Here is a 55372-nt window from a genome sequence, read left to right on the forward strand (position 1 = left end):
GACGCTTCCTTCGGATTCCCTTCCGGGTTTCCTCCGGGCGCTTCCCTTCGGTGTGTCCACTACTTTAGCGAGTTTTCCGCTCAGCTCCTAATCGAGCTTTTCGGGGATGCTTTCCGGGCGCGCCGGAAGACGTCCCCTTGCGGGAGAGTCCGTAGTAGTGGGTTGGCCGCCTGGCGCGGCACCCCACTCGATCAAGTCTGATGATCGTTGTAAAGGCTCTGCCTGCGTCCAGCGGCTCGGACTACGTTAGGCGTCTCGTGTTCCAGAGTCAAGTCGCCCCGGACGGCGTCGCGGCTGGTGCGCCCGGTAGGGACTGACGGTGGGGTCGCCGCTGATCCAGAAGCGGTAGGGGTGCCCCGCGCCGTCCCCGCCGACGCCGGTGCGCGGGCCGGTCCGGACCAGCCCGGGCGCGGGGGGATCGCCGGCCAGGAGCGACAGCGCGGGCCGCGGCTCGCCGTCACCACACACGTCCGCACCGTTGAGCCGACGGTCGATGTCCAGGGCCGTCGCCAGGCGCGCGGGCCCCCTGGCCAGCTCGGTGTCACGTCGTGCCGTGTGCCGCCGGGTACGGGCCAGCTCGGCACCGGTCAGAATCTCGCCGCCACGCAGGAGAACCCCGGCCGCCGTCCCCTTCGTCTCACAGACCAGGTTCAGGCAGTGCCACATGCCGTAAGTGAAGTAGACGTAGGCGTGACCGGGAGGTCCGAACATGACGGCGTTGCGTTCGGTCAGGCCGCGGAAGGCGTGGGAGCCCGGGTCGCGTTCGCCCTCGTACGCCTCCACCTCGGTCAGGCGGAGCTCGATCGGCCCGTCCGCGGTGTGGCGGACGAGGGTACGGCCGAGCAGGTCGCGGGCCACGTCGAGGACGGGACGGTCGAAGAAGGCTCGGGGAAGCGCTGTACGGTCACGGGCGGCGAACATGCCAGTCGAGCGTAGTCGAGTAGTTCGAGTAGTCGGGAGGGACGAGATGGGCTTCAAGAAGCTGTTCGCGAGTGTGGGGATCGGCGGCGCATCGGTGGACACCGTGCTGTCCGAGCCGAACGTGCTGCCGGGTGGGGCGGTGCACGGAGAGGTGCGGATCGAGGGCGGGTCCGTGGACCAGGAGATCCAGGGGGTCTCCGTCGGCCTGCAGGGCAGGGTGGAGGTGGAGAGCCAGGACCAGGAGGTCCTGCGGAACGTCGAGTTCCTCAAGCAGCAGGTGGGCGGGGCCTTCCAGCTCCAGGCGGGGGCCTCGCACGTGGTGCCCTTCACCATGGAGATCCCGTGGGAGACGCCGATCACGACGTTCCTCGGGCAGGAGCTGCGGGGGATGCACATCGGTGTGACGACGGAGCTGGCCATCGCGCGGGCCGTCGACTCCTCCGACCTCGACCCCGTGCACGTCCACCCGCTTCCGGCGCAGGCGGCGATCCTCGATGCGTTCGGCTCGCTCGGCTTCCGGTTCAAGAGCGCGGACCTGGAGCAGGGGGTCATCCGCGGCACCCGGCAGCGGCTCCCCTTCTACCAGGAGATCGAGTTCTACGCGCCGTCCCAGTACCGGGGGCTCAGCCAGGTCGAGCTCTCGTTCGTCGCGGACGACCGGACGATGGACGTCGTCCTGGAGATGGACAAGAAGCCGGGGCTGTTCACCGGGGGGAGTGACTCCTACCGGTGCTTCCAGGTCGATCTGGAGCACTTCCACCAGACCGACTGGACCGGCTACCTGAACCAGTGGCTGTCCGAGGTCGGCAGCCGCCGCAACTGGTTCTGAGCCCGGGCCGGGCGCTGAGCTGAGCTGAGCTGAGCTGAGCTCAGCTCAGCAACACCGTCATCGGGGTGGCCCGGCCTCCCCAGAAGCCGACGGCCGCGGCGAGGACGTCCGCGGCCGTCGCCGCGTCCCGGGGCGCCGCCTCCGTGAACCTGTCCCAGCCGCGGACGAGCAGCAGACGGCCTTGCTCGGGGGGATCCGTCCAGCTCAGGTCGGTGAGGCAGTCGGCGAGGGCGTCCCAGTTGTGCCCGAAGCTGTCGGGAAAGCCGAGGCTCTCGGCGCAGCGCTCGAGGAAGCCGGCCGTGCCGCTGACATCGGCCAGGTCCACCACTCGGCTGTCCCATCCGGCTTCTTCGGGCCCCTCCGCGGGCCCCGGGTCGCCCTCCGAGGGCCGCCAGCGGTAGAGACCGGGCGGCAGGGAGCCGTCGAGCACGCCGGAGAGGTCGGCTGTCGGAAGGGCACCGGACGTCTGGGGGCTGGTCATGGTGTCACCACCGCTGTGAAGGTCGAGTCATGGTCACTGGTGTCGTACCGCCGCCTCGCCGGTGACGAGGCGGCGGGCGCCGCGGTCGTCCGAGCCGGGCGTGGGCACGGTGTACTCGCGGTAGTACCCGCGAGACCGCTGAGGCAGTCGGCCCTCGAAGTTGCCGAAGGCGGTGCCGTCCCTCTCCTCGTACGGGTAGGGGCCTCCAGCCTCGATGAGACGCAGGGTCTCACGGGCCTCGGGCGGCAGGCGTCCGGGCGTGGTGACCGGCATCCCGGTGGCCCAGGAGGGGGTCGCGACGGGGGTCGCGTGCCGACCGCCGGAACCGTCGGAGGGGCCGCCGCCCCCGTCCGTGCTGCCCGAGGGCGTGACGCAGCCGGTGAGCAGCGCGGTCGGCGCCGTCAGGACGAGCAGGATCTTTCGCAGCACCCCGACATGCTGTCAGTTTCGGGGGCGCCCTCTCGTTAGGCTGGCCGATGCATCGATGCCAGCGATCAGGAGGTTCCCAGTGACCGAGCAGAAGCGGCGTCCTCTCCCCCATGAGTTCCACCCGCCGGTGGCGTCCTTCACGGTGGTCAGCGACGACGTGTCCGAGGGCGCGCGGCTGCGGCCGGACCAGGTGTACGCGGAGGGCAACGCCTCGCCCCACCTGCGCTGGGAGGGCTTTCCGGCGGAGACGAAGAGCTTCGCGGTGACCTGCTTCGACCCGGACGCGCCGACCGGCAGTGGCTTCTGGCACTGGGTCCTCTTCGACATCCCGGCGTCCGTGACAGAGCTGCCGGCCGGTGCCGGGAGCGGCGGCTTCCCCGGTCTGCCGCAGGGGGCCGTGCACGTGCGCAACGACTACGGCTCGAAGGAGTTCGGCGGTGCCGCGCCGCCGCCCGGCGACGGACCGCACCGCTACGTCTTCACCGTGTACGCGGTCGGTGAGGAGAAGCTGGGCCCGGACTCCGACGCGAGCCCGGCCGTCGTCGGTTTCAACCTGCGTTTCAAGGCCATCGGCCGGGCGCAGCTGATCGGCGAGTACGAGGTGTCCGCCTCCTGAGTCACCTCGGTTCCCGGCCGCCACCGTGCCGCGTGCGCGGCTCGGGGAGGTGGCCTCCGCCAACACGAACGCCCCGCCTGTCAGGCGGGGCGTTCGCCCGTTCCGGGCCCGGTGCGCCGGACGGTGGCGCATCTCCCTTCCCCTCCCCGACGGCCGACGGTCCGCCGATGGTCATCTCCCGTACACAGCGGGGAAATTGCGTTGTCCACCGGAACGGGCAGCGGCACAGTGGTGGCCACCCGCCAGGGGGCGGGCGGACGGGGAGGTGGACGGGATGCGCGAGACGCTCATTCTCAACGCGAGTTTCGAGCCGTTGTCGACGGTGTCGCTGCGTCGGGCCGTGGTGCTGGTGATGCAGGACAAGGCCGTCGTCGAGCAGGAGCATCCCGGGCTTCGGGTGCGGGCGGCGCAGCTGGAGCTGCCCGTGCCCCAGGTGATCAGGCTGCGCCGGTACGTCCGGGTGCCGTTCCGACAACGGGCGCCGTGGTCGCGGCGCGGTGTCCTGGTGCGGGACCGGCACCGGTGCGCCTACTGCGGGCGGCGGGCGACCACGGTGGACCACATCGTCCCCCGGTCGCGGGGCGGGGGCGACACGTGGCTCAACACGGTGGCGGCCTGCGCGGAGGACAACCACCGCAAGGCGGACCGGACTCCGGCGCAGGCGGGGATGCGGCTGCTGACCCAGCCCTTCGAGCCGACGCCCGCGGACACGTTGCTGCTCGCCCTGAACCTGCGTGACGGCGGCGCTCTCCCGGAGTGGCTGCCGATGCCGGCCCCGGCCTGAGGCGCGGACGCCGGCGGGGAGGCACCTCGCACGGCTTCGGCCCGGTGCGTGACGCACCGGGCCGAAGCCGTGTCAGGACAACGGTAGTCAGAACGACGGTTGGTTCAGTCAATCGGGGGACGCTCGGAGGGCCGCTTGCTCATGCCCGTCGACGGCGCGGGGATCGTCGGGCCGGAGGGCTCACCGCCCTGCCGCTTGAACCCGTCCAGCGCACCGCCGAGGCCCTTGAGCGCGTCGCCGATCTCGCTCGGCACGATCCAGAGCTTGTTGGCGTCGCCCTCGGCGATCTTCGGCAGCATCTGGAGGTACTGGTAGGAGAGGAGCTTCTGGTCCGGGTCGCCCGCGTGGATGGACTCGAAGACGGTGCGGATGGCCTGGGCCTCACCTTCGGCGCGCAGCGCGGCGGCCTTCGCGTCACCCTCGGCCCGCAGGATCTCCGACTGCTTGTGCCCCTCCGCCTGGAGGATCTCCGACTGCCGGACGCCCTCGGCCTGGAGGATGGCGGCGCGCTTGTCCCGGTCTGCGCGCATCTGCTTCTCCATCGAGTCCTGGATGGAGGTGGGCGGTTCGATCGCCTTCAGCTCGACGCGGTTGACGCGGATGCCCCACTTGCCGGTGGCCTCGTCGAGCACACCGCGGAGGGCTGCGTTGATCTCCTCACGGGAGGTCAGCGTGCGCTCCAGGTCCATGCCGCCGATGATGTTGCGCAGCGTGGTGACGGTGAGCTGCTCGATGGCCTGGATGTAGCTGGAGACCTCGTAGGTGGCCGCCCGCGCATCGGTGACCTGGTAGTAGATGACGGTGTCGATGTTCACGACCAGGTTGTCCTGGGTGATCACGGGCTGCGGCGGGAAGGGCACGACCTGCTCGCGCAGGTCGATGCGGTTGCGGATCGTGTCGATGAACGGGACGACGATGTTGAGGCCCGCGTTGAGTGTGCGGGTGTAGCGGCCGAAGCGCTCCACGATGGCGGCACTCGCCTGCGGAATGACCTGGATCGTCTTGATGAGTGCGATGAAGACCAGCACCACCAGGATGATCAGGACGATGATGACGGCGTCCATCGCGCCCCCCTGGACTCGTTTGCCGATGTGTGTGGTTGACGGACCGTGTCGTACCGGTGGTCGTGTGTCATCACATCACGACGGCGGTGGCTCCGTCGATCTCGACCACGTCGACCCGGTGCCCCGGCTCGTAGGACTCACCCGGCTCGAGGGCCCGTGCCGACCAGATCTCGCCGGCGACCTTGACGCGGCCCCCGTCCCCGTCGACGCGTTCGACGACGACGGCCTGCCGCCCCTTGAGGGCGTCCACCCCTGTGGCCAGCTCCGGACGTTCGGCCCGCATCCTGCGCGCCAGGGGCCGGACGGCGACGATCAGCGCCGTCGACACCGCGCAGAAGACGACCACCTGGATGACCAGACCGCCACCGAGCCCCGCGGCGAGGGCTCCCGCTCCCGCACCCACCGCGAGCATGCCCATCTCGGGCATCGCGGTCAGCACCAGCGGAATGCACAGCCCCACCGCGGCTACGAGCCACCACACCCATGCGTCCACGGGGTCATCATAGGTGGCTTGGCCACGCCGGGACAGAGCGCGGGCGATCCCGGCCCAGGGCGAACTCAGCCGAGCGGGAGGCCGTTTGCCGTCCAGCGGTCACCGACGCGCTCCACGACGAGCGGCAGTCCGAAGCAGTGGGAGAGGTTGGAGGAGGTCATCTCCGTCTCCAGCGGGCCGGCTGTGAGGACCTTGCCCTGACGGATCATCAGGACGTGGGTGAAGCCCGGGGGGATCTCCTCGACGTGGTGGGTGACCATGACCATGGAGGGAGCGTAGGGGTCGCGGGCGAGGCGCCCGAGGCGGCGGACGAGGTCCTCCCGGCCGCCGAGGTCGAGCCCGGCGGCGGGCTCGTCGAGGAGGAGCAGCTCCGGGTCGGCCATCATCGAGCGGGCGATCTGGGTGCGCTTGCGCTCACCCTCGGAGAGGGTGCCGAACCTCCGGTCGAGGTACTCGCTCATGCCGAGCCGGTCGAGGAAGGCGCGGGCGCGCTCCTCGTCGACGGCGTCGTAGTCCTCGTGCCAGCCCGCGGTCATGCCGTAGGCCGCGGTCAGCACCGTCTGGAGGACCGTCTGGGAGCGGGGCAGCTTCTCGGTGAGGGCGCTGCTGGAGACGCCGATGCGGGGGCGCAGTTCGAAGACGTCGACGGAGCCGAGCCGCTCACCGAGGATCGTGGCCTGGCCGGAGGTCGGGAAGAGGTAGCTGGAGGCGAGGTTCAACAGGGTCGTCTTGCCGGCGCCGTTGGGGCCCAGGATGATCCATCGCTCGCCCTCCTTGACCGACCAGGAGACGTCGTCCACCAGAGCCCGACCGTTGCGGACCACGGATACGTCCACCAGCTCCAGTACATCGCTCATGAGCGCGTTGTCTCCCATTGCAGTCGCTTCGCCCGTGCCGGTGGGCACAGTCCCCAGGGAAAACCTACGCCACCCGTCCCCGGCCGCGGCGGTCAGCCTTGGCGGGGCGGCGTCCGGGGGCCCACGGCCTAGGCTGGGGCGATGCTGGAAGAACCTCGTTCGGGGCGGCTCGCCGCCTGGGGAAACGCACTGCTGGCCGGGGAGGTCTCGCCAGACGAGGCCGTGGAGCGGATCGTCGGGGAGGACGCCGTGCACCGGGTGGCCGGGCTGCCCGGCGAGGAGGGGCCGCCCGTGGGGCTGACGCTGGCGCTGGGACGGCTGCGGGCGCTCGGGGCCGTGGCGCTGCGGGTGGCGTTGCCGGTGCCGGGGCACCCGCTGGGGCTGAGCGGGCCGCCGGAGTTCAACACGGCCGCGCTGGAGGCCGGGGAGGCGGTGCCGGTGTCCGGGACGGCGCTGGGGCTCGTGCCGGAGGTCACGGAGGCGGGGCCCACGGGGGACGTCCATGTGGAGGTGGTCTGGCGGTGCCGCCCGGTGCGGGAGGCGCCGCCGGCGGACGTGCCGTCGCTGGGAGAGGCCGAGCGGGAGCTCCAGCAGGCGTTGCGGGATGCCACGGAGGCGTTGACACGGCTGGACGTGGCGGGTTCCGGGCCGGTGGCGCAGGCGGCGCTGGCGGCCTACCAGGCGCGGGCGGAGGCGGGGCGGCGGCTGCTGGCCCCCGGGTACCCGGGGCGTGCGGTGCGGGTGCTGGAGCTGGCCCAGCGGGTGGCCGCGCTGGTGAACATCGCGGAGCTGGCCGAGCCGGGGGCGGCGGTGAGCGCCGGTCAGCTCACGGCGCGGGCGGAGCTGCTGCGTCCGGTGGAGCGGATGGCGCGCAGGGCCCAGGTGGCGGCGTTCAACGCGTACGCGGAGGAGGTGGAGCGGCGGCGCGGGTGACGCGCCGCCGCTCCCGCCCGGGCACGGTGCCGGGTGACGTCAGTCGTTGATGCACTCGTTCCCGAAGGTCGGGTTGAGGGCACCGATGATGTTGACCGAGTTGCCGCAGGCGTTGATCGGCACGTGGACCGGGACCTGCACGATGTTGCCGGAAACCACGCCCGGCGAGCCGACGGCGGCCGCACCGGCGCCCGCGTCGGCGGCCGCGGTGCCGGCGGCACCGCCCACGGCGGCGCCTGCGGCGGCGATGCTGAGGGCGACCTTCTTGGCTGCGTTCATGGGGATTCTCCTGTGGTAATCGGCAATGCCGGAGCGACCCGGCGTGAAGCGTGCGGCGAGGCCGCACGCTGAGCAACGTCGGGGGTCCGGAGCCGACACGGTCGCCCTCCGTCCGCCGCCCGTTCGGAGCAATCGGCGGCGTCGGAGCGATCGGAGCCGGGGGACCGGGGCCGGGGAACGGGGCCGGCCCCCGGACGGGGTGTCCGGGGGCCGGGGCGGGAGCGGTGTGGGCTCCGGTCAGTGGTTGACGCAGGTGGTGCCGAAGGTCGGGTTCAGCAGGCCCACGACGTTGACCGAGTTGCCGCAGACGTTCACCGGCACGTGCACCGGGACCTGCACGACGTTGCCGGAGGCGACGCCGGGCGACTGGACGGCCGCGCCCTGGGCGGTGGCGCCGCCCGAGGTGGCCGAGGCGGCGCCGGCGCCGGCGGCGATGAGCCCGCCGGCGAGCATCGTGACGGCCGTGACCTTGTTGAGCTTCTTCACTATCCGGAATCCTCCTTGGCGGTCCGCGGCGGTCGCCGCGGCACGCCATGGAGAACGGCGCGGCCCCGAAGGAGTTGCGGGCAGTCGGGCGCTCATCACACGACAGCATGAATCGCCAATCGGAAGAGAACCACGGAACCGGGTCCGCGCGTCCGTGTTCAGCCCGTCAGGCCGTGCCGGACGGCCCACAGGGCGGCCTGGGTGCGGTCGGCCAGATCCAGCTTCATCAGGATGTTCGACACATGCGTCTTGACGGTCTTCTCGGACAGCACGAGGGTCCGGGCGATCTCGCGGTTGGACCGGCCGTCGGCGATGAGGCCGAGTACCTCCCGTTCCCGTTCGGTCAGCCCGGAGGTGCGGCCGGGCCCGGGGGCGGCGTTGTCCTCGGTGAGCAGGGCGGCCGCCACCTCGGGCTGGAGGAGCACGTGCCCGGCGTGGACGGAGCGGATCGCCCCGGCGAGCGCGTCGGGGGCGACGTCCTTGTAGAGGTAGCCGGCGGCGCCCGCCCGCAGCGCGGGTACGGCGGTGCGCTGCTCGGTGAAGCTGGTGACGACGAGGACGCGGGCCGTGCTCTGGGCGTCGCGCAGCCGGCGCAGGGCCTCGATGCCGTCCGTGCCGGGCATCTTCACGTCCAGCAGGATGACGTCGGGAGCGAGCCGCTGGGCCTCCTCGACCCCGGCCTGGCCGTCGGCGGCCTCACCGACGACCTCGATGTCGTCCTGGACCTCCAGAAAGGTCCGCAGGCCCCGTCGTACCACCTGGTGGTCGTCCACGAGCAGCACGCGGATGCGGTCAGACACCGGGCACCTCCATCTCGATCTCGGTGCCCTTGCCGGGCTCGGACTGCACGCTGAGGGTTCCGCCGACCGAGGCCGCGCGGTCCCGCATGGACACCAGGCCCAGATGACGGCCGGCGCGGCGCACGGCTCCGGGGTCGAAGCCGTGGCCGTCGTCCGTCACGCGCAGCGTGGTGCCGCCGCCGTCGCGCCGGGCGAGGCTGACCGCGACGGTCGTCGCTCCGGCGTGCCGCAGCGCGTTGTGCAGGGCTTCCTGGGCGACGCGCAGGGCCGCCTCCTCCTGCGGGGCGGGCAGGGCGCGCACGCCGTCCGCCGTGAAGGTGACCGAGGCCGTGTGGGCGCGGTCCAGGACCCGCACCTGGGCGCGCAGGGTGGCCACGAGCCCGTCCTCCTCCAGCGCGGCGGGACGCAGCTCGACGACGGCGGCGCGCAGCTCGTCGGCGGCGTCGGCGGCGAGCCGGGCGATCTCGTGCAGCTCGTCCTTGGCGCGCCGGGGGTCACGGTCGACGAGGGCGGTGGCCGCCTGGGCCGTGAGCCGCAGCGAGAAGAGCTTCTGCGAGACGGCGTCGTGCAGTTCGTGGGCGATGCGGGACCGCTCCCCCGCGATGGTCAGCTCCCGGGCGCGCTCGTACAGGCGGGCGTTGTTGAGGGCGATGGCCGCGTGCTCGGCGAGGACGCGCAGCAGGTCCTCGTCCTCGGCGGTGAAGGCGCAGCCGCCGTCCGGACGGGTGCAGCGCTTGTTGGCGAGGAAGAGGGCGCCGAGGACCTCGTCGCCGTCGGCGATCGGCATGCCGAGGAAGTCGGACAGCTCCGGGTGGGCGGCGGGCCAGCCCTCGAAGCGCGGGTCGTGGCGGACGTCGGCGAGGCGCTGCGGTGCGGCGTCGTCGAGCATGGCGGCGAGGATGCCGTGGCGCCGGGGCAGCGGACCGATGGCCTTCCACTGCTCGTCGCTGACGCCGGCGACGACGAACTGGGCGAAACCGCCCCGGTCGTCGGGGACGCCCAGCGCCGCGTACTCGGCGTCGAGCAGGTCACGCGCGGAGTGCACGATCGTCTGGAGCACCTCGCGCACCTCGACCTGGCGGTTCATGGCGAGGAGGGCTGCGCTGACCGCGGCCAGCCCGGTTCTGATCACCATGCCCTCACCGTACTCGGCCCGCGGCCGCGCCGGATCCGCCGCAAGCCCGGGAACCGGTCGCGGTCGCGGCGGCCGCCGGTCCTAGGTCCTGTGGCCCGCCGCGGGCGGCGGACAGCCGTCCGCCCGCCGGCCTCCCTCCATGGGTGGCCGGCGGGCGGACGTCGGTCAAGCGCCTGCGGGCGGGCTACTTCCGCATGACCTCCGGCTCGTGGCGGCGCAGGAGGCGGGAGACGACGATGCCGCAGATCGCGGCCATGGCGAGCAGGACGCTCATGTTGAGCAGCCAGGCGCCGAGCTCGTGCTGCCACAGCGGGTCGCCGTCGCTCTGCGGGTCCCAGGGCAGCAGGACGTTGAGGTCCGCGGTGTTGCCCATACCGGCCACGGCCCAGCGGGAGGGCATGAGCCAGGCGAGCTGCTCGATGCCGGCCTTCTCGTGGATCTGGAAGAGGACGCCGGTGAACACGACCTGCACGATGGCGAACATGACCAGCAGGGGCATCGTCTTCTCTGCGGTCTTGACCAGCGAGGAGATGATCAGGCCGACCATCATCGAGGAGAGGCCGAGGGCGATGACGACGAGGGTCATCTCGATGCCCGGGGAGAGCAGCACGCCCTCGGTGGGCATCTCGCGCGGCAGGAAGCCGATGACACAGATGATCACGCCCTGCAGGGCGGTGATCATGCCGAGGACGATCACCTTGGACATCAGATAGGCGGACCGGGAGAGGCCGGTGGCCCGTTCCCGTTCGTAGATGACCCGTTCCTTGATCAGTTCTCGGACGGAGTTGGCCGCGGCCGAGAAGCACATGCCGACGACGAGGATCAGCATGATCGTGCTGGCGTCGCGGTTCGTCCGGCCCTTCTCCACCGGCCCGTAGCCCAGGCCGAAGTCGGACGGGATGACGACGCTGACCACGCCGAGGACGGCGGGCAGGATCAGCATCAGGGCCATGAAGCCGCGGTCGGAGGCGATGACGGAGGCATAGCGCCGCATCAGCGTCCACAGCTGTGAGCCCCAGCTCTGCGGCTTCTGCAGCCGGGCCTGCTGCTGGTGCCAGTCGACCTGGACGGGCTGCGGGGCGACGGCGTCGATGTCGGCGGCATAGAGCTGGTAGTGCTGGGAGCCGCGCCAGCGGCCCATCCAGTCGTAGTCGCGGTAGTTCTCGAAGGCGGAGAAGACGTCGGCCCACGAGTCGTAGCCGAAGAAGTTCAGGGCCTCCTCGGGCGGGCCGAAGTAGGCCACGCCGCCGCCCGGCGCCATGACGAGCAGCTTGTCGCACAGCTGGAGCTCGGCCACCGAGTGGGTGACGACGAGCACCGTGCGGCCGTCGTCGGCCAGGCCGCGCAGCAGCTGCATGACGTCGCGGTCCATGCCCGGGTCGAGACCGGAGGTCGGCTCGTCGAGGAAGATCAGCGAGGGCTTGGTCAGCAGCTCCAGGGCCACCGAGACGCGCTTGCGCTGGCCGCCGGAGAGCGAGGTGATCTTCTTCTCGGCGTGGATGTCCAGCTTCAGCTCGGAAAGGACCTCCTCGACGCGGGCGTTGCGCTCGGCCTCGGCGACGTCGCCGGGGAAGCGGAGCTTGGCCGCGTAGCGCAGTGCCGTACGCACCGGGAGCGCCGTGTGCAGGATGTCGTCCTGCGGCACGAGGCCGATGCGGTGCCGCAGTTCGGCGAAGTGCGTGTAGAGGTTCCGGTTGTCGTACAGCACCTCGCCCTGGTTGGCGGGCCGGTAGCCGGTCAGCGCCTTGAGGAGGGTGGACTTGCCGGAGCCGGAGGGGCCGATGACGGCGATGACGGACTTCTCGGGGACGCCGAAGGAGACGTCGTTGAGGATCGTCTTGCCACCGTCGACCTGGACCGTCAGGTGGCGGGCCGCGAAGGAGACCTCACCGGTGTCGACGAACTCCTCGAGGCGGTCGCCGACGAGCCGGAAGGTGGAGTGACCGACACCGATGATGTCGTTCGGGCCGATGCGCCGGCGGCCGTTCTTCGGGAGCTGCTGGCCGTTGACGTAGGTGCCGTTGTGGCTGCCGAGGTCGTGGATCTCGAACAGCCCGTCCGGCCCGGCCAGGAACTCGGCGTGCAGCCGGGAGACCTGGAGGTCGGAGACGACCAGCTCGTTCTCCAGGGCACGGCCGATGCGCATGACGCGGCCGAGCGCGAGCTGGTGGAAGGTGGTCGGGCTCCGGTCCCCCAGGCCGGCGTGCTGTGCCTGCTGCGGGGGCGCGCCGTGCTGGGCGGGCACCGAGGGCTGCGGGGCCCCGGCCGGCTGCTGTGGGGCGCCCTGCTGCTGCCACTGCGCGGCCTGCTGCGGGTGCTGTCCCTGCCGGGGCGCCTGCGGGTACGCCTGCTGCTGCGGGTGGCCCGCGCCGGCCTGCTGCGGCTGCTGGGCCCAGCCCTGCTGCTGGTGCTGCGGCTGTGCCTGCGCGCCGGGGTGCTGCGGCGCCGGTGCCTGCTGGGCGTGGGCCTGCGGCTGCTGGACGGGCGGGGCCGCCTGCTGGGCCATCGCCGGGGCCGCGAAGCTCAGCCTCGGCCCGTCGGTGGCGTTACCCAGATGCAGTACCGTGCCCGGGCCGATCTCTAGCTGCTGGACACGTTGCCCCTGGGCATACGTACCGTTGGTGCTGCCCGGATCATCGATCACCCAGGCGCGACCGCCCCAGCGCAGCGTGGCGTGCCGCCACGAGACGCGCGCGTCGTCCAGAACGACGTCCCCCTGCGGATCACGCCCCAGCGCGTATGACCGGGACGGATCAAGCGTCCACGTATTGCCGTTCAGTTCCAGTACGAGTTCCGGCACTCCATGCCCCACAGATTTCTGGTCCCCCGAGCTACCCCCCGGCCTGGAGGGTCTGGGATGGCGAACATCGGGGGAACTATTTCAGGCCGGGCCCGCGTACAGGAAGTCGGGCCGCGCGAACCGTCGGTGAGATCCGGCGAAACCACCACGGGAGGGCAGAGGTCCGGCGCGCGTCCGGGGTGCGGACAGGCGTACGGGAGGGCGGCGTCTGCCGATACGGTGGAAGCACCATGAGCGCGACGCAGAATCCCCCACTCCCGCCCGGCATGCCCGGCGAGGACGCTCCCACGCTGCTGATCAAGATCTTCGGCAAGGACCGCCCCGGCATCACCGCGGGCCTCTTCGAGACGCTGGCCGCCTACGGACTGGCGGTGGTGGACATCGAGCAGGTGGTCACCCGAGGCCGGATAACGCTGTGTGCCCTGGTCACCGCTCCGGAGGGAGACGGGTCCGGCGAGGGCGAGCTGCGGGCGACCGTGCACGGCTGGGCCGAGTCGCTCAAGCTCCAGGCCGAGATCATCTCCGGCCGCGGCGACAACCGGCCGCGCGGCACCGGGCGTTCGCACGTGACCGTGCTCGGGCACCCGCTGACCGCCGAGTCGACGGCGGCGATCGCGGCGTGCATCACCGGCACCGGGGGGAACATCGACCGGATCTTCCGGCTGGCCAAGTATCCGGTGACAGCGGTCGAGTTCGACGTCTCCGGGGCGCCGACGGAGCCACTGCGCACGGCGCTGGCCACCGAGTCCGCGGCGCTGGGCGTGGACGTCGCCGTCGTTGCGTCGGGGCTGCAGCGGCGGGCCCAGCGGCTCGTCGTGATGGACGTGGACTCCACGCTGATCCAGGACGAGGTCATCGAGCTGTTCGCCGGGCACGCGGGCTGCGAGGACAAGGTCGCCGAGGTGACGGCCGCCGCGATGCGCGGCGAGCTGGACTTCGAGGAGTCGCTGCACGCCCGGGTCGCGCTGTTGGCGGGGCTGGACGCCTCGGTGGTGGACACGGTGCGCGAGCAGGTGCGGCTGACGCCCGGCGCCCGGACGCTGGTGCGCACCCTGAAGCTCCTCGGCTACCAGGTGGGCGTCGTCTCCGGCGGGTTCACGCAGGTGACGGACGCGCTCAAGGACCACCTGGGGCTGGACTTCGCCTCGGCCAACACCCTGGAGATCGTGGACGGCAAGCTCACCGGCCGGGTGACCGGAGAGATCGTCGACCGCGCGGGCAAGGCGCGGCTGCTGCGGCGGTTCGCCGCGGAGGCGGGCGTGCCGCTGGCCCAGACCGTCGCCGTCGGCGACGGGGCGAACGACCTGGACATGCTGAACGCGGCGGGCCTCGGGGTGGCCTTCAACGCCAAGCCGATGGTGCGGGAGGCCGCGCACACGGCGGTCAACGTGCCGTTCCTCGACACGGTGCTCTACCTGCTGGGTATCACGCGCGAGGAGGTGGAGGCGGCCGACGCCGCCGTGTGAGGCGGTCGTGCCCGCCCGGCCGGGCGGGCACCCGCGGCGGCCGGGGTCCGCTCAGGGGTGCGGGACCCAGAAGGCGTCGAGGCGGGCCACCCCGGGCTCGACGGACTTCCAGGAGCCGTTCACCGTGAGGACGGCCATCGCGGCGGTCGGAAAGGCCCGGGCCATCCGTTCGCGCGCGTCCTCCTCCCCGGAGCCGGTCAGCACCTCCGCCAGCCCCTGCACCCCGGGGTTGTGGGCGACGAGGAGCAACTCGTGGACGTCATCGGGCACCTCGTTGATCACGGTGATGAGCTCGCCGGGCGAGGCGTCGTACACGCGGTCCTCGTAGACCGTCTTGGGACGCTTCGGGAGCTGCGGCGCGAGGAGCTTCCACGTCTCGCGGGTGCGGGTGGCGGTGGAGCACAGCGTCAGCTCGGGACTGATGCCCTGGGAGACCAGCCAGTCTCCGGCGAGGGGGGCGTCCTGGCGGCCCCGGTCGGCCAGGGGCCGCTCGCGGTCGGGTACGTCGGGCCAGTCGGCTTTGGCGTGTCGGAGTAGGACCATCCTGCGGGGCTGATCGACGCTCATGTTTCCCAGCTTCCCACGAAACCGGCCGTGGGGCTCGGGCTGTTGGGGATCGGGATTCCTCACGCGGAGCCCGCGGGGCCGAGGCTGCTCAGGTGGTGCCAGAGGGCGGCCGCGGCCCCGCCGAGGCCCTCCGCCGTCGCGCCGGGGGAGGCCGACCCGTCGCCGAGCAGGAGGAGCGCCGTCAGGGCGGCGAAGACGGCAACCGGGAGGGGCAGGGCCCACCAGCGCAGCCGCAGGCCCGTGTGGCCGTCACGGAGGCGGTGGGTGGGGACGTGGGCACCGGCGGCGGTCGACATCGGCTCGCCTTTCGTCGTGGCGTCGAGCGGTGCTTCGACGCTATGACGTGCGGCGTCCCGGGCCCACCCGGGAAGCCACCCACGCTTCCCTGAGCCGCGCCCCCTAGGGGTGGTGGGGTTATCCCCACCACCGGCGGGGTCAGGGGGCGAAGACGGAGGCGATGACGCCGATGACCACGCAGATGCCGATCATCGCGCCGAAGACGTACAGGAGCTTCTTCTGGCCGTCGCCGGGGTTCTCGTCGAGCACAGGCATGGGGTCAGTCTCGCACCCGGGCGTCGTCCTCGACGCACCGGTTCCGTCCGGCGAGGAGACCGACGCCGATCTGGACCGTCATGAGCACCGCCAGCAGGGCGAGCGGCAGCTCCCAGCCGCCGCTGGCACCGTGCAGTGCGCCGACGAGCAGGGGGCCGGGGATGGAGATGAGGTAACCGGTGCTCTGCACGAACGCGGAGAGCCGGGCCACTCCCCCGCTGGTCCGCGAGCGCATGCCGATCATCGTGAGCACGAGGGGGAAGGCGCAGTTCGAGACGCCCATGAGCAGGGCCCAGGCCCAGGCTCCCGAGGCGGGGGCGAGCCAGAGGCCGGTGTAGCCGGACAGGCCGCACAGGCCGAGGAGGACGACGAGGGGGCCCTGGTGACTGAGGCGTGCGGCGACCCGGGGCAGGACGAAGGAGAGCGGGATGCCGAGCCCCATGGTGACGGCGAGCAGCGCTCCGGCGGTGGCGGCGGACAGGCCCGCGTCGCGGTAGATCTGCGGGAGCCAGCCGAGGGTGACGTAGGCGGCGGTGGCCTGGAGGCCGAAGAAGCAGCCGAGCGCCCAGGCGATGGGCGAGCGCGTGACCCGGGGCACCGGGGCCTCGTGGGCCGGCTGCGCGGCGGGGGCCGGGGTGGCCGTGCTCCCGGTGCGGGCGTTCCGGCGGCCGGTGCCGCGGTCGCGCAGGGCCACGGCGGCCCAGGGCAGCAGGGCGAGGGCGGCGAGGGCCGCCCACATGCCGAGCCCGGTGCGCCAGGTGCCCCCGAGGGCCTCGGCCGCCGGGACGGTGAGGGCGGCGGCGGCCGCGGTGCCCAGGGAGAGGGCCATGGAGTAGAGCCCGGTCATGGCGCCGACCCGGTGGGGGAACCAGCGCTTGACGATCACCGGCATGAGGACGTTGCTGACGGCGATGCCGGCGAGCGCGAGGGCGGTGGTGGCCAGGAAGAGGGGGGTGCCGCCGGCGAGCGGGCGCAGGGCGAGCCCCGCGGTGACGGCGGCCATGCCCGCGAGGACGACGGCGGCCGGGCCGTGTCGGCGCGCGAGGCGCGGGGCGAGGCCGCCGAAGACGGCGAAGCACAGGGCGGGCACGGAGGTGAGGAGCCCGGTCACGGTGCCGCTCATGCCGAGCGCGGTGCGGACCTCCTCGAGCACGGGCCCCAGCCCGGCGACGGCGGGGCGGAGGTTGAGGGAGGCCAGGACCAGGCCGAGGACGACGAGCCGCGGGGTCCAGGGCGAGCGGGGCCGAGAGGGCGGGGGGCTCGCCTGGGCGGGGACGGTGGGCGAGGGGGCGGCGAGGGGCGGCTCGGGGGTGTCGAGCGTGGTGCGGTCGTCCTGGGGCATGAGCCCATCATAGAATCATCGGATGAATACTCGCGTCACAGCCTGAAGGGCCGGAGACCTCCTCATGCCGCTGAACTCTCCCCGCCGGTCGGCCCTCGCCGACCAGGTCATCGACGCTCTGCGGGAACCGATCACCTCGGGCGAGTGGCCCGTGGGCAGCCGCATCCCCACCGAACCGGAGCTGGTCGAGCGGCTCGGCGTGGCGCGGAACACCGTCCGCGAGGCGATCCGCGCCCTCGCCCACAACGGGCTGCTGGACATCCGCCAGGGCTCGGGTACCTACGTGGTGGCGACGAGCGAACTGGCGGGCGTCATGCACCGGCGCTTCGCACGGGCCGACCCCGTCCACATCGCGGAGGTGCGCGCGACGCTGGAGGCGGAGGCGGCACGGCTCGCGGCCCGGCGCCGGAACGAGCAGGAGCTTCGGCAGCTGTACGCGCTGCTGGAGCAGCGCGAGGCGGCCTGGGCCTCCGGCGACGTGGAGCGTTTCGTCCAGGCGGACGTGACCTTGCACCTGGCGGTGGTGAAGGCGTCCCACAACGAGGTGCTGACGGCCGTCTACGCGGACCTCGGCGCCGTCCTTCGCGACTACCTGCGGCTGGACGTGGGCGAGCGGCTGCGGCCGGAGGAGCACCTCGACCACGGCCGGATGATCGACGCCATCCGGGACGGCGACGCGGAGACCGCCGCCCGGGAGGCCGCCTCGTACACGGCCCACTGCCGGGGCGCGGACTGCGGCTGAGGACGGGCCCTCCGCCCGCCCGGAAGGGCCCCGGCCCACGCACGAACCCCGGGCCCGTACGTCTCGGCCGAGACGTACGGGCCCGGGGCGGGGGCTGTGGCGGCCCGCCGCGGGCCGCGACGGGCGGACGGCGCCGTTCGGCCCGTCCGTCGGCCGGCGCTTACGCGCCCATCATGTGCACCCCGCCGTCGACGTGCACGATCTCGCCCGTCGTCTTGGGGAACCAGTCCGAGAGCAGGGCGACGACGCCGCGCGCGGCCGGCTCCGGGTCGGTGAGGTCCCAGGCGAGCGGGGCCCGGCTGTCCCACACGTCCGCCAGCTCCTCGAAGCCGGGGATGGACTTGGCGGCCATCGACTTGATGGGGCCCGCGGAGACGAGGTTCGAGCGGATGCCCTCCGAGCCGAGGTCACGGGCGAGGTAGCGGGACGTCGACTCCAGGGCGGCCTTGGCCACGCCCATCCAGTCGTACTTGGGCCAGGCCACCTGGGCGTCGAAGTCCATGCCGACGACCGAGCCGCCGCGCCCGGGGCCGTCCGCCTGGGCGCCCATCAGCGGGAGCAGCGCCATCGTGAGGGACTTCAGCGAGTACGCCGAGACCTCGACGGCCGTCGCGACGGACTCCCAGCCGGTGTTGAGGAAGTTGCCGCCGAGCGCGTCCTGGGGTGCGAACCCGATGGAGTGCACGACGCCGTCCAGGCCGACGCCCTCGCCGAGGTGCTCGGTGACCCGGGCGGCCAGGGTGTCCAGGTGCTCCTGGTTCTGCACGTCCAGCTCGATGACCGGCGCCTCCTTGGGCAGCCGCTTGGCGATGCGCTGGACCAGGGTGAGCCGGCCGAAGCCGGTCAGGACGACCTCGGCGCCCTCCTCCTGGGCCAGCTTCGCGACGTGGAAGGCGATCGACGCGTCGGTCAGCACGCCGGTGACCAGGATGCGCTTGCCGGCGAGAAGTCCACTCATATCGTTCAGTGCCCCATGCCCAATCCGCCGTCAACGGGGATGACGGCTCCGGTGATGTACGCGGCCTCGTCGGAGGCCAGGAAACGCACGGTCGCGGCGATCTCCTCCGGCTCGGCGTAGCGGCCGAGCGGCACCTGGTCGGTGATCGCGGCACGCTGCTCCTCGCTGAGGGCGCGCGTCATGTCGGTGTCGACGAAGCCGGGTGCGACGACGTTGCAGGTGATGCCGCGAGAGCCCAGCTCCCGGGAGAGCGAGCGGGCGAAGCCGACCAGTCCGGCCTTGGAGGCCGCGTAGTTGGCCTGGCCGGCCGAGCCGAGCAGCCCGACGACGGAGGAGATGAGCACGATCCGGCCGCTGCGGGCCCGCAGCATGCCCCGCGAGGCGCGCTTGACCATGCGGAAGGTGCCGGTGAGGTTGGTGTCGAGGACGGAGGTGAAGTCCTCCTCGGTCATCCGCAGCAGGAGCTGGTCGCGGGTGACGCCGGCGTTGGCCACCAGCACCTCGACCCGGCCCTGCTTCTCCTCGATCTCCTTGTACGCCTGCTCCACCTGCTCCGGGTCGGTGATGTCGCACTTGACCGCGAGGAAGCCGGCCGGCGGCTCACCGGAGCGGTAGGTGATGGCGACCTGGTCGCCGGCGTCCGCGAGCGCGCGGGCGATGGCGAGGCCGATGCCGCGGTTGCCTCCGGTGACGAGAACCGAGCGGCTCAAGGGACCACTCTCCCAATCTGTCGAAGCCTGCAGGAGCCGCGCGTCGTCGGCTCGTGCCGTGTCCAGCCGTGCACCATGCAAACTATCGGTCCCCTTCGAGCGCCACGGACTCGGGCGTCCACAGGGCCCCCGGCACGCCCCTGTGGAGTTCCTACAGACGCCCCCGCGGCCGCTCGGTCCCGACGGGTGCGTGAGGCGGTGGCGGGGCATGATCGGTTGGCGAACCACGGGAGGATTGCCTTGCCACCTTCGATTGACGAGACCTTCACCGCGCTGCCGCTCCACCGGCTGGCGGACGCCGCGCTGGCCCGGGCCAGGGCGCTGGGCGCCGAGCACGCCGACTTCCGCTGCGAGCGGGTGCGCAGCGCCGACTGGCGGCTGCGGGACGCCCGGATGTCCGGCTCGTCGGACACGACGGACGCCGGCTACGCGGTCCGCGTCGTGCACGGCGGTGCCTGGGGCTTCGCCGCGGGCGTCGACATGACGATGGACGCCGCGGCGCGGGTGGCCGCGCGGGCGGTGGCGATGGCCAGGCTGTCCGCGCAGGTGATCCGGTCCGCCGGGTCGGGAGAGTGGGTGGAGCTGGCGGACGAGCCCGGGCACGGCGAGCGGACCTGGGTCTCCGCCTACGAGGTGAACCCGTTCGAGGTACCGGGCGAGGAGAAGACGGCGCTGCTGCGCGAGTGGAGCGAGCGGCTGCTCGCGGCCGAGGGCGTGGCGCACGTGGACGCCTCGCTGCTCGCGGTGCAGGAGAACAAGTTCTACGCCGACACGGCGGGCACCGTCACCACGCAGCAGCGGGTGCGGGTGCATCCGCAGCTCACCGCGGTGGCGGTGGCGGAGTCGGGCGAGTTCGACTCGATGCGCACGCTCGCGCCGCCGGTGGGGCGCGGCTGGGAGTACCTGACCGGCACCGGCTGGGACTGGGACACCGAGCTGGCCGGGATCCCGGGGCTGCTGGCGGAGAAGATGGCGGCCCCGAGCGTCGAGGCGGGCTCCTACGACCTCGTGGTGGACCCCTCGAACCTGTGGCTGACGATCCACGAGTCGGTCGGGCACGCCACCGAGCTGGACCGGGCGCTGGGCTACGAGGCGGCCTACGCGGGCACGTCCTTCGCGACCTTCGACCAGCTCGGCACCCTGGCGTACGGCTCGCCGGCCATGAACGTCACCGGGGACCGCACCGCCGAGCACGGCCTGGCGACGATCGGCTACGACGACGAGGGCGTGGCCGCCCAGTCCTGGGACCTGGTCAGGGACGGGGTCCTCGTCGGGTACCAGCTCGACCGGCGCATCGCGAAGCTCACGGGCCTGGGCCGCTCCAACGGCTGCGCCTTCGCCGACTCCCCCGCCCACGTCCCGGTGCAGCGCATGGCGAACGTCTCGCTGCGGCCGGCGCCGGACGGGCCGTCCACCGAGGAGTTGATCTCCGGGGTGGAGCGGGGGCTCTACGTCGTCGGCGACCGCTCGTGGTCCATCGACATGCAGCGTTACAACTTCCAGTTCACCGGACAGCGGTTCTTCCGCATCGAGAACGGCCGCGTCACCGGTCAGGTGCGCGACGTGGCGTACCAGGCCACGACGACGGACTTCTGGGGCTCGCTGGAGGCGGTCGGCGGCCCGCAGACGTATCTGCTGGCCGGCGCCTTCAACTGCGGCAAGGCCCAGCCCGGGCAGGTCGCCGCCGTCTCGCACGGCTGTCCGTCGGCGCTCTTCCGCGGCGTCAACATCCTCAACACCACCCAGGAGGCCGGCCGATGAGCAAGCCCACCGCCCCGCACGAGCTCGTCGAGCGGGCTCTGGAGCTGTCCCGGGCCGACGGCTGCGTGGTGATCACCGACGAGCAGTCCTCGGCCAACCTGCGCTGGGCCGGGAACGCCCTGACGACCAACGGCGTCACCCGGGGCCGTTCCGTGACCGTGATCGCCACGGTGGACGGCGGCCAGGGCACCGCGTCCGGCGTCGTGTCCCGCGCCGGGGTGACGCCCGAGGACCTGGAGCCGCTGGTCCGGGCCGCCGAGGAGGCGGCCCGGACGGCGGGCCCGGCCGAGGACGCCCAGCCGCTGGTGTCCGGGACGGCCACCTCGGCCGACTTCACCGCCCCGGCCGCCGAGACCTCCGCCGAGGTGTTCGCCCAGTTCGCCCCGGCCCTCGGGGAGTGCTTCGGCGCGGCCCGGTCCGGCGGGCGCAGGCTGTACGGCTTCGCGCAGCACGGCGTCGTCTCCACGTATCTGGGCAGCTCCACCGGGCTGCGGCTGCGCCACGACCAGCCCACCGGAACGCTGGAGCTGAACGCCAAGACCGACGAGCACAGCGCCTGGGCCGGCCGCGCCACGCGGGACTTCACGGACATCGACCCGGCCGCGCTGGACGCCGAGCTGACGCGCCGGCTCGGCTGGGCGCGACGCCGGGTCGAGCTGCCGGCCGGGCGGTACGAGACGCTGCTGCCGCCGAGCGCCGTGGCCGATCTGATGATCTACCAGCTGTGGTCGTCCGGTGCCCGGGACGCCGCCGAGGGCCGCAGCGTCTTCAGCACCCCCGGCGGCGGCACCCGGGTCGGGGAGCGGCTCGCCGGGCTGCCGCTCACGCTGCGCAGCGACCCGCACCACGAAGGGCTGGAGGCCGCTCCGTTCGCGGTGTGCCGGGCCTCCCACGACGACGACTCCGTCTTCGACAACGGGCTGCCGCTGCGGGCGACCGACTGGCTGCGTGACGGCGAGCTCGTCCACCTGCCGACGTCCCGGCACTCCGCGGGGCTGACCGGGCTGCCACTGGCCCCCGCGGTGGACAACCTGATCCTGGAGGGCGGCGGCGAGCGGTCGCTGGAGGAGATGGTGGCGGCCTCCGGCCACGACGGCCCCGCCCTGCTGCTGACCTGCCTGTGGTACATCCGGGAGGTCGATCCGGCCACCCTGCTGCTGACCGGCCTCACCCGGGACGGCGTCTACCTCGTGGAGGGCGGCGAGGTCACGGCGGCGGTGAACAACTTCCGGTTCAACGAGTCGCCCGTCGCCCTGCTGGGCCGGGCCTCCGAGGCCGGGCGCACACGGCGCACGCTGCCGCGCGAGTGGTCGGACTGGTTCACGCGGGCGGCCATGCCGCCCCTGCGCATTCCGGACTTCAACATGAGCTCGGTGAGCAAGGGCGTATGACCGGCATAGACTCTGTCCCGATCCCATCCGACCCCGATCCTTGGACATCGACGTGACACGCCTCGGCGAATCCGTGCGGCGCGCCAGCGAGCTGCTGGCGCAGGACCTCTCCTCCGACGCGACGGTGGAGCAACTGCTCACCGAGACGGCCTCGCGGCGATATCTGGACCTCAGCGACCTCTCGGCCAAGGAGCAGGCGGAGCTGATCGCCTCCCGCGCGGTGGAGCTGCTCCCCGGCGTGGAGCGGCTGGCCGAGCGGATCGACCAGCGGCGCGGTGAGGGCCGGGGGCTGCACGTCAAGCTCGGCATCGACCCGACGGGTGCCGAGGTCCACCTCGGTCACGCGGTGCCGTTCATCGTGCTCAGCCGCTTCCAGCGGATGGGCCACGACGTGACGGTGCTCATCGGCGACATCACGGCCAAGATCGGCGACCCCTCCGGGCGTACGGCCGAGCGGCCCCCGCTCACGGACGAGGACATCGCCCGCAACCTGTCCACTTACCGGGACCAGGTGCGGCCGTTCTTCGACTTCGAGCGGGTCCGTTTCGTCCACAACAGCGAGTGGCTGGGGCGCATCGCGTTCCCGCAGCTCATCGGCATCCTCGCGCAGATCCCGGCCGCGCAGCTGCTGCAGCGCGAGGACTTCCGCAACCGGCTCGCGGCCGGCTCCGGGCTCACCATGTCGGAGCTGATCTACCCGGTGGCCATGGCCATCGACTCCGCCGAGCTGGACTGCGACATCGAGCTGGGCGGCGTGGACCAGCTGCTCAACATGCAGATGGGCCGGAAGGTGATGGAGGTCTACGGCCAGGAGCCGCAGCTCATCGCCGCGATGCCGCTGATCGAGGGCACCGACGGCTCGGGCGCGAAGATGTCCAAGTCGAAGGGCAACTACATCGCGCTCACCGCGCGGGCGGACGACGTCTTCGGCAAGATCATGTCCATTCCGGACCGGCTGATGGTCCCCTACCTTCGGGCCTGGACGGAATGGACGGACATCGAGATCGAGGCCGCCACGGCCCGGATCGAGAGCCGGAGCCTGCACCCGATGGACCTGAAGAAGGTCCTGGCGGGCGAGGTCGTCGCGGCCCTGTACGGGCTGAGGGCGGCGATGGCCGCCCGCGCCGGCTTCGTCGCGCAGTTCTCGAAGAAGACCTTCACGGACGTCGGGACGCTCCCGGTGGTGGACGCCGCCGCGCACGGCGGTGAGGGCATCGCCGCGGTGCTGACCAAGGTCCTTCAGTTCACGCCGAGCGCGTCGGCCGCCCGTCGGCTCGCCAAGCAGAACGGGCTGCGGCTCGTCATCGAGCCGGAGGGCGGCGGCACCCAGCAGACGGTGGTCCTGCCCGAGGCGGACGCGCTGCGCCCGCTGGCCGAGGTGGCCGCCGAGCGCCGGGCCGAGCTGGGCGCACGGGGCACGCTGTACCTGAAGGCGGGCCGCAAGGTCGCGGAGGTCCGCGGCCTGTGACGCTTGCGTCGCGTCCCGCCCGCGGGCGGGACGCGATGCAAGCCGGGCACGCGGGCGCTGACCGCTCCGCGTGCCCGGCTTGGTCCTCGGGGCCGCGAGCGCGGCCCCCGGTGCCGGGTGCCTAGGTGTGGGTGCGTCGTCCGCGTCTGATCGAGACCCACAGCGGTGCGCCGACCGCCACGACGAGCACGGCGCCGGCCAGCTGCAGCAGGTGCCGGATCCAGTCGATGCCGTCGGTGTCGTCGACGCCCATCCAGTGCGAGACGGCGTTGCCGAGAAGGCTGCCGACCATGCCGAAGATGATCGTCAGCCAGAGGGGGATGTCCTGTTTGCCCGGCAGGATGGCGCGGGCCAGCACGCCCAGCACCAGCCCGACGAGGATTGCCCACAGCCAGCTCATGGCGCCTCCTAGCACAGCGGGCGAACGGTTCGCACTCAAGGCTGCACACACCGGCGGGGCGCGTTCACCCGCTGATGGGCCGGACGGGTGACCTGGGAGCCGCGCCCCGACTCCGGACGACCGTCGCCGGAGGCGTACCGTGGACGATGTCGGACGCTGTACCGATCGATACACGTAGGCGGCTCCGCGGTGGGCGTCGAGCGACCAGGGGTGCAGGGTGAGGCGCAGACAGCACGGTTCAGAGGTCTACCGGATCACCGGGGCGCGCCAGGGGCTGACGGACGACGTGCGGGCGCGGCAGCGGCGCTACGTCATCTCCATGCTGGTCCGTACCGCCTCGGTGCTGCTCACCGTCCTGCTGTGGAACGTCTCCCGACCGCTGGCCGTGGTCACGCTGGTCCTCGGCGCGGCGCTGCCGTATGTGGCGGTGGTGATCGCGAACGCCGGGCGGGAGAACGCGCCCGGCCTGCCCGGGACGTTCGTCCTGCCGCCCACCCGTCAGGCCCTGGAGCCCTCCGCCACGCAGACGGCGGAGGAGCGCGCTGACGCCACCGGTGTGGGGGCGTGGACGGCCGAGGGGGCGGCGCCACCGGGCGAACCGTCCGAGGCAGCACCGGACGCCGGACGCGACGGACGGCCCGGCCCCGTGGACGGGGGGCCGCGGGGCGGCGGGGGGCGTGGCGGCGAGGGGGCCGAACGCTGACCGGGTCGGGCCCGATGCGCGGCGGCCCGGAACTGGCGGGCCCGGAACAATCATTCGCGTTCGACTCACGCGGTGGGCCCCTGCGTGCCATACTGCCTAGGCGCTCCGTATCCCCCGTCGGAGCGACACATCGACGCCGGGCGGCTCCCCCCGTGGCTGCCCGGCGTCGTCATGTTCGCAGGTCACATGCTTGGATGGGCGGGTGACCGAGGATACGCCGATCTGTTCCGCCAAGGGGTGCCGAGCACCCGCCCAGTGGGTTCTCGCCTGGAACAACCCCAAACTGCACACGCCCGAGCGGCGCAAGACGTGGCTGGCCTGCCCGGAGCACCGCGAGTACCTGTCGGAGTTCCTCGGGATGCGGGGCTTCCTGAAGGACGTCGTGGCGCTGGCGGAGTGGGAGGCCCCGGAAGGGCCGGGCTCAGCCGCCGATCGCTGACATCGGGCGGTCCGGCTGGATGAAGGACGGGTCGTCGATGCCGGCTCCGGCCTTCTTGCCCCACATCGCGGTCCGCCACAGCCCGGCGATCTGCGCGTCGTCCTCGCCGGCGCGCAGGGCTCCGCGCAGGTCGGACTCCTCGGTGGCGAACAGGCAGGTGCGGACCTGGCCGTCGGCCGTGAGCCGGGTGCGGTCGCAGGCGCGGCAGAAGGGGCGGGTCACGGAGGCGATCACGCCGACCCGGTGCGGGCCGCCGTCCACGATCCAGCGTTCGGCCGGGGCGGAACCGCGCGCCTCCTCACCCTCGGGGGTGAGGGTGAAGCGAGTGCGCAGGGACTCCAGGATGTCCCCCGCGGTGATCATGCCCTCGCGCTGCCAGCCGTGCTGTGCGTCGAGCGGCATCTGCTCGATGAACCGCAGCTCGTAGTCGTTCTCCACGGCCCAGGCGAGGAGCTCGGGCGCCTCGGCCTCGTTGAGCCCCGGCATCAGCACGGCGTTCACCTTGACGGGGGTGAGTCCGGCTGCGCGGGCGGCGGCCAGCCCACGCAGCACGTCGGCGTGGCGCTTGCGGCGCGTCATGCGCTGGAAGACCTCGGGATCGAGGGTGTCCAGGGAGACGTTGACGCGGTCCAGCCCGGCACCCCGCAGGGCCTCCGCGGTGCGCTCCAGGCCGATGCCGTTGGTGGTGAGGGACAGCCGCGGCCGCGGTTCCAGGGCGGCGCAGCGCTCGACGATGGAGACCAGCCCGGGGCGCAGCAGCGGCTCACCGCCGGTGAAGCGCACCTCGTCCACCCCCAGCCGCGTCACGGCGATGCGCACCAGGCGGACGATCTCGTCGTCCGTGAGCAGCTCCGGCTTGGCCAGCCACTGCAGACCCTCTTCCGGCATGCAGTAGGTGCAGCGCAGGTTGCAGCGGTCGGTCAGCGAGACCCTCAGGTCGGTGGCGACCCGGCCGTAGGTGTCCTTGAGCATGCGCGCCAGCCCTCCGACGGTTGAAGCCTTGCTCCGCAGCGTACGTGAGCCCTCCGACATTCAACAGGTCGTTGAAGTAACGAGGCGAACACCCTCTGTTAAATTCTCATGTTAATGTGAAAATCATTGCCGTACGACAGTGGACGACGATAGTTTCCCCTCCGGTCCGCGAACGACCAACTCCGCTCATCGGACGCCGCGTTGACGCGCCACCTCGCGCTCCGGAGGCCGCGGGCGGAGCCGTGGGCCAGGCCAGGGCTCCGCGTGCAGCCCTGGAGCATCGCGCACCCGAGACCTCCAAGACTCTCGAGAACATGGAGACCCCATGGCACTGAGCCCCCTGTCCAGACGGCGCCGCCGGCTGCTCGCCATGTCCGCGGGCGTGGCCCTGACCGTCTCACTCGGGCTGCTCCCCTCCGCGAGCACGGCGCTCGCGGAGGGGAAGCCCGCCGCCGCGGACGGCCCGAGGCTGTCCTACGTCGTCAACACCGACGACTCGCGGAAGGCCGTCAAGAAGGCCAGGAAGGCCGTCAGGAAGGCGGGCGGCACCGTCGTCACCGCCTACGAGGAGATCGGCGTCGTCGTCGCCCACTCCTCCGACCCCGACTTCGGCGCGCGGATGCGGGCCACCAAGGGCATCGACTCCGCGGGCGCCACGCGCACGGCCCCGCTGACCCCCGTGGCCACCACGGAGGTCGGCGAGCCCGAGTACGTCAAGCCGCCGAAGGACGGCTTCCAGAGCGCGCGGCAGGCCGACGGGGACGTCAACGAGCCGCTGGAGTCCCTCCAGTGGCCGCTGCCGCAGATCAGGGCGGACGAGGCGCACCGGATCAGCGAGGGCAGCCGGGACGTGACCGTCGCCGTCATCGACACCGGCGTGGACGACACCCATCCGGACCTGGCGCCCAACTTCTCCGCCGAGCAGTCCGCCAACTGCGTCGGCGGCGTCGCCGACACCTCCGAGGGCGCCTGGCGGCCGTACCCGAACGGCAGTTACCACGGCACGCACGTCGCGGGCATCGTCGCCGCCCCGCGCAACGGGATCGGCGTGGCCGGAGCCGCCCCGGGCGTCCAGGTCTCCTCCATCAAGGTGAGCGAGCCGGGCACGAGCCTCTTCTACACCGAGGCCGTCGTCTGCGCCTTCATGTTCGCCGCGGAGAACGGCGTCGAGATCACCAACAACAGCTACTACATCGACCCGTGGCTGTTCACCTGCCGCGACGACGCTGACCAGGGCGCCCTCGTCGAGGCCGTCAGCCGCGCGATGGCGTACTCCACCCGGCAGGGCGTCGCCCACATCACCTCGGCCGGCAACTCCAACCTGGACCTCGCCTCCGACGAGCTCACCGACACCTCCAGCCCGAACGACACCACCCCCGTCGAGCGGACCGTCGACCCGAGCACCTGCCCCGACATGCCCACCCAGCTCCCGGGTGTGACCTCCGTCGCCTCCACCGGCGCACACGGCGTCAAGTCGTACTTCTCCAACCACGGCCTGGGCCAGATCGACGTCGCCGCACCCGGCGGCGACGCCCGCTACCAGCTCCCGGAGGCCCCCGCCAAGAGCGGCGGCGTGCTGTCCACGATGCCCGACGGCGAGTACGCGTTCCTCCAGGGCACCTCGATGGCCGGCCCGTACGTCGCCGGGGTCGCCGCCCTCATCAAGAGCGAGGACCCGCGCGTCAGCCCGCAGGAGCTGGCCTGGCGCCTGAAGGCCCAGGCCGTCAGCACCCCGTGCCCCGAGGGCGAGTTCGACCCGAGCGGTGACGGGCGCTACGCCGCCACCTGCACCGGCAGCAGGCACGTCAACAGCTTCTACGGCTTCGGCATCGTCGACGCCCTGGCCGCCGTGCGGTAAGCCCGTCCGGCCGACCGGCCGACGTGACGCAGCACGACGAGGAGGCCGGGTCCCGCGGGGCCCGGCCTCCTCCGTCCCTCGGCTCCCGTCACCCGCCCCAAAGAGACAAGCGGGACGAAGCCCCCCTTGTCCGCCAAACCGAACAGACGTCAAAGGGCCTGCGGAAAACCGGGCTTGCCGCGGCCACGGGGGCTCGCTGTCAGTCGGGGCCCGTATCCTCTGTGACCATGCTCGAAGATCAGACGGCACCGGAAAGCCGGCCTCAGTCCGCGGCTACCGCACCGCCGATCCCCGCGCAGCAGCACGCGGAGTCCTCCTGGCCGTCGGGCTACCCCACCCGCTACGCCGTGGTGGACGTGGAGACGACCGGGCTCGCCCGGGAGGACAGAATCGTCTCCGCCGCCGTCTACCAGCTCGACGGCCGGGGCGAGGTGGAGGACCACTGGTACTCCACCGTCAACCCACAGCGTGATCCGGGGCCCACCTGGATCCACGGCCTGACGAGCGCGGTCCTGGCCGACGCCCCCCTCTTCGCCGACGTGGCCGAGGAGTTCGCCCGGCGCTTGGAGGGCCGCGTCCTGGTCGCCCACAACGCGATGTTCGACTGGACGATGATCGCCCGCGAGTTCGCCCGCGCGGACCGCGAGCCGCCGGTGCGCCAGCGGCTGTGCACCATCGCCCTCTCCAAAGAGCTCGGGCTGCCGCTGGCCAACCACAAGCTGGAGACGCTCGCCGCGCACTACGGCGTCGTCCAGGAGCGCGCCCACCACGCGCTGGACGACGCCCGGGTGCTGGCCGAGGCGTTCCGGCCGAGCCTGCGGCTGGCCGCGGGCCGGGGCGCCCGGCTCCCCCTGCTCGCCTGCACCCCGCTCACGGAGTGGGCCACCGGGCCGCAGGACGGCGGCTTCGCACGCGGCCGGCAGACCTATCGCTCGGCCGCCTGGCGGCCCTCCCGCCGCCGCCCCGCCTGCCCCTACCCCAACCCCGGCCGGTACGAGCCCGGGGGCGCGCTCGTCCAGGGCATGCGGGTGGCGATCTCCGGGGACACCTTCACCGAGCGCGAGCTGCTGGAGGACCGGGCCGTCGAGGCGGGGCTGCACATCGCCACGAGCGTCTCCCGGCTCACCAGCCTCCTGGTGACCAACGATCCCGAGTCCCCCACCGGCAAGGTCACCCGCGCCCGCTCCTTCGGCACCCCCGTCATCGACGAGGCGGCCTTCACCCAGCTCCTGCGGGACGTGGCCCCCGCGCCGAAGGGCTGACGGCCGCGCGGTACCGTCGTTGGTCGTGTACCGCTTCCTGTTGTCTCGGCAGTGGGTGATCCTCACTCTGCTCGCACTCGTGCTGATGCCCGTCATGGTCCAGCTCGGGTTCTGGCAGTTGCACCGGCACGAGGCACGGGTGGCGCACAACGAGCTGATCGCCGGCAGCCTGGCCGCCGAGCCGGTTCCGGTCGCGGAGCTCACCGGAGTGGGCCGGCAGCCCGCCGAGGACGACATGTTCCGCCGGGTCACGGCGACCGGCGTCTACGACCCCGCGCACGAGGTCGTCGTCCGCCGCCGGACGGCCGCCGACGGCCGCGAGATCGGCTACTTCGTCCTCACCCCGCTGATCCGCCCGGACGGCACCGCGCTGCTGGTCAACCGGGGCTGGGTGCCCGGCGACGGCGACCAGCGGGCCTTCCCCGAGGTGCCCGCGGCCCCGGGCGGCACCGTGACCGTCACCGGGCGGCTGCTGCGGGACGAGACGACGGCGGCCACGGGGATCAAGGACCGCGGCGGGCTGCCCGAGCGCCAGGTCATGCTCATCAACAGCGAGCAGCGGGCCGCCGAGCTGGAGCGCCCCGTGCTCGGCGGCTTCGTCGAGCTGACGGCCACCGACCCGCGGCCCGCCGAGGACGAGCTCGCCGAGCAGGTCCCGGAGCCCGACCACAGCGGCGTCGGCGCGCACCTGGCCTACGCGGTCCAGTGGTGGCTGTTCACGGCGGCCGTCCCCGTGGGCTGGGTGATCCTGCTCCGCCGGGAGCTGCGGGACCGGCGGGCCGCGGCCCGGACGGCGGACGAGGGCGCGTCGGCCACCGACCCGGCCCTCGCGCGGGCCACGGCGGGCACGGCAGACTGACCCCCATGGATCTTGGGCTCAAGGACACCGCGTACCTCGTCACCGGCGGCACCCGCGGGCTCGGCTTCGCGACCGCCGAGCAGCTCACCGCCGACGGGGCACGGGTCATGATCACCGGACGCGAGCAGGGCGCGGCGGAGGACACGGCACGGCGGCTCGGCCCCCTGGCCGTCGGCACGGCGGCGGACAACGCCGACCCGGAGGCGGCCGAGCGGCTGACGGAGGCCGCGCTCACCTCCTTCGGGCGGCTGGACGGCGTCCTCATCAGCGTGGGCGGCCCGCCGGCCGGCAGCGCGGAGACGTCGAGCGACGCGCAGTGGCGGGAGGCGTTCGAGTCCGTCTTCCTCGGCGCCGTACGGCTGGCCAGGGCCGCCGCCGCGCGGCTGTCCGAGGGCGGCGTCATCGGCTTCGTCCTGTCCGGTTCGGTGGCCGAGCCCATCCCGGGCCTGACGATCTCCAACGGACTGCGCCCGGGGCTGGCGGGGTTCGCGAAGTCGCTGTCACTGGAACTGGGGCCGCGCGGCATCCGGGTGGTGGGGCTCCTGCCCTCGCGCATCGACACCGACCGGCTGCGGGAGCTGGACGCCCTCTCCGGTGACGCCGCGGCCTCCCGCGAGCGCAACCAGGCGATGATCCCGCTCGGGCGCTACGGCACGCCGGAGGAGTTCGGGAAGGCGGCGGCGTTCCTGCTCTCCCCCGCGGCCTCCTACCTCACCGGCACGATGCTCCCCGTGGACGGCGGCGCGCAGCACCGTTTCTGAGCCTCGCCCCGCCGCCGAGCACCACGGCGGGAGCGCCCGGACGTGCGGCCGTCAGCACCCGCCGGGGGCGTTCGGCCGGAGCCGTCAGCCGATACGCTCGGTGCGGCCGCGCGCGCCGCGCAGCCGCACTTCGGCCGGGAGTTCGGCCAGCCCCGCCGAGAGCCTGGCCCGCTCCAGCGGCCCCTCCCGCAACTCCCGCACGATGTGGTCGGGGCGGGCGTCGGCGTCCACGAGCAGCCCGACGCGGGCCCGGGGCGCACGGCGCCGGCCGGTCAGCACCACCCGCGCGTCCCGGACGCCGGGCAGGCTCTCCGCCTCCCCGGCCAGCACCTCGGCGAGCGCGGAGCCCCGCAGGCGCGCCCCGGCGCCGTCCCCGCTGTCCACCTGCAGCGTGCCGAGGCGGCGGGCGCGGAGCTGGCCCAGCAGCCACCAGACCGCGACGAGGAGCAGCGCGCCGAGCACCGTGAAGACGACGGGCCACCACCAGCCCTCGTCGGTCCACTGCGTGCGGTCCTCGTGGGTGAGCACGACCTCGTCGGGGTTGCGCCACGAGTAGCCCTCGGGCGGGACGACGTCCAGCCGCCGCGGCAGATCCGCGGCGGCGGCCAGAGCGGCGAGCCCCAGGGCCAGGAGGCCGAGTCCGACGAGGCCCAGCAACAGCCGGTTGACGGTTCTCAGCATCGGCTCACTCACCTCAGTGCCGGTCCGGACGGCGGACGTGGACGGACAGTCGGGGCGCCCGGGCGAGGCCCAGGTCGGCGACGGTGTCGGCGAGCACGCCCCGCAGGTCCGCGCGCACCGCGTCCAGCTCGCGGAAGTGGGCGACCGCTCTGGCCCGTACCGACCGGCGGCGCACCGTGACCTTCGCCGACCGCACACCCGGGACCTGCACCGCCTGTCCGCGCAGGACGGCCGCCGCGGTCCGCCGGTCGATCCCTGCCCGGAGCCCCGGCGCGCCCCGCATGGTCAGCAGCCACCGCGTGCCGGGGGTCAGGGCGAGGAGCAGCAGCCACAGCCCGAGGAGGGCGACGGCGACGGCGGTGCCGAGGACCCAGCCGTCACTCAGGGACCGGCCGGCCAGCTGCTCGGCCAGCTCGCGCCGCCAGGCCCGCGCCTCGTGCCCGGCGCGCACGGCGGCGAGGTCGTAGAGCAGGGCGCCGGTGGCGAAGGCCAGTACCAGTGCGAGCAGGAGGGCAGGCAGCCGGCGCTCCGACCAGAACCGGCCGCGCCGCCCGGAGCCGGCCCGGGGGGCCTTCGGCCCTCGCTCCTCGTCTGGCCCGGCGGGGTCCGCGGCGGCGTCGGCGGGGGCCGCGGGCCGCTTCTCCAGGGTCGGTGGCCCGCCCCCGGCGGCTTCGTCGCTCACTCCACCCTCCCGGCGCGGTCCTGCACCAGATGCGGCGCGTTCAGCCGTTCGACGTCGATGGCGACCTCCGGGACCGCGAAGCCGGCCAGCTCCGCGACCCGGTCGATGACGCGGCGCCGCACGGCCCGGCACTGGGCGCCGATGTCACCGGGGTAGCCGAGCTCCACGGCGACGCGCAGCCGGGCGGTGTCCGGCTCCCCGCCACGGCGGGAACGGGCGCGCGCGGTGACCGTGGCGTGCCGGGCCCGGCCGCCGGGCGGCGCGGGTGGCGTGCCGTCCGGGCTCCCCGCCGCGGCGGGGCCGGAGGTGGAGGTAGAGGAGGACCGTGTGGTCCCGGCAGGGCCGGCCGGTGCGGCGTCGCCCTCCGAGGAGCGCAGGGCCTCGTGTGCGGCCTGCGCCGCGATCTTGGCGATCACCTTGTCGGCGACCCGGGTGGCGCCGCGTTCGGCGGCCGGAACGCGCTCGAGAGCCATCGCTCACCGCCGTCCGCTTCGGCCCCGGGTACCGAAGAAGTCCCCCGGGTCGAGGTCGCCGTCGGCGAACCTGCCGGCCACGAAGCCCACCGCACCCAACGCGGCGACCAGCAGGAACGCTCCGAACCCGCCGAAGTACCCGGCGAAGCCGAGCGCCATTCCAGTGATCAGTCCGACGACCGCCATACTCATAGTGCGCTCCCTTGTATCGCTCCGCCCGGCCCGCGCCGGAGCCCGGTCCCGTGCCGGGTCTACCCCGCTGCCGGACCGGTACTACCGCAGTCGCGGCTCCTCTTCCTCCTCGTCGTCCGGCTCGTCGGGGAGCTTCACGTCGCTCACCGCGATGTTGACCTCCACGACCTCCAGGCCCGTCATGCGCTCGACGGCCTCGATGACGCTGCCGCGCACGTCGGAGGCGACGTCCCCGATCGAGACGCCGTAGTCGACGACGATCTCCAGGTCGAGGGCCGCCTGCACCTCTCCGACCTCGGCCTTGACCCCGCGCGTGGCGGAGCGGCTGCCGCCCGGGACCCGGTCGCGGACCGCGCCGAAGGTCCGGGCCATGCCACCGCCCATGGCATGGACGCCGTCGACGTCGCGGGCGGCCAGACCGGCGATCTTGGCGACCACGCCGTCGGCGATGGTCGTCTTGCCCCGGCCGGCGGGCGGCCCACCGCCCCGCTTCGCGCTCTCCGACCGACCGGACTCCTTGGCCGTGGCGGATGTGGTCTCGGTCATCGCCTTCACCCCTCTCGGAAAGCCTGCCGGAGGCGGCCGTCGGCCGCCCCCGCTCCGCCCCTCACCCTAGGGCCGCCGACGGCACCGGCCCGCGTGCTGTGCCGCCGAACGGGTAGGCGGGCTACTCCCCCAGCCCGGCGAGGTCCCTGAGACGGCGGCCCTGCGCGGCGCGCTCCGCGATGCGCTGCTCCCCGTAGCTCCGCTCGGCGGCGCCCTGGAGCAGGGCCTTGGTCTCGATCACGGCGTCACGCGGCGCGGCCAGCAGCGCGGCGGCCAGGTCGGCGGTGGCCGCGTCCAGTTCGGCACGGGGCACGACGAGGTTCGCCAGGCCGGTGCGCTCGGCCTCGTCCGCGTGCACGAAACGGCCGGTGGCGCAGATCTCCAGGGCCCGGGCGTACCCCACGAGGTTGACCAGGGGCTGGGTGCCCGTCAGGTCGGGGACGAGGCCGAGGCTCGTCTCGCGCATGGCGAACTGGGCGTCGTCGGCGCACACCCGCAGGTCGCAGGCGAGGGCCAGCTGGAAGCCGGCCCCGATCGCATGCCCCTGGACGGCGGCGACGGTGACGACGTCGGGCCGCCGCCACCAGGTGAACGCCTCCTGGTACTCGGCGATGGTGCGGTCCATCTCCTCGGCCGGGCCGCGGGCCAGGTCGAGGAACGAGGGCTCGCCGTCGAAGCCTTCGGGGGTGAAGGCCTGCCGGTCCAGGCCCGCGGAGAAGGACTTGCCCTCGCCCCGCAGCACCACGACCCGCACGCTGCCGGGCAGTTCCCGGCCCACCGCGGCGAGGGCCCGCCACATGGCCGGGGACTGGGCGTTGCGCTTGTCCGCGTTGGCGAGCGTGACCGTCGCCACGCCGCCGTCGTTCTCCGCCTCGACGGTGAGTCGAACACCGTCCCGATCGAGCAGGGTCATCGCATCCTCCGGTGGCTCGTCCGCAGTTAAGTGACTGCAGAGTAACCACCTGACCGACGCCATGCCCGACCGGGTGCGCCGCCGTCAGGCGCCACCCGCCCACCGGCGGTGTGTGGAGGTCAGTCGGCCTTCCTGCCCCGGGTGGCGCCGCCGCGACCGCGCAGGGTCACGCCCGCCTCGCTGAGCATGCGGTGCACGAAGCCGTAGGACCGGCCGGTCTCTTCGGCCAGGGCCCGAATGCTCGCGCCGGAGTCGTATTTCTTCTTGAGGTCCGCCGCGAGCTGCTCGCGCGCGGCGCCGGTCACCCGGCTGCCCTTCTTCAGAGTCTCGGTCACCCGTGCCTCCTCATGGGAAGTGCGCTCTGAGTTCTCATGATCACCCCTTCCGGTCCTTCTGGCCACCCATTCAGCAAGGTCGATGGGAGCAGCTTGACGCCGCGGGCACGCTCGGTGACGGGACGCGCGGCCCGGAACGGGTTGGGCCGCGCGCTTCCGGTCGCCGCCCGGCCCCCTGAACGGGCAGGTCAGCGGGGAGATGCGCGGCCCGGCCCGGGGGCGGGGGCCGAGCGGGAGGACGGGCGCTTCCGTGATCGGCAAGCCCCGGGGGATACGAGCCGTCCTCACTCGGATGAAGGATCACGCGTCTACTGCGCGGCGCCCGGGGGAAGCGCGACGATCACGGAAAGCATCCGAGCGGCACCTGTAGGTGAGGCGAGGCCACGCCCGGGGCCGCGGGGCCGCGGGGCGTAAGACCTCGGAGCCGGCCGGGGCCCTGAGGGCCTGGGCACCTCGCGGCTCAGGTGCTCAGGGTGCTCAGGCGAGGGCCACCAGATCGGCGTAGTCCGCGCCCCACAGGTCCTCCACGCCGTCGGGCAGCAGGATGATCCGCTCGGGCTGGAGGGCGTCGACGGCGCCCTCGTCATGCGTCACCAGGACCACGGCACCGGTGAAGGTGCGCAGCGCGCCGAGGATCTCCTCCCGGCTGGCCGGGTCCAGGTTGTTCGTCGGCTCGTCGAGCAGCAGCACGTTGGCCGAGGAGACGACGAGCGTGGCCAGCGCGAGCCGCGTCTTCTCCCCGCCGGACAGGACGCCGGCGGGCTTGTCGACGTCGTCGCCGGAGAACAGGAAGGAGCCGAGCACCTTGCGGACCTGGACGAGGTCCATGTCGGGCGCGGAGGAGCGCATGTTCTCCAGCACCGTACGGTCCGGGTCGAGCGTCTCGTGCTCCTGTGCGTAGTAGCCGAGCTTGAGGCCGTGACCGGGCCGCACCGCGCCGGTGTCCGGCTCCTCGACCCCCGCCAGCAGGCGCAGCAGCGTCGTCTTTCCGGCGCCGTTGAGGCCGAGGATGACGACGCGCGAGCCGCGGTCCACGGCGAGGCTGACGTCGGTGAAGATCTCCAGCGAGCCGTAGGACTTGGACAGTCCCTCGGCCGTCAACGGCGTCTTTCCGCACGGGGCGGGGTCGGGGAAGCGGAGCTTGGCCACCTTGTCCGACTGCCGCTCGGACTCCAGCCCGGCCAGCAGCTTCTCCGCCCGGCGGGCCATGTTCTGCGCGGCGACGGCCTTCGTCGCCTTGGCCCGCATCTTGTCCGCCTGCGAGTTGAGCGCCGCGGCCTTCTTCTCCGCGTTGGCCCGCTCCCTGCGGCGCCGCTTCTCGTCCGCCTCGCGCTGCGTCAGGTACTGCTTCCAGCCCATGTTGTACTGGTCGATCTGGGAGCGGTTGGCGTCGAGGTAGAAGACCTTGTTGACCACCGTCTCCACGAGGTCGATGTCGTGGGAGATGACGACGAGGCCGCCGCGGTAGGTCTTGAGGAAGTCCCGCAGCCAGACGATGGAGTCGGCGTCCAGGTGGTTCGTCGGCTCGTCCAGGAGCAGGATGTCGGCGTCGGAGAAGAGGATGCGGGCCAGCTCGACGCGGCGCCGCTGACCGCCGGAGAGCGTGTGCAGCGGCTGGGCGAGCACGCGGTCGGGCAGCCCGAGGCTCGCGGCGATGGTCGCGGCCTCGGCCTCGGCGGCGTAGCCGCCCTTGGTGAGGAACTCGGTCTCCAGCCGCTCGTACTTCTTCATGGCGCGCTCGCGGGTGGCGCCCTTGCCGCCGGCCATCCGGTCCTCGTTCTCCCGCATGCGGCGGATGACGGTGTCGAGGCCGCGGGCGGAGAGGATGCGGTCGCGGGCGAGAGTGTCCAGGTCGCCGGTGCGCGGGTCCTGCGGCAGGTAGCCGACCTCGCCGGTGTTGGTGATGGTGCCGGAGGCCGGCACGCCCTCGCCGGCGAGGCACTTGGTGAGCGTGGTCTTGCCGGCGCCGTTGCGGCCGACGAGGCCGATACGGTCGCCGCGGGCGATACGGAAGCTGGCCGACTCGATGAGGACGCGGGCGCCGGCGCGCAGCTCGAGACCGGAGACGGTGATCACGGGGAAACTCCTGGGCGGGACGACGTACGTACGGAACTGGCGGGCTGTGGGTCACGAGCCGCGCGGCGCCGCCTGGCGAGGGGCGCGCAGCCGTCGGCGCGGCAGCGCGACGGGCGGCAGGTGGACGTACGTCGCCGGCTAATGCGTGAGTGGGGTTTCCATGCGGGAAAGTCTACCGGCGCTCCGCAAGCGGTTTTCCCGCCTCCCCGTCGCCCGGCCGGGCCCGGCCGCCGCGCGCGGGCCGGGCCCGGCTGGAAGACTGTGGCGCGGACGTCGCCCCCTTCGGGGCAGCACCGAGAGAGGTCCGGTGATCGACATGGCCGCGCAGACCGCCCCGCCGAGCGTCTTCCCGACGCTGCTCTACGCCGACGCGAAGGCCGCGATCACCCAGCTCCAGGCGGCGTTCGGATTCACCGAGGACATGGTGTACGCGGCCGACGACGGCTCCGTCCTGCACGCCGAGCTCTCCTACGGCAACGGCACGGTGATGCTCGGCTCCAAGGGCGGTGAGGGTGCCTTCGCCGAGGCCACCCGGGACGCCGGCCCGACCACGGTCTACGTCGTCGTCGAGGACTGCGACGCGCATCACCGGCGGGCGGCGGAGAACGGCGCCGAGATCCTCTCGCCGCCCGTCGACCAGTCCTATGGTTCGCGCGACTACATCGCGCGCGATCTGGAGGGCAACGTCTGGGTCTTCGGCACCTACAGTCCCGACCGCTCCACCAGCTGACGGAGTGTCCTGACGACGTGGCCGAGGGACCGCCCGGGACCGCTCAGGCGCCGCCGGAGTGGACTTGGAAGGCGGCGCGGCGCACGGCCCTGGCCAGGGCCGGGTCCGGGTGGGCGGCGGCCAGGGCCACCAGCACCTGCACGGTGCGCGGGTGCCCGGTGGCCCGCACCTCCTCCAGCAGCCGGGGGACGCTGTCCCGGACGGCGGACTCCAGGTGGTCGACGAGGAGCTGGCTCTCCCCGTGGTCGGCGACCGCGGCGGCGGTGTCCACCCACAGCCAGGCGGCCTCGTCGCGGCTGAGCACGCCGGGTGCCCCGCCGGCGAGGTCCTCCGGGTCCGCCCCCTCGTGCTCGGCGAGCCACAGCAGGGCGTAGGGCCGCAGCGCGGGGTCGACGGCGGACTCGCGGACGGCGGGCTCGGCCGGCGCGCCCACGACCCGCAGGGCCTCGAAGGCCAGGGCCCGCACGAGGGCGTCCTCGCCCCGGGCGGCGGCGAGCAGCTCCCGGACGGCGGGACCGGTGGGCCGGGCGGCCAGCCAGGCCCGGTACTCGTCGCGGGCCGGCCCCGGGGAGAGGCGGGCGCAGCCGCGCAGCATGTCCTCGGCGCACTGCTCGATGTTTCCGGCGGGGCTGAGGGCGGCGACGCAGATCTGCTCCAGCTTGGCCCACACCGCCCAGTCACCGAGCGGGGTGAGCTGGGCCTGCCCCGGCTGTCCGGGGTCCTGGCAGCGGGTGAGGGCGCCGACGGCGGAGAGCCCGTCCAGGGCCCAGGCCAGCAGGATGGCCGACTCGCCGGGGGCGGGCGCGGGCACGGGCGTGCCGTCCCGGTCCCGCTCGGCGTGCAGCTCGGCGATGCGCTGGGTGAGGAGTTCGAGCAGCGCCGGTTCGGTCACGGGGCCGGACGACAGATGCATGACCGACAGCAGCTGCGGAGCCGCCACAACGACGTCGCCGACGAGGGACGGGTCGGCGCTGGCCGGGGCGGGGCAGGCCAGCGACCAGGCGTCGAACAGGGCGACCCAGCCCCGCAGGACGGCGGAGTCGTCCCGGTCCCAGGCGCGCAGCCGCCAGCCCGCGCGCACGGCGCCGGCGTGCAGTTCGACGAGGCCCGCGAGCCGGGCCCGGTCCCAGTGGACGGTGATCTGGCCTGCGGGCAGCCCCAGGTCCTCGGCGGGCGGGCCGGGGTCGAGGACGGGTGAGCGGCCGCGGGCGTCGGCCCAGCGGGCGAGGCGGACGGCCTCGCCCAGCGCCGCGCGGGCCTGACGGGCGAGCTGTTCGCGGGGCGCCAGCCGGGCGGGCGGACGCGGAGCGGGCCGGGAGCGGCGCACGGACACGGATCGGCGGGCCGTGGCCAGGGCCTGCTCGGGGACGATGCTCAGCCTGGTGTCTCGCGGGGTACGGGACGTCACGGGGGGCAGTCTTCCTGCTGAGCCCCGAAAAGCCCAAACCGCGCTCGTGGTCACCCACATGGCGGGGTGCGCTCGGCTCGCCCCCCGGGTCACACGAGCGGGGTGAGAAAGCGCCGCAGAGACTCCTCACAGCCCATGGGGTCGGCGTTCCAGGCGCCGCCGTGGCGCCCGTTCAGCACCTCGCGAACGGTGACGAGGTCGGGCCGCGCGGCGGCGTAGTCGAGGGTCTCGTCCCAGGAGGCGACGGCGTCCCCCGGCCCGTGGAGGATCAGCACGGGCTCGGTGAGCCGCTCCGGGTCGACCGCGTCCGCCAGCCGTTCGGCGGCCGCCTCGGTCCGGCTCTCGGCGGCGCGCACGGCCAGCGGCAGCAGGCTGTGCGGGACGCGGCGGGCCGCCAGGGCACGCACGGTGGCGCGCCAGTCGAGGACGGGTGAGTCGAGCACCAGCCCGGCGACGTGGCCGCGCAGCGCGGAGCGGGCGGCGGCGTACAGGGCGATCGTGGCTCCGACGGACCAGCCCATGAGCACGACGCGGGTGGCACCGCGGCCGATGGCGTAGCGCAGGGCGGCGTCGAGGTCGCGCCACTCGGCGTCCCCGAAGTGGCCGACGCCGTCGCCCGGCGCGGGCGCGCCGGGGTCGCCCCGGTAGCTGATGGACAGCACGGGGAACTGCATGCGGTGCAGCAGGGGCATGACCACCATCGGGTGGTCCCGGGTGGTACCGAGGCCGTGGACGGCGATGACCCAGGTCTCCCGGGCGCCGGGGAGGAACCAGGCGGGCATCGGCCCGAGCTCCCCGGGGACGGAGACGTCCTCGCTCTCCAGGCCGAGGGCGTCGCCGGGGGTGCCGCGGTAGACCTGCGGGGTGATCCGCACCCGCGTGCCGGGGCGCAGCTCGCCCTCGGTCACGCGCACGAGCCGGCGCACGACGGTGTCGGGCGAGGCGCCGTCGACGTGACCGTTGTGGCGTCCGGTGTCCAGCACGTTGCCGATGACCGCGTGGCAGCCCCGGCCGGTGAGCCCGTAGATGCCGGGGATGAGCGAATCCAGCGAACGGGTCAGCGTGACCTGGCCGGGGGCGGTGCCGTGCACGGTCAGCGGCGGGCCGTCGAAGCCGGGCGGCGTGCCCCCGGCGTTGGGCCGCAGGGCAGCTCCGGCCGCGTACCGGCCGGCCGCTACGGCCGCTCCGGCACCCAGTGCGGTGAGGGAGGCGGCTACGGCCGCCGTGGTTCCGGGACGCATCTCGTTCAGTGTGCGGCGGGCTGCTGCACCCTGCCACCGGACCTGCGCCGAACGTGCGCCCCCGCCCCTCGGGACCCGGCCGCGATCCGGGAGGGACGGCGGGGGTGGCGGGGACGACGGGGTGGCGGGGATCGCGGCCGGGGCGGACTGGAGGTTCAGCGATCCGCCGTCCCGGGGCCCGGCCGCTGGCCGTAGCCGCGGAGACGTTCGGCGACGACGTCGAGCTCCTCCGGTGGCAGGGTCGCCGGGGTGCGGCCGGGGACGGCGGCCGCGGCCAGCCAGACCTGGCACATCCACTCCAGCTGCGCGGTGAGCTCGTAGGCCCGGTCGAGGTCGCGCCCGTAGACGACGGTGCCGTGGTTGCGCAGCAGGCAGCCGGTGCGGCCGCGCAGGGCGGCGAGCAGGTGTGCGGCCAGGGCCTCGGTGCCGTAGGTGGCGTAGGGGGCGACGCGGACCGGGCCGCCGAGCGCGGCGGCCATGTAGTGGACGGCGGGCACTTCGTCGACCAGCGTGGAGACGGCGGTGGCGTGCACGGCGTGGGTGTGGACGACGGCCGCGGCGTCGGTCTCGCGGTAGACGGCCAGGTGGAGGGGCAGCTCGCTGGTGGGCCTGCGCGCTCCGGCCGCGGGGCTGCCGTCGAGGTGGACGGCGCAGAGGTCGGCGGGCCCGAGCCGGTCGTAGGGGATGCCGCTGGGCGTGACGAGGACGACGTCCTCCACCCGCGCCGAGACGTTTCCCGAGGTGCCGACGACGAGCCCGGTCTCGGCGGTGCGGCGGGCGGTGCGGACGACGTCGTGCCAGGCGGCCGACCAGGCCGGTGGCGCCTCGTCGGCCGGGAGGGGACGGTGGTGCTGCGGGTGGGGCACAGGGCCTGCCTCTCGAGGTGGGAGCGTCGGGCGTGCGGAAGATCTCGAATCGGTCTCGGTGGGGGCGTGAACCGGAGACGAGAGCGCGGGGCGTGAAGGCGGCTCGCGAGGGCGCCGGAACACCGCCCGCACGGCACGGAAAGCCACTGTGACCAGCGTCTCGACGCGGCCGGGAGACCCCCGTCCATCCGGTTGTTCCCAAGGGCCGGACAAGGGTCCGCCACACCTCCCCCGAGCCACGACACCCCGAAGCCCGCCCCAGTTCACCTTCCGTTCACTCATCGTCCTTACGTTCGCTGAGCAACCTGACCGCCCAAACTGATTGCCGGGTGAATGGAACACTTCACGCTGCTGATCGGGATCGTGATCGTCACGGCCCTGCTGTTCGACTTTACGAACGGCTTCCACGACACCGCCAACGCGATGGCCACGACCATCTCGACCGGGGCTATGAAGCCCAAGGCAGCGGTGACCATGTCGGCGATCCTCAATCTCGTCGGAGCGTTTCTCTCCATCGAGGTCGCCACGACCATCTCGAAGGGCATCATCGACGAGACGTCCGGCATCCAACCCGAAGTGATCTTCGCGGGGTTGGTCGGGGCGATCCTGTGGAATCTGCTCACCTGGCTGGGCGGCATTCCCTCCAGTTCCTCCATGGCCCTCATCGGCGGTCTGATCGGTGCGACCGTCGCCTCCGTCGGCATCGGCGCCATCGACGGCGGTGCCGTGCTCGGCAAGATCCTGATCCCGGCCTTCATCGCCCCGGTCGTGGCCGGCCTCGCCGCCTTCCTGGCGACGCGCGTCACCTACCGGGCGGCGCGCAACGCCGACCCGGAGCGGACCTCGCACGGCTACCGCGCCGGCCAGATCACCTCGGCCGCCCTGGTCTCCCTGGCCCACGGCACCAACGACGCGCAGAAGACCATGGGTGTGATGACCCTGGCGCTCATCTCCGGTGGCGTCATCGCGGGAGACGCCGAGCCGCCGCTGTGGGTCATCGCCTCCGCCGGTATCGCCATCGCGCTCGGCACCTACCTCGGCGGCTGGCGCATCATCCGCACGATGGGCCGCGGTCTCACCGACATCCAGGCCCCGCAGGGCTTCGCCGCCCAGACCAGCTCGGCGGTCACCATCCTGGCCTCCTCGCACCTCGGCTTCTCCCTCTCCACCACCCAGGTCGCCTCCGGCTCGGTCATGGGCTCGGGGTACGGCCGCAAGGGCGGTGTGGTGCGCTGGAACACCGCGTACCGCATGTTCGCCGCGTGGGGGCTGACGCTCCCGGCCGCCGGTGCGGTCGCCGCTCTCGCCACACTGCTCGCCGAGCAGGGCGACTGGGGCATCACCACCGTCGCCGTCCTCTTCGTGGCCGCGATGGCCGCGATCTGGGCCGCCTCCCGCCGTGAGGTCGTCGACCACACCAACGTCAACGACGACGAGCCCGCCGCCGGCGAGGACGACGCCCCCGGCGTGGTCACCACCGCCGTCCGGGCCGTGAGTCCGCCGCCGGCCGGCGTGCAGCGCCCGGGGTCCGCCGAGGACGAGCAGGACGACTCCGCCCCGGCCGGACGTCCCACCGCTGGCGCCGTCTGACGCCGCCCCCGGGCCGGGGCTCCGCCCCGGCCCACCGCCGCCCCCCAACGGCCCCCACGACCTAGGACCCCAAGGACAGCGTGATGAACATCGACTGGGCAGCACTCGGCCAGGTCTTCGGCGTCAGCCTGCTGGCGACGGTCGCCCTCGTGGGCGTCTTCACCCTCGGCATCGTCGGCGGCTCCGCCCGCAAGGCGGACGGCGGCGTCAGCGCCCCGGCCCGCGTGGGCGCCTACGCCGCCTACGCGCTCTGCGCCGCCGCCGTGGCATACGGGATCTACATCATCGCCGCCTGAGGCCCGTCCGGCCGGGCAGGCATGACGACGCCGTCAGCCGCGTCGTCATGCGGCCGGAGCCGTGTGCACGGTGGTACGCGCCGTGTCGGCCGGATGCCGCCGGCGCCAAGCGAGAGACGGGCCGGTAGGCCCGTCCGACCAGGTTCCCCACAGCGCCGAGGGGCACGGGCCCGCGCCCGTGCCCCTCGGCGCTGTGCCCGGGGCCCCCGTGGGCCTGCTCACACTCCCGCACCGCAGGTCAAGGCCGAGTTGACGGCCTATGCGGGGCGTGGTGGACTTCGCGTTGCCACAACGGCGGCAGGAAGAGGAAGCCGGTGCGAATCCGGCGCGGTCCCGCCACTGTCACCGGGGAGCACTCCCCCACCCGACGTCACGGCCCCTGGCGGGCTGGAAGGCCGGGGGACGTGTTGATCCGGGAGCCAGGAGACTCTCGTCGCCGGTCACGTCGAGCCAGGGCGCGGACCCTGAGTGAGGACACACGCCATGCCCGGCACCGCCATGCCCCCTGACCCGGCCGCCGTACCCGTCGGACAGGTGCCCGTGGCGGGTTGACGACGTCATGGGCCTGACCGCAACCGGAGTCGTACTCGGCTTCCTCGGGGACGCGCTGGCCGGCGATCCGCGCCGCGCCCATCCCGTCGCCGCCTTCGGCCGCACCGCGGCCCGTCTCGAACACGCCCTGTGGCGCGACCACCGCGCGGCCGGCGCCGCGCACACCGCGCTGTGCGTGGGCGGCGTGACCGCCGCCGCGGCGGCGCTCGGAAGCACGCTGGACCGTCTGCCCGCGCCCGCACGCCGAGCGCTGCGCATCGCCCTGACCGGGACCGTCACGTGGGCGGTACTCGGCGGGACCTCACTCGGCCGGGAGGCGCGAGCCGTCGCCGCCGCGCTGGCGGAGGGCGACGTCGAGCGCGCCCGGGAGCGGCTGCCGCACCTGTGCGGTCGCGACCCGCAGGCCCTGGACGCCGACGGCATCGCCCGGGCCGTCGTCGAGTCGGTCGCCGAGAACACCTCGGACGCGGTCGTGGGCGCCCTGGTGTGGGGGGCCGTGGCGGGCGTCCCCGGGCTGGCGGCCTTCCGCGCCGTCAACACGCTGGACGCGATGGTCGGTCACCGCTCCCCGCGCTACCGGCGGTTCGGCTGGGCCGCCGCCCGCCTCGACGACGTCGCGGGCTGGCCGGGTTCGCGGCTGACGGCGGCGCTCGCGGTGCTGCTGGGGCCCGATCCCGCCGGCGCCCGGGCGGCCTGGCGAGCCGACGCCGGCCGGCACCCCTCGCCCAACGCGGGCCCGGTGGAGGCCGCGTTCGCGGGGGCGCTCGGGGTGCGGCTGGGCGGCACACTGTCCTACGGCGGACGCGTCGAGCACCGTCCGGTGCTGGGCGGGGCGACCGGACGCGCGGTGACGGTGACCGACGTGGAACGCGCCGTGCGGCTGTCCCGGCGCGTGGGACTGGCGGCGCTGGTGGTCACCGCCGCCGCGGGAGCGGCCGGACGGAGCGCCGTCCGCGCCCACCGATCGAGGAGGATGCATGGCAGCCGGTGAGCCCGGTGGTGCGCTGCTCGTCGCGGGGACGACCTCCGACGCCGGCAAGAGCGTGGTGACGGCGGGCATCTGCCGGTGGTTGGCCCGCCAGGGCGCGAAGGTCGCCCCGTTCAAGGCGCAGAACATGTCGCTCAACTCCTTCGTGACGCGGGAGGGCGCCGAGATCGGCCGTGCGCAGGCCATGCAGGCCGCCGCCGCCCGGGTCGAGCCGAGCGCGCTGATGAACCCGGTGCTGCTCAAGCCCGGGTCCGACCGCACGAGCCAGGTCGTGCTGCTGGGCAAGCCCGTCGGGGAGTTGAGCGCCCGCGGTTACCACCGCGGCCGCGCCGAGGGGCTGCTGGACACGGTGACCGACTGCCTGGCCGAGCTGCGCCGCACGCACGACGCGGTCATCTGCGAGGGGGCGGGCAGCCCGGCCGAGATCAACCTGCGCCGGACCGACATCGTCAACATGGCCCTGGCCCGCTCGGCCCGGATCCCCGTGGTGGTGGTCGGCGACATCGACCGGGGCGGCGTGTTCGCGTCCTTCTTCGGGACGACGGCCCTGCTGTCCCCCGAGGACCAGGCCCTGTTGTCCGGGTACATCGTCAACAAGTTCCGCGGGGACGTCTCCCTGCTGGAGCCGGGCCTCGACATGCTGCACGGCCTGACCGGACGGCCCACCCTCGGGGTGCTGCCCCACCGGCACGGGCTGGGCATCGACGAGGAGGACGGGCTGCGGATCTCCCTGCGCGGCACGGTGCGCGAGGCCGCCACCGCGCCGCCGTACGGCGCGGACGTCCTGCGGGTGTCGGTTCTGCCCGTTCCGCTGATGTCCAACTTCACCGACATCGACGCGCTGGCCGCCGAGCCCGGTGTCGTCGTGCGGTTCAGCGACCGGCCCGAGGAGCTGGCCGACGCCGACCTCGTCGTCGTCCCCGGTACCCGGGGCACCGTGGGCGCGCTGCGCTGGCTGCGCCGGCGCGGGCTGGCCGACGCGCTGGCCCGGCGGGCCGCCGAGGGGCGTCCCGTCCTCGGCCTGTGCGGCGGCTTCCAACTGCTCGGTGAGCGCATCGAGGACGAGGTCGAGTCGCGCGCCGGTGTGGTCGACGGGCTCGGGCTGCTGCCGGTGCGGGTGCGCTTCGCGCGGGAGAAGACCCTCGCCCGCCCCACGGGCAAGGCGCTCGGCGAGGTGGTGGAGGGTTACGAGATCCACCACGGGCTCGCCGAGGTGCTGGGCGGGGAACCCTTCCTGGACGGCTGCCGCGTGGGAGCCGTGTGGGGCACGCACTGGCACGGCTCGCTGGAGAGCGACGCCTTCCGCCGGGCCTTCCTGCGCCGCGTCGCGCGGGACACCGGGCGCGCGTTCGTCCCGGCGCCGGACACCGCCTTCGCCGCGCTGCGCGAGGAACAGCTCGACCGGCTCGGCGATCTGATCGAGGAGCACGCCGACACCGCGGCGCTGCTCCGGCTCATCGAGGACGGGGTCCCGACGGGTCTGCCGTTCGTACCGCCGGGAGCACCGGCCCACCAGGAAGGAGACCACGCATGAGCACGCCCTACCCGTTCACCGCCATCGTGGGCATGGCCGATCTGCGGCTCGGACTGCTGCTCAACGCCGTGTCCCCGGCGATCGGCGGTGTGCTCGTGCGGGGCGAGAAGGGCACCGCCAAGTCCACGGCGGTGCGGGCCCTCGCCGCCCTCATGCCGAAGCTGGACGTCGTGCCGGGATGCCGCTTCTCCTGCGACCCGGCCGCGCCCGACCCGCGGTGCCCCGACGGTCCGCACGAGGCGGGCCCCGGGGAGGCGCGGGCGGCGCGCATGGTGGAGCTGCCGGTCGGCGCCTCCGAGGACCGCCTGGTGGGTGCCCTGGACATCGAGCGGGCGCTGGCCGAGGGGGTGAAGGCGTTCGAGCCGGGGCTGCTGGCCGACGCCCACCGCGGCGTGCTCTACGTGGACGAGGTCAACCTCCTGCACGACCACCTGGTGGACCTGCTGCTGGACGCGGCCGCCATGGGTGCCTCCTACGTCGAGCGGGAGGGGGTCTCCGTCCGGCACGCCTCGCGGTTCCTGCTCGTGGGCACGATGAACCCGGAAGAGGGCGAGCTGCGCCCGCAGTTGCTTGACCGCTTCGGCCTGACGGTGGAGGTCGCGGCCTCCCGGGAGACGGACGAGCGGGTCGAGGTCGTGCGCCGGCGGCTGGCCTTCGACGCGGACCCGGAGGGCTTCGCCGCGCGCTGGACGGCCGAGGAGGCGGAGCTGCGGGAGCGCATCGCCGCCGCCCGCGCCCTGCTGCCCGAGGTGCGGCTCGGCGACGCGGCCCTGCGCCAGATCGCCGCCACCTGCGCCGCGTTCGAGGTGGACGGGATGCGTGCCGACATCGTCATGGCGCGCACGGCGACGGCCCTGGCCGCGTGGGCCGGTCGGACCGAGGTGCTGGAGGAGGACGTGCGGCGGGCGGCTCTGCTGGCCCTGCCCCACCGCAGGCGCCGCAACCCGTTCGACGCCCCCGGCCTGGACGAGGACAAGCTCGACGAGACGCTGGAGGCCAACGGCGGCAGCGGCGACGGCGACACCGAGCCGGACCCGGACCCGGACGGCGGCCCCGACGGCGAGGGCCCCGGTGACGGACCGGACGGCGGCGGGCCGGAGGGTCCCGACGACGGGGGCCCCGACGGCGGCCCGGGCGGACGGCCGCCGCACGAGGGCCACGAGGAGACGCCGCCGCCCGGCGCACCGGAGTCCGCGGACTCCCCCGGCTCCGACGCGCCGGAGGGCGAGCCCGCCCTGCCCCGGCAGGGCGCCCCGGCGGAGCGGGCCCCGGCCCCGGCCGCCGAGCCGTTCCGGACCCGGACGCTGTACGTGCCCGGGGTCGGCGAGGGCGCGGCCGGACGCCGTTCCCGGGCCCGCACCGCACAGGGCCGCACCACCGGGGCCCGCCGCCCGCGGGGTGCGCTGGGAAAGCTGCACCTGGCCGCGACCGTGCAGGCCGCGGCCCCGCACCAGCGCTCCCGGGGCCGCGGCGGCCCCGGGCTGCTGGTCCGGCGGGACGATCTGCGGGAGGCGGTGCGCGAGGGCCGGGAGGCGAACCTGGTGCTGTTCGTCGTGGACGCCTCGGGGTCGATGGCGGCCCGGCGGCGGATGAGCGCCGTCAAGGGGGCCGTGCTGTCGCTGCTGCTGGACGCCTACCAGCGCCGGGACAAGGTGGGCCTGGTGACGTTCCGGCGCGGGGACGCCGAGGTCGTCCTGCCGCCGACGTCGTCCGTGGACGCGGCGGCGGCCCGGCTGGAGTCACTGCCGACCGGTGGTCGCACCCCGCTGGCCTCGGGCCTGCTGACGGCCCGTGAGGTGCTGCGCGTCGAGCGGCTGCGGGACCCCTCGCGGCGTCCGCTGCTCGTCGCCGTCACCGACGGGCGGGCGACGGGCGGCGTGGAGCCGGTCGCGCGGGCCCGGCGGGCGGCCCGGCTGCTGGCGGCCGAGGGCACGGCGTCCGTCGTCGTGGACTGCGAGGCGGGCCCGGTGCGGCTGGGTCTGGCCGGGGAGCTGGCCCGGGACCTGGCAGCGCCCGCGGTGACGCTGGAGGAGTTGCGCGCGGACACCGTGTCCGCGCTGGTCAAGGACGTACGGAGGGTCGCGTAATGCCGCAGGGACAGCCGAGCGTGGTACCGAACGACGGGCTGACGACACGTCAGCGGCGCAACCGCCCGCTGGTGATGGTTCACACGGGCCCGGGCAAGGGGAAGTCGACCGCCGCGTTCGGGCTCGCGCTGCGGGCGTGGAACCAGGGCTGGCCGGTGGGGGTGTTCCAGTTCGTCAAGTCGGCGAAGTGGAAGGTCGGCGAGGAGCGGGCGCTGAAGGTGCTGGGCGCCTCGGGCGAGGGCGGCACCGTCGCCTGGCACAAGATGGGCGAGGGCTGGTCCTGGGTGCAGCGGGACATGGCCAGCAGCGAGGAGGCGGCCCGGGAGGGCTGGGAGCAGGTCAAGCGCGACCTGGCGGCCGAGACGTACCGGCTCTACGTGCTGGACGAGTTCGCCTACCCGATGCACTGGGGCTGGATCGACGTCGAGGAGGTCGTCGGGGTACTCCGGGAGCGTCCGGGCACCCAGCACGTCGTCGTGACCGGCCGCAACGCGCCGCAGCCACTGCTGGACGCGGCCGACCTCGTCACCGAGATGGGGAAGGTCAAGCACCCGATGGACGCGGGCCAGAAGGGCCAGCGGGGCATCGAGTGGTGATCGCATGACGCACATCCCCCGGGTCGTCCTGGCCGCGCCGGCCTCCGGCAGCGGGAAGACCACCGTCGCCACCGGGCTGATGGCGGCCTTCGCCGAACGCGGCCTGGCCGTCTCCGGGCACAAGGTGGGCCCGGACTACATCGACCCGGGCTACCACGCGCTCGTCACCGGGCGTCCCGGCCGGAACCTGGACCCGTACCTGTGCGGTCCCGAGCGGATCGCCCCGCTGTTCCTGCACGGCGCGGCCGGTGCCGAACTCGCCGTCGTCGAGGGCGTCATGGGCCTGTTCGACGGGGCGAGCGGGCTGGGTGAGACCGGGTCGACGGCACAGGTGGCGAAGCTGCTGCGGGCGCCCGTGGTGCTCGTGGTGGACGCCTCCTCGCAGTCCCGCTCGGTGGCGGCGCTGGTGCACGGCTTCGCGTCCTGGGACCCTCAGGTGCGGCTGGCCGGGGTGATCCTCAACAAGGTGGGCTCCGTCCGGCACGAGGAGCTGCTGCGCGAGGCGCTGGCGGAGTCCGGGGTGCCGGTGCTCGGCGCGCTGCTGCGCAAGCCCCAGGTCAGCGCCCCGTCCCGGCATCTGGGGCTGGTGCCGGTGGCCGAGCGCCGCTCGGACGCGGTGGACGCGGCCTCGGCGCTGGCCGCCCAGGTGCGCACGGGCGTGGACCTCGACGCCGTGCTGGCGCTGGCCCGCAGCGCCCCGCCGCTGGCCGAGACGCCGTGGCAGCCGCCCGCCGAACGCCCGGTCGGGCGGCGGCCGGTGGTGGCCGTGGCGGGCGGGGCCGCGTTCACGTTCGCCTACACGGAACACGCCGAACTGCTGCGGGCGGCCGGTGCCGAGGTCGTGCCGTTCGATCCACTGCGCGACGAGCGGCTGCCCGAGGGGACGTCGGGGGTGGTGATCGGCGGCGGCTTCCCGGAGGTGTACGGGCCGGAGCTGTCGGCGAACGAGCGGCTGCGGGAGGCCGTGGCGCGGTTCACGGGCCCGGTGGCCGCCGAGTGCGCCGGCCTGCTCTACCTGGGCCGCGAGCTGGACGGGCTGCCGATGTGCGGGGTGCTGGACGTGTCGGCCCGGATGACGGGACGGCTGACGCTGGGCTACCGGGAGGCGGTCGCCGTCGGGGACAGCGTCCTGGCGCGGGCGGGCACGCGGGTGCGGGGGCACGAGTTCCACCGCACGACGACCGAGCCGGGTGCGGGCGGGCGGCCCGCCTGGGGCCTGGTCCGGCCCGAGCGGCGGGTCGAGGGCTTCGTGTCCGGGAACGTGCACGCGTCCTACCTGCATGTGCACTGGGCGGCCGAACCGGCCCTGGCCCAGCGGTTCGTGGAACGGTGCGCGGCATGGTCGCCACCGGCCGGGTGAGCGTCGGCCTGGGCGCGCGGCGTGGCGCCGATGCCGAGGAGGTACTCTCGGTGATCGCCGCGTCGCTGGCCTCGGCTGGTCTTCCACCGGACGCGGTCGCCGAGTTGGCGACCGTGGCGGGGAAGGCGCACGAGCCGGGGCTGAGACGGGCGGCGCAACGGCTGGGGGTTCCCCTGCGGGCTTACGGTGCCGCGGAGTTGGCCGCCGTGCCGGTTCCGCATCCCACGCCGGCGGCCGCGCGCGCCGTCGGAACGCCGAGCGTCGCCGAGGCCGCCGCCCTGCTCAGCGCGGGGCCGGACGCGGAACTGGTCGTTGCCAAACTGAAATCCACGCCGGAGGCCGGTGGCCCTAGGGTCACTTGCGCCGTCGCACAACGTCGTGCCCGCTGACCGGCCGTCCCCGCCAGCATCACCCACAGGAGCACCCGTGACCACCGCGCCAGCCCTGCTCGCCCTCAGCCCTGGTATCCGTGACGAGGCGGGGGCCGAGGCCGTCCGGTCCTTCGTCCGCGCCCTCGGCGACGGCGGGACCGGCGCCCCGGTCGCCCTCGGCTTCACCGGGCACGCCGTCCCCTCGCCGGAGGAGGCCGTCTCCGAACTGGCCGCCCGCGGGGTGCGGCGGCTGGTCACCGTGCCGCTGACCACGGATGCCGACGGCACCCACGCCGCGGGCGGGCTGCCGCAGGGTCCGTCCCGCGCCGTCGCCGCCCAGCCGGGCCTGGAGGTGGTCACCGGCCGTCCGCTGGGTGCGCACCCCCTCGTGCTGGACGCGCTGGAGCGCCGGGTGGACGAGGCCCTGGGCGAGCGCACGCGGACGCCGGCCGACCGGGCCACCACGACGGTGCTGCTCGTCGGCCGCGGCTCCGGCCGCGCCGAGGACAACGCCGAGGTGCACCGCGTGGCCCGGCTCCTGTGGGAGGGCCGGGGGTTCGCCGGGGTGGAGACCGCCTTCGTCTCCGTCGCCGCGCCGGACGTCGCCTCCGGGCTGGAGCGCTGCCGGGCGCTGGGCGCGCGGCGGATCGTCGTCCTGCCCTGGTCCCTGTTCCCGGACGAGCTGACACGTCGCATGGCGCTCCAGGCCGAGGGCTGGTCGGGCGTGTACCCGGAGACCGACGTGCGGGTGGCGGACGTCGTGGGCGGGGCTCCGGAGGTGGCCGAGCTGGTGTGGCAGCGGTACCGCGAGGCCCTGGCCTGTCAGGCCCGGACCGGCTGCGACTGCTGCGCCCACGCCACCGTCTCCTCCCCCGTCGGCGAGGAGGGTTAAGGCCGTGCCAGCACCCTCGACGCCCTCGACCCCCACCGCACACCCGGCGCCGCCGGCGGACGTGACGGCGGAGGAGGGCGGGCCCGACCTGCGCCACCACGGCGACGCCGAGGTCCGCGGCGCGGCGGCCACGCTCACGGACCTGGCCGTCAACGTCCGTACCGGCACCCCACCGGGATGGCTGAAGGCCCGCATCGCCGCCTCCCTGGACACCCTGGCCGCCTATCCCGACGGGCGTGCCGCGCGGCGTGCCGTGGCCCGCCACCACGGCGTGCCGGAGGAGTGCGTGCTGCTCACCGCGGGCGCCGCCGAGGCGTTCGTGCTGCTGGCCAGGGCGGTGCGGGCGAGCCGCCCCGTCGTCGTCCACCCGCAGTTCACCGAGCCGGAGGCGGCCCTGCGGGACGCCGGTCACCGGGTGACGCGGGTGCTGCTGGACGCGGCCGAGGGCTTCCGGCTGGACCCGGCCGCCGTGCCGGAAGCGGCCGACCTCGTCGTCGTCGGCAACCCGACCAACCCGACGTCCGTGCTCCACCCGGCGGCGACCCTGCGGGGCCTGGCCCGCGCCGGGAGAACGCTGGTGGTGGACGAGGCGTTCATGGACGCCGTCCCGGGCGAGCGCGAGTCGCTGATCCCGGGGCTGGCCGGGCTGCCCGGGTCCGTCGTGGTGCTGCGCAGCCTGACGAAGACCTGGGGGCTCGCGGGGCTGCGCATCGGCTACGTGCTGGCGGAGCCCGCGCTGATCGAGGCGCTGGCCGCACAGCAGCCGCTGTGGCCGGTCAGCACCCCGGCCCTGGCGGCGGCCGAGGCCTGCTGCACCCAGCGGGCACGGGCAGAGGCCGAGGCGGCGGCCGACGTGTTCGCCGCGGACCGGGCCTACCTGGTGGAGGCACTGGCCCGGTTCACGGAGATCGGTCAGGCCACGCCGTCCCCGATGGCACCGTTCGTGCTGGTCAGCCATCCGCGGGCGAGCGAGGTCCGGACCCGGCTGCGGGACGTCGGCTTCGCCCTGCGACGGGGCGACACCTTCCCCGGGCTGGGCCCGTCCTGGCTCCGGCTCGCCGTGCGCGACCGGGCCACGACGGACGCCCTGGTGAGGGCCCTCGCCGCCGTGGGGGTGCGCTGACGGCGCCCGGCACGGCCGGTCGGCGCGGGACGCGGCCGGTACCGCGTCCCGCGCCGCGGCCGCGTCCGGAAGCGTCCCGCCGTCCCCGGGTCAGCCGCGACGTCGACGCAGGAGGACGAGGGCCGCGCCGAGGGTGAGCAGCCCCGCAGCCCCGCCGAGCAGGTAGGGCGTACCGGAGTCGGCGCCGGTGGCCGCGAGATCCGGCCCGGTCTTCGGGGCGCGCACCTCGGCGTCTGTCCGACCCTGCGGAATCGTTCCCTCCGGTTCCGCCTCGTCCGGCTCGCCCTCTGGCTCCGAGGTCTCGGCCGGCTCCCGCGGCTCGTCGGCGGGCCGCTCCGGCACGGGCGTACGGCAGCTCACGTCGGCGACGCGCACCCGGCCGTCGACCTCGGCGACGCCGAGGTCCAGCGGGTCGACGGAGACCGCGAGCTCGAGCGCCGCGGCCGCCGCGCTGTGCCGCGTCGTCTCCCGGGGCGCCAGCTCCAGACGCACCTCGCCGACGCCCGGCACCGAGACGGCGGTGGGCCCTCCGGCGCTCAGGGCGACCCGCTTCCCCAGGACCCGGACCGATCCCGGCACGTCCACCTCGGCCGTGGCCGCCTCCCCGACGGCGCAGACGACCGAGGCGGAGACCGTCTCCAGCTCGATCACCGACAGCAGCGGCAGCCCGGGGACGTGCAGCCGCGCCCGGGCGAGGGTGGCCTCGGCGCCGGCACGGTCCGCCGTGACCTCCGCACGGGCGTCCGCGGCCTCGGCACGCAGCAGGCTGACCGGCTCACCGCCGCCCACTCCGGCGAGTTCGGCGGTGAGCGCCGTCTTCGCGGCCGTCTCAGGCCCGGCGTCCGGGCCCGAGACGCCCACGTCGTTGAGCGTGGTCCTCAGCGGTACGTCGACGGTGCTGTCCAGCAGCGACACGTCGAGCTGGGCGCGGAGGACCGCGGCCCGGGCGGCGCCCTCCCGGTCGGCGGGCTCGTCGCCGCCGGTGGCGTGCGCGGGGACGGCCGCGCCGGTCAGGGCGGCGGCGGCGAGCAGGCTGAGGACGGACTTCTTCACGGCAGGGAACCCCCACGGATGGTGCGGTGCCACGGGCGCGGCCCAATGCGGGGACATCGCTCGCGCCGGTGACGGGACCCCGCCATGGTTGACGCGGGAGGCGTCGCCCGTCCGGCTTCCGCCTCCGCTTCACCCGGACGGGGCGTCACCGTACGTGCGATCGAATCAGCCGTGTGTCACTGCACCACGCGCCCCCGCAGGATCACGCGCCGCGGTGCGGCCAGCACGCGGACGTCGGCCCGGGGATCGCTGTCGTAGACGACGAGGTCGGCCGGCTCGCCCTCGCCCAGCGCGGGGCGGCCCAGCCACGCCCTGGCGCCCCACGTGGTGGCGGACAGGGCGGACAGCGGCGGGATGCCCGCCTTCACGAGCTCGGCGACCTCCTCGGCCACCAGGCCGTGGGCCAGCGAGCCCCCGGCGTCCGTCCCCACGAAGACCGGGATGCCGGCGTCGTAGGCGGAACGCACGGTGTCGTAGCGGCGGGCGTGCAGCCGCCGCATGTGGTCGGACCAGCGCGGGTACTTCTTCTCCCCGCCGTCCGCGAGGTGCGGGAAGGTGGCGATGTTGACCAGGGTGGGGACGATGGCGATGCCGCGTTCCGCGAAGAGCGGAATCGTCTCCTCCGTCAGCCCGGTGGCGTGCTCGACGCAGTCGATCCCCGCGTCGGCGAGGTCGCGCAGGGAGTCCTCGGCGAAGCAGTGCGCCGTGACGCGGGCACCCTCCTCGTGGGCGGCGGCGATGGCCGCGTGGACGGCGTCGCGGGGCCAGCAGGCCGTGAGATCGCCCGCGTCGCGGTCGATCCAGTCCCCGACGAGCTTGACCCAGCCGTCACCGCGCCGCGCCTCCCGGCGCACATAGGCGACGAGGTCCTCGGGCTCGATCTCGTGGGCGTAGTTGCGGATGTACCGGCGGGTGCGCGCGATGTGCCGCCCCGCCCGGATGATCTTCGGCAGATCCTCGCGGTCGTCGATCCAGCGGGTGTCCGCCGCGGAGCCCGCGTCCCTGATCAGGAGCGTGCCGGCCTCCCGGTCGGTGAGCGCCTGCTTCTCGCTGGTGATCTCGTCGACGGCGCCATGGGCGTCCAGGCCGACGTGGCAGTGGGCGTCGACCAGGCCCGGCAGCGCCCAGCCCCGCACCGTGACCGCGTCCCGCAGCCCGCGCGGGCGCTCGTAGGTGACGCGGCCGTCCACCACCCACAGCTCATCCCGTACGTCCTCCGGGCCCGCCAGTATCCGTCCCGTGATGTGCAGCACCGCGCTCGCGTCCATGACCGCACTGTACGAGGACCGCCCGGGCCGGCACGAGGGCCTCACGGGGGAGGGCGGCGCCACCAGCCGCCGGGAAAGCCGGCGGAGGAATTCCCCGGATGCGCTACGATCACGGAATCAGTGAGATCGAATACATCCCGAATTCACTGCACTGCGTAGCCGCCCGTTCTCTTCTGCCCGGTTTTCCCCAGGTCAAACCACCTTCTTTTCCCGTGGCCACAGGCGCCCGTGATTCGGACAGGAGCCTGGGTCGTTATGCACCTGTGACAGACTCCACACCGCCCGGGTTCTGTACCCGCATGTCCGACATGACCAGTCATTTTACCCGACCCGGTGAGCACAGGCGCGCCCGCGCGCGATAACACATCATCGCGCTCTGCGTAACCCCACGCCGCGATGCA

At 73.9% G+C, this 55372-nt stretch carries 58 protein-coding genes and 1 riboswitch; of the genes, 26 read left to right on the forward strand and 32 right to left on the reverse strand.

Going from position 1 to position 55372, the window contains the following annotated elements:
- Nucleotides 1-246 precede the first annotated feature (246 nt).
- Complete coding sequence (locus HPT28_RS10850; protein WP_219090810.1) at nt 247-921, reverse strand: DNA-3-methyladenine glycosylase; 675 nt, start codon at nt 919-921, stop codon at nt 247-249.
- Nucleotides 922-967: 46 nt separating this feature from the next.
- Here HPT28_RS10850 and HPT28_RS10855 point away from each other — a divergent pair, with 46 nt between their 5' ends.
- Complete coding sequence (locus HPT28_RS10855) at nt 968-1750, forward strand: sporulation protein (RefSeq protein WP_219090811.1); 783 nt, start codon at nt 968-970, stop codon at nt 1748-1750.
- 40 nt (nt 1751-1790) lie between these two features.
- Here the strand turns inward: HPT28_RS10855 and HPT28_RS10860 are convergent, their stop codons facing one another.
- Both HPT28_RS10860 and HPT28_RS10865 read right to left on the reverse strand, forming a co-directional pair.
- A complete protein-coding gene (locus HPT28_RS10860; protein WP_219090812.1) occupies nt 1791-2231 on the reverse strand; it encodes a barstar family protein in 441 nt (146 codons plus the stop codon).
- A gap of 33 nt (nt 2232-2264) precedes the next feature.
- The gene (locus HPT28_RS10865; protein ID WP_374226951.1) at nt 2265-2660 is read right to left on the reverse strand and encodes a ribonuclease domain-containing protein; all 396 of its coding nucleotides are present in this window, start codon (nt 2658-2660) and stop codon (nt 2265-2267) included.
- 79 nt (nt 2661-2739) lie between these two features.
- Here HPT28_RS10865 and HPT28_RS10870 point away from each other — a divergent pair, with 79 nt between their 5' ends.
- Together HPT28_RS10870 and HPT28_RS10875 are read left to right on the forward strand one after the other, a co-directional pair.
- Nucleotides 2740-3276, forward strand: coding sequence for a YbhB/YbcL family Raf kinase inhibitor-like protein (locus HPT28_RS10870; protein ID WP_219090813.1), 537 nt, complete (start codon nt 2740-2742; stop codon nt 3274-3276).
- Nucleotides 3277-3550: 274 nt separating this feature from the next.
- Nucleotides 3551-4060, forward strand: coding sequence for an HNH endonuclease (locus HPT28_RS10875; protein WP_219090814.1), 510 nt, complete (start codon nt 3551-3553; stop codon nt 4058-4060).
- A 104-nt stretch (nt 4061-4164) separates the two neighbouring features.
- Here HPT28_RS10875 and HPT28_RS10880 read toward each other — a convergent pair whose 3' ends face one another.
- From HPT28_RS10880 to HPT28_RS10890, 3 genes are all read right to left on the reverse strand, one after another.
- Nucleotides 4165-5124 (reverse strand): SPFH domain-containing protein, encoded by a 960-nt coding sequence (locus tag HPT28_RS10880; RefSeq protein WP_219090815.1) that lies wholly within the window; start codon nt 5122-5124, stop codon nt 4165-4167.
- Nucleotides 5125-5194: 70 nt separating this feature from the next.
- Nucleotides 5195-5617 carry an NfeD family protein gene (locus tag HPT28_RS10885; RefSeq protein ID WP_308119157.1) on the reverse strand — a complete coding sequence of 141 codons (423 nt, stop codon included), beginning with the start codon at nt 5615-5617 and terminating at the stop codon, nt 5195-5197.
- Nucleotides 5618-5682: 65 nt separating this feature from the next.
- On the reverse strand, nt 5683-6474 hold the full coding sequence (locus tag HPT28_RS10890; RefSeq protein WP_219090816.1) for an ABC transporter ATP-binding protein: 792 nt from the start codon (nt 6472-6474) through the stop codon (nt 5683-5685).
- 141 nt (nt 6475-6615) lie between these two features.
- On the opposite strand from HPT28_RS10890, the gene HPT28_RS10895 reads away from it, so the two are divergent.
- Entirely contained in the window at nt 6616-7407 is a 792-nt protein-coding gene (locus HPT28_RS10895) for a hypothetical protein (protein WP_219090817.1), read from the forward strand.
- Nucleotides 7408-7446: 39 nt separating this feature from the next.
- Here HPT28_RS10895 and HPT28_RS10900 read toward each other — a convergent pair whose 3' ends face one another.
- The 5 genes from HPT28_RS10900 to HPT28_RS10920 form a co-directional block, all read right to left on the reverse strand.
- Nucleotides 7447-7686, reverse strand: coding sequence for a chaplin (locus HPT28_RS10900; protein ID WP_219090818.1), 240 nt, complete (start codon nt 7684-7686; stop codon nt 7447-7449).
- A gap of 237 nt (nt 7687-7923) precedes the next feature.
- Entirely contained in the window at nt 7924-8172 is a 249-nt protein-coding gene (locus tag HPT28_RS10905; RefSeq protein ID WP_219090819.1) for a chaplin, read from the reverse strand.
- Nucleotides 8173-8330: 158 nt separating this feature from the next.
- Nucleotides 8331-8972 (reverse strand): response regulator transcription factor, encoded by a 642-nt coding sequence (locus tag HPT28_RS10910; protein ID WP_219090820.1) that lies wholly within the window; start codon nt 8970-8972, stop codon nt 8331-8333.
- On the reverse strand, nt 8965-10107 hold the full coding sequence (locus HPT28_RS10915; protein WP_219090821.1) for a GAF domain-containing sensor histidine kinase: 1143 nt from the start codon (nt 10105-10107) through the stop codon (nt 8965-8967). The genes HPT28_RS10910 and HPT28_RS10915 overlap by 8 nt, the downstream gene beginning before the upstream one ends.
- Before the next feature lie 184 nt (nt 10108-10291).
- A complete protein-coding gene (locus tag HPT28_RS10920; protein ID WP_219090822.1) occupies nt 10292-12907 on the reverse strand; it encodes an FHA domain-containing protein in 2616 nt (871 codons plus the stop codon).
- Between the two features lie 230 nt (nt 12908-13137).
- Here HPT28_RS10920 and serB point away from each other — a divergent pair, with 230 nt between their 5' ends.
- Nucleotides 13138-14373 (forward strand): phosphoserine phosphatase SerB, encoded by a 1236-nt coding sequence (gene serB / locus HPT28_RS10925; protein ID WP_219090823.1) that lies wholly within the window; start codon nt 13138-13140, stop codon nt 14371-14373.
- A gap of 51 nt (nt 14374-14424) precedes the next feature.
- Here serB and HPT28_RS10930 read toward each other — a convergent pair whose 3' ends face one another.
- From HPT28_RS10930 to HPT28_RS10940, 4 genes are all read right to left on the reverse strand, one after another.
- Nucleotides 14425-14940: a histidine phosphatase family protein gene (locus HPT28_RS10930; RefSeq protein ID WP_219090824.1), complete on the reverse strand. Its 516-nt coding sequence runs from the start codon at nt 14938-14940 to the stop codon at nt 14425-14427.
- Between the two features lie 59 nt (nt 14941-14999).
- On the reverse strand, nt 15000-15236 hold the full coding sequence (locus tag HPT28_RS10935; protein ID WP_219090825.1) for a hypothetical protein: 237 nt from the start codon (nt 15234-15236) through the stop codon (nt 15000-15002).
- A gap of 139 nt (nt 15237-15375) precedes the next feature.
- Complete coding sequence (locus HPT28_RS26760; protein WP_257578409.1) at nt 15376-15492, reverse strand: SGM_5486 family transporter-associated protein; 117 nt, start codon at nt 15490-15492, stop codon at nt 15376-15378.
- A gap of 4 nt (nt 15493-15496) precedes the next feature.
- A complete protein-coding gene (locus HPT28_RS10940; RefSeq protein ID WP_219090826.1) occupies nt 15497-16834 on the reverse strand; it encodes an MFS transporter in 1338 nt (445 codons plus the stop codon).
- A 64-nt stretch (nt 16835-16898) separates the two neighbouring features.
- Here HPT28_RS10940 and HPT28_RS10945 point away from each other — a divergent pair, with 64 nt between their 5' ends.
- On the forward strand, nt 16899-17576 hold the full coding sequence (locus tag HPT28_RS10945) for a FadR/GntR family transcriptional regulator (protein ID WP_219090827.1): 678 nt from the start codon (nt 16899-16901) through the stop codon (nt 17574-17576).
- Nucleotides 17577-17736: 160 nt separating this feature from the next.
- Here HPT28_RS10945 and fabI read toward each other — a convergent pair whose 3' ends face one another.
- Both fabI and fabG read right to left on the reverse strand, forming a co-directional pair.
- Nucleotides 17737-18534 (reverse strand): enoyl-ACP reductase FabI, encoded by a 798-nt coding sequence (fabI, locus tag HPT28_RS10950; protein WP_219090828.1) that lies wholly within the window; start codon nt 18532-18534, stop codon nt 17737-17739.
- A gap of 5 nt (nt 18535-18539) precedes the next feature.
- Nucleotides 18540-19244: a 3-oxoacyl-[acyl-carrier-protein] reductase gene (gene fabG / locus HPT28_RS10955; RefSeq protein ID WP_219090829.1), complete on the reverse strand. Its 705-nt coding sequence runs from the start codon at nt 19242-19244 to the stop codon at nt 18540-18542.
- A 240-nt stretch (nt 19245-19484) separates the two neighbouring features.
- On the opposite strand from fabG, the gene HPT28_RS10960 reads away from it, so the two are divergent.
- The 3 genes from HPT28_RS10960 to tyrS are packed head-to-tail and all read left to right on the forward strand — an operon-like array spanning nt 19485 to nt 23864.
- Complete coding sequence (locus HPT28_RS10960; RefSeq protein WP_219090830.1) at nt 19485-21005, forward strand: TldD/PmbA family protein; 1521 nt, start codon at nt 19485-19487, stop codon at nt 21003-21005.
- The gene (locus HPT28_RS10965) at nt 21002-22396 is read left to right on the forward strand and encodes a metallopeptidase TldD-related protein (RefSeq protein ID WP_219090831.1); all 1395 of its coding nucleotides are present in this window, start codon (nt 21002-21004) and stop codon (nt 22394-22396) included. Before HPT28_RS10960 ends, HPT28_RS10965 begins: the two co-directional genes overlap by 4 nt.
- A 52-nt stretch (nt 22397-22448) precedes the next feature.
- The gene (tyrS, locus tag HPT28_RS10970) at nt 22449-23864 is read left to right on the forward strand and encodes a tyrosine--tRNA ligase (RefSeq protein WP_219090832.1); all 1416 of its coding nucleotides are present in this window, start codon (nt 22449-22451) and stop codon (nt 23862-23864) included.
- Nucleotides 23865-23985: 121 nt separating this feature from the next.
- On the opposite strand, the gene HPT28_RS10975 is transcribed toward tyrS, so the two are convergent.
- The gene (locus HPT28_RS10975; RefSeq protein WP_219090833.1) at nt 23986-24264 is read right to left on the reverse strand and encodes a GlsB/YeaQ/YmgE family stress response membrane protein; all 279 of its coding nucleotides are present in this window, start codon (nt 24262-24264) and stop codon (nt 23986-23988) included.
- 217 nt (nt 24265-24481) lie between these two features.
- Between HPT28_RS10975 and HPT28_RS27625 the strand changes: the two genes are divergently transcribed.
- Nucleotides 24482-24967, forward strand: a complete 486-nt coding sequence (locus HPT28_RS27625) for a DUF3099 domain-containing protein (RefSeq protein WP_308119158.1) — start codon at nt 24482-24484, stop codon at nt 24965-24967.
- Nucleotides 24968-25169: 202 nt separating this feature from the next.
- Entirely contained in the window at nt 25170-25406 is a 237-nt protein-coding gene (locus HPT28_RS10985) for a hypothetical protein (RefSeq protein ID WP_219090834.1), read from the forward strand.
- On the opposite strand, the gene moaA is transcribed toward HPT28_RS10985, so the two are convergent.
- Entirely contained in the window at nt 25389-26378 is a 990-nt protein-coding gene (moaA, locus tag HPT28_RS10990; RefSeq protein ID WP_219090835.1) for a GTP 3',8-cyclase MoaA, read from the reverse strand. The two genes, HPT28_RS10985 and moaA, sit on opposite strands and share 18 nt — an antisense overlap.
- 325 nt (nt 26379-26703) lie before the next feature.
- Between moaA and HPT28_RS10995 the strand changes: the two genes are divergently transcribed.
- The 4 genes from HPT28_RS10995 (at nt 26704) to HPT28_RS11010 (ending at nt 31118) form a co-directional block, all read left to right on the forward strand.
- Complete coding sequence (locus HPT28_RS10995) at nt 26704-28236, forward strand: S8 family serine peptidase (protein WP_257578413.1); 1533 nt, start codon at nt 26704-26706, stop codon at nt 28234-28236.
- Nucleotides 28237-28463: 227 nt separating this feature from the next.
- Nucleotides 28464-29498 (forward strand): DEDDh family exonuclease, encoded by a 1035-nt coding sequence (locus tag HPT28_RS11000; RefSeq protein ID WP_219090836.1) that lies wholly within the window; start codon nt 28464-28466, stop codon nt 29496-29498.
- Between the two features lie 25 nt (nt 29499-29523).
- Nucleotides 29524-30357: an SURF1 family protein gene (locus HPT28_RS11005; RefSeq protein ID WP_219090837.1), complete on the forward strand. Its 834-nt coding sequence runs from the start codon at nt 29524-29526 to the stop codon at nt 30355-30357.
- 5 nt (nt 30358-30362) lie between these two features.
- Nucleotides 30363-31118, forward strand: coding sequence for an SDR family oxidoreductase (locus tag HPT28_RS11010; RefSeq protein ID WP_219090838.1), 756 nt, complete (start codon nt 30363-30365; stop codon nt 31116-31118).
- 84 nt (nt 31119-31202) lie between these two features.
- On the opposite strand, the gene amaP is transcribed toward HPT28_RS11010, so the two are convergent.
- The 8 genes from amaP to abc-f all read right to left on the reverse strand — a co-directional run bounded on the left by amaP (nt 31203) and on the right by abc-f (nt 37016).
- Nucleotides 31203-31799: an alkaline shock response membrane anchor protein AmaP gene (gene amaP, locus HPT28_RS11015; RefSeq protein ID WP_219090839.1), complete on the reverse strand. Its 597-nt coding sequence runs from the start codon at nt 31797-31799 to the stop codon at nt 31203-31205.
- A 13-nt stretch (nt 31800-31812) separates the two neighbouring features.
- Nucleotides 31813-32481 (reverse strand): DUF6286 domain-containing protein, encoded by a 669-nt coding sequence (locus tag HPT28_RS11020; RefSeq protein ID WP_219090840.1) that lies wholly within the window; start codon nt 32479-32481, stop codon nt 31813-31815.
- Nucleotides 32478-32954, reverse strand: coding sequence for an Asp23/Gls24 family envelope stress response protein (locus tag HPT28_RS11025; protein WP_219090841.1), 477 nt, complete (start codon nt 32952-32954; stop codon nt 32478-32480). Before HPT28_RS11025 ends, HPT28_RS11020 begins: the two co-directional genes overlap by 4 nt.
- 3 nt (nt 32955-32957) lie before the next feature.
- On the reverse strand, nt 32958-33146 hold the full coding sequence (locus tag HPT28_RS11030) for a hypothetical protein (protein WP_219090842.1): 189 nt from the start codon (nt 33144-33146) through the stop codon (nt 32958-32960).
- An 81-nt stretch (nt 33147-33227) separates the two neighbouring features.
- Complete coding sequence (locus HPT28_RS11035; RefSeq protein WP_219090843.1) at nt 33228-33692, reverse strand: Asp23/Gls24 family envelope stress response protein; 465 nt, start codon at nt 33690-33692, stop codon at nt 33228-33230.
- Between the two features lie 121 nt (nt 33693-33813).
- Entirely contained in the window at nt 33814-34605 is a 792-nt protein-coding gene (locus tag HPT28_RS11040) for an enoyl-CoA hydratase/isomerase family protein (RefSeq protein ID WP_219090844.1), read from the reverse strand.
- Nucleotides 34606-34724: 119 nt separating this feature from the next.
- Nucleotides 34725-34940 (reverse strand): helix-turn-helix domain-containing protein, encoded by a 216-nt coding sequence (locus HPT28_RS11045; RefSeq protein ID WP_219090845.1) that lies wholly within the window; start codon nt 34938-34940, stop codon nt 34725-34727.
- A 477-nt stretch (nt 34941-35417) separates the two neighbouring features.
- Complete coding sequence (gene abc-f / locus HPT28_RS11050; RefSeq protein WP_219090846.1) at nt 35418-37016, reverse strand: ribosomal protection-like ABC-F family protein; 1599 nt, start codon at nt 37014-37016, stop codon at nt 35418-35420.
- A 316-nt stretch (nt 37017-37332) separates the two neighbouring features.
- Between abc-f and HPT28_RS11055 the strand changes: the two genes are divergently transcribed.
- On the forward strand, nt 37333-37746 hold the full coding sequence (locus HPT28_RS11055) for a VOC family protein (protein ID WP_219090847.1): 414 nt from the start codon (nt 37333-37335) through the stop codon (nt 37744-37746).
- A 43-nt stretch (nt 37747-37789) separates the two neighbouring features.
- Here HPT28_RS11055 and HPT28_RS11060 read toward each other — a convergent pair whose 3' ends face one another.
- The 3 genes from HPT28_RS11060 to HPT28_RS11070 all read right to left on the reverse strand — a co-directional run bounded on the left by HPT28_RS11060 (nt 37790) and on the right by HPT28_RS11070 (nt 41261).
- Nucleotides 37790-39154, reverse strand: a complete 1365-nt coding sequence (locus HPT28_RS11060) for a hypothetical protein (RefSeq protein ID WP_219090848.1) — start codon at nt 39152-39154, stop codon at nt 37790-37792.
- Nucleotides 39155-39243: 89 nt separating this feature from the next.
- On the reverse strand, nt 39244-40395 hold the full coding sequence (locus tag HPT28_RS11065) for a S9 family peptidase (RefSeq protein WP_219090849.1): 1152 nt from the start codon (nt 40393-40395) through the stop codon (nt 39244-39246).
- Between the two features lie 155 nt (nt 40396-40550).
- On the reverse strand, nt 40551-41261 hold the full coding sequence (locus HPT28_RS11070) for a class II aldolase/adducin family protein (protein ID WP_308119162.1): 711 nt from the start codon (nt 41259-41261) through the stop codon (nt 40551-40553).
- A 333-nt stretch (nt 41262-41594) separates the two neighbouring features.
- Between HPT28_RS11070 and HPT28_RS11075 the strand changes: the two genes are divergently transcribed.
- From HPT28_RS11075 to cobC, 10 genes are all read left to right on the forward strand, one after another.
- On the forward strand, nt 41595-42851 hold the full coding sequence (locus HPT28_RS11075) for an inorganic phosphate transporter (protein WP_219090851.1): 1257 nt from the start codon (nt 41595-41597) through the stop codon (nt 42849-42851).
- An 83-nt stretch (nt 42852-42934) separates the two neighbouring features.
- Nucleotides 42935-43147 carry a hypothetical protein gene (locus HPT28_RS11080; protein WP_219090852.1) on the forward strand — a complete coding sequence of 71 codons (213 nt, stop codon included), beginning with the start codon at nt 42935-42937 and terminating at the stop codon, nt 43145-43147.
- Nucleotides 43148-43449: 302 nt separating this feature from the next.
- Nucleotides 43450-43577: riboswitch (cobalamin riboswitch) on the forward strand.
- 129 nt (nt 43578-43706) lie between these two features.
- Complete coding sequence (locus HPT28_RS11085) at nt 43707-44690, forward strand: cobalamin biosynthesis protein (RefSeq protein ID WP_219090853.1); 984 nt, start codon at nt 43707-43709, stop codon at nt 44688-44690.
- Nucleotides 44677-46221 carry a cobyric acid synthase gene (locus tag HPT28_RS11090; RefSeq protein WP_219090854.1) on the forward strand — a complete coding sequence of 515 codons (1545 nt, stop codon included), beginning with the start codon at nt 44677-44679 and terminating at the stop codon, nt 46219-46221. Before HPT28_RS11085 ends, HPT28_RS11090 begins: the two co-directional genes overlap by 14 nt.
- Nucleotides 46218-48308 (forward strand): putative cobaltochelatase, encoded by a 2091-nt coding sequence (locus HPT28_RS11095; RefSeq protein ID WP_219090855.1) that lies wholly within the window; start codon nt 46218-46220, stop codon nt 48306-48308. Before HPT28_RS11090 ends, HPT28_RS11095 begins: the two co-directional genes overlap by 4 nt.
- On the forward strand, nt 48308-48904 hold the full coding sequence (gene cobO / locus HPT28_RS11100; protein WP_219090856.1) for a cob(I)yrinic acid a,c-diamide adenosyltransferase: 597 nt from the start codon (nt 48308-48310) through the stop codon (nt 48902-48904). The genes HPT28_RS11095 and cobO overlap by 1 nt, the downstream gene beginning before the upstream one ends.
- Nucleotides 48905-48908: 4 nt before the next feature.
- Nucleotides 48909-50264: a cobyrinate a,c-diamide synthase gene (locus HPT28_RS11105; protein WP_219090857.1), complete on the forward strand. Its 1356-nt coding sequence runs from the start codon at nt 48909-48911 to the stop codon at nt 50262-50264.
- Complete coding sequence (locus HPT28_RS11110) at nt 50243-50653, forward strand: cobalamin biosynthesis protein (RefSeq protein WP_219090858.1); 411 nt, start codon at nt 50243-50245, stop codon at nt 50651-50653. The genes HPT28_RS11105 and HPT28_RS11110 overlap by 22 nt, the downstream gene beginning before the upstream one ends.
- Before the next feature lie 37 nt (nt 50654-50690).
- Nucleotides 50691-51527, forward strand: a complete 837-nt coding sequence (locus HPT28_RS11115; protein WP_219090859.1) for a sirohydrochlorin chelatase — start codon at nt 50691-50693, stop codon at nt 51525-51527.
- A 4-nt stretch (nt 51528-51531) separates the two neighbouring features.
- Nucleotides 51532-52650, forward strand: a complete 1119-nt coding sequence (cobC, locus tag HPT28_RS11120; protein ID WP_219090860.1) for an Rv2231c family pyridoxal phosphate-dependent protein CobC — start codon at nt 51532-51534, stop codon at nt 52648-52650.
- A gap of 90 nt (nt 52651-52740) precedes the next feature.
- Here the strand turns inward: cobC and HPT28_RS11125 are convergent, their stop codons facing one another.
- Both HPT28_RS11125 and HPT28_RS11130 read right to left on the reverse strand, forming a co-directional pair.
- Nucleotides 52741-53703: an SCO1860 family LAETG-anchored protein gene (locus tag HPT28_RS11125; protein ID WP_219090861.1), complete on the reverse strand. Its 963-nt coding sequence runs from the start codon at nt 53701-53703 to the stop codon at nt 52741-52743.
- A 176-nt stretch (nt 53704-53879) separates the two neighbouring features.
- On the reverse strand, nt 53880-54971 hold the full coding sequence (locus HPT28_RS11130) for an amidohydrolase family protein (RefSeq protein WP_219090862.1): 1092 nt from the start codon (nt 54969-54971) through the stop codon (nt 53880-53882).
- Nucleotides 54972-55372 lie beyond the last annotated feature (401 nt).

The organism is Streptomyces sp. JJ38 (assembly GCF_019303475.1).
GTDB lineage: Bacteria > Actinomycetota > Actinomycetes > Streptomycetales > Streptomycetaceae > Streptomyces.

Coding starts and splice junctions, on each gene's coding strand:
- HPT28_RS10850 (WP_219090810.1), bottom strand. CDS start 921: ATGTTCGCCGCCCGTGACCGTACAGCGCTTCCCCGAGCCTTCTTCGAC.
- HPT28_RS10855 (WP_219090811.1), top strand. CDS start 968: ATGGGCTTCAAGAAGCTGTTCGCGAGTGTGGGGATCGGCGGCGCATCG.
- HPT28_RS10860 (WP_219090812.1), bottom strand. CDS start 2,231: ATGACCAGCCCCCAGACGTCCGGTGCCCTTCCGACAGCCGACCTCTCC.
- HPT28_RS10875 (WP_219090814.1), top strand. CDS start 3,551: ATGCGCGAGACGCTCATTCTCAACGCGAGTTTCGAGCCGTTGTCGACG.
- HPT28_RS10880 (WP_219090815.1), bottom strand. CDS start 5,124: ATGGACGCCGTCATCATCGTCCTGATCATCCTGGTGGTGCTGGTCTTC.
- HPT28_RS10890 (WP_219090816.1), bottom strand. CDS start 6,474: ATGAGCGATGTACTGGAGCTGGTGGACGTATCCGTGGTCCGCAACGGT.
- HPT28_RS10895 (WP_219090817.1), top strand. CDS start 6,616: ATGCTGGAAGAACCTCGTTCGGGGCGGCTCGCCGCCTGGGGAAACGCA.
- HPT28_RS10900 (WP_219090818.1), bottom strand. CDS start 7,686: ATGAACGCAGCCAAGAAGGTCGCCCTCAGCATCGCCGCCGCAGGCGCC.
- HPT28_RS10915 (WP_219090821.1), bottom strand. CDS start 10,107: ATGGTGATCAGAACCGGGCTGGCCGCGGTCAGCGCAGCCCTCCTCGCC.
- serB (WP_219090823.1), top strand. CDS start 13,138: ATGAGCGCGACGCAGAATCCCCCACTCCCGCCCGGCATGCCCGGCGAG.
- HPT28_RS10930 (WP_219090824.1), bottom strand. CDS start 14,940: ATGAGCGTCGATCAGCCCCGCAGGATGGTCCTACTCCGACACGCCAAA.
- HPT28_RS10935 (WP_219090825.1), bottom strand. CDS start 15,236: ATGTCGACCGCCGCCGGTGCCCACGTCCCCACCCACCGCCTCCGTGAC.
- HPT28_RS26760 (WP_257578409.1), bottom strand. CDS start 15,492: ATGCCTGTGCTCGACGAGAACCCCGGCGACGGCCAGAAGAAGCTCCTG.
- HPT28_RS10940 (WP_219090826.1), bottom strand. CDS start 16,834: ATGCCCCAGGACGACCGCACCACGCTCGACACCCCCGAGCCGCCCCTC.
- HPT28_RS10945 (WP_219090827.1), top strand. CDS start 16,899: ATGCCGCTGAACTCTCCCCGCCGGTCGGCCCTCGCCGACCAGGTCATC.
- fabI (WP_219090828.1), bottom strand. CDS start 18,534: ATGAGTGGACTTCTCGCCGGCAAGCGCATCCTGGTCACCGGCGTGCTG.
- HPT28_RS10965 (WP_219090831.1), top strand. CDS start 21,002: ATGAGCAAGCCCACCGCCCCGCACGAGCTCGTCGAGCGGGCTCTGGAG.
- HPT28_RS10975 (WP_219090833.1), bottom strand. CDS start 24,264: ATGAGCTGGCTGTGGGCAATCCTCGTCGGGCTGGTGCTGGGCGTGCTG.
- moaA (WP_219090835.1), bottom strand. CDS start 26,378: ATGCTCAAGGACACCTACGGCCGGGTCGCCACCGACCTGAGGGTCTCG.
- HPT28_RS10995 (WP_257578413.1), top strand. CDS start 26,704: ATGGCACTGAGCCCCCTGTCCAGACGGCGCCGCCGGCTGCTCGCCATG.
- HPT28_RS11000 (WP_219090836.1), top strand. CDS start 28,464: ATGCTCGAAGATCAGACGGCACCGGAAAGCCGGCCTCAGTCCGCGGCT.
- HPT28_RS11010 (WP_219090838.1), top strand. CDS start 30,363: ATGGATCTTGGGCTCAAGGACACCGCGTACCTCGTCACCGGCGGCACC.
- amaP (WP_219090839.1), bottom strand. CDS start 31,799: ATGCTGAGAACCGTCAACCGGCTGTTGCTGGGCCTCGTCGGACTCGGC.
- HPT28_RS11025 (WP_219090841.1), bottom strand. CDS start 32,954: ATGGCTCTCGAGCGCGTTCCGGCCGCCGAACGCGGCGCCACCCGGGTC.
- HPT28_RS11030 (WP_219090842.1), bottom strand. CDS start 33,146: ATGAGTATGGCGGTCGTCGGACTGATCACTGGAATGGCGCTCGGCTTC.
- HPT28_RS11035 (WP_219090843.1), bottom strand. CDS start 33,692: ATGACCGAGACCACATCCGCCACGGCCAAGGAGTCCGGTCGGTCGGAG.
- HPT28_RS11040 (WP_219090844.1), bottom strand. CDS start 34,605: ATGACCCTGCTCGATCGGGACGGTGTTCGACTCACCGTCGAGGCGGAG.
- HPT28_RS11055 (WP_219090847.1), top strand. CDS start 37,333: ATGGCCGCGCAGACCGCCCCGCCGAGCGTCTTCCCGACGCTGCTCTAC.
- HPT28_RS11065 (WP_219090849.1), bottom strand. CDS start 40,395: ATGCGTCCCGGAACCACGGCGGCCGTAGCCGCCTCCCTCACCGCACTG.
- HPT28_RS11075 (WP_219090851.1), top strand. CDS start 41,595: ATGGAACACTTCACGCTGCTGATCGGGATCGTGATCGTCACGGCCCTG.
- HPT28_RS11080 (WP_219090852.1), top strand. CDS start 42,935: ATGAACATCGACTGGGCAGCACTCGGCCAGGTCTTCGGCGTCAGCCTG.
- HPT28_RS11085 (WP_219090853.1), top strand. CDS start 43,707: ATGGGCCTGACCGCAACCGGAGTCGTACTCGGCTTCCTCGGGGACGCG.
- HPT28_RS11090 (WP_219090854.1), top strand. CDS start 44,677: ATGGCAGCCGGTGAGCCCGGTGGTGCGCTGCTCGTCGCGGGGACGACC.
- HPT28_RS11095 (WP_219090855.1), top strand. CDS start 46,218: ATGAGCACGCCCTACCCGTTCACCGCCATCGTGGGCATGGCCGATCTG.
- cobO (WP_219090856.1), top strand. CDS start 48,308: ATGCCGCAGGGACAGCCGAGCGTGGTACCGAACGACGGGCTGACGACA.
- HPT28_RS11105 (WP_219090857.1), top strand. CDS start 48,909: ATGACGCACATCCCCCGGGTCGTCCTGGCCGCGCCGGCCTCCGGCAGC.
- HPT28_RS11110 (WP_219090858.1), top strand. CDS start 50,243: ATGGTCGCCACCGGCCGGGTGAGCGTCGGCCTGGGCGCGCGGCGTGGC.
- HPT28_RS11130 (WP_219090862.1), bottom strand. CDS start 54,971: ATGGACGCGAGCGCGGTGCTGCACATCACGGGACGGATACTGGCGGGC.